The sequence below is a fragment of the Paenibacillus koleovorans NBRC 103111 genome (assembly GCF_004000845.1).
In the GTDB taxonomy this organism is placed as follows: domain Bacteria; phylum Bacillota; class Bacilli; order Paenibacillales; family NBRC-103111; genus Paenibacillus_AA; species Paenibacillus_AA koleovorans.
In genome coordinates this window covers 1-57,671 of record NZ_BIMA01000031.1, presented here as the reverse complement: position 1 = coordinate 57,671, position 57,671 = coordinate 1, and the positions used below count along the sequence as shown (strand labels likewise).

Annotated in this window: 47 protein-coding genes (1 of these 47 running past the window's edge); 8 read left to right on the top strand and 39 right to left on the bottom strand. The window is 55.3% G+C overall.

Annotated features, from left to right (window positions below; translation table 11 throughout):
* From PKO02S_RS12770 to PKO02S_RS12760, 3 genes are all read right to left on the bottom strand, one after another.
* Positions 1-871, bottom strand: partial view of an ABC transporter permease gene (locus tag PKO02S_RS12770; protein WP_127583316.1) — the 5' portion only. It extends 83 nt beyond the left edge of the window; 871 of the gene's 954 nt are visible here — the first part of the coding sequence; the start codon lies at positions 869-871; its stop codon lies beyond the left edge, outside the window.
* Between the two features lie 67 nt (positions 872-938).
* Positions 939-2,459: an extracellular solute-binding protein gene (locus tag PKO02S_RS12765; protein WP_127583314.1), complete on the bottom strand. Its 1,521-nt coding sequence runs from the start codon at positions 2,457-2,459 to the stop codon at positions 939-941.
* A gap of 131 nt (positions 2,460-2,590) precedes the next feature.
* Positions 2,591-5,530, bottom strand: a complete 2,940-nt coding sequence (locus PKO02S_RS12760) for an alpha-amylase family protein (RefSeq protein ID WP_127583312.1) — start codon at positions 5,528-5,530, stop codon at positions 2,591-2,593.
* A gap of 238 nt (positions 5,531-5,768) precedes the next feature.
* Here PKO02S_RS12760 and PKO02S_RS33635 point away from each other — a divergent pair, with 238 nt between their 5' ends.
* Entirely contained in the window at positions 5,769-7,202 is a 1,434-nt protein-coding gene (locus tag PKO02S_RS33635) for a discoidin domain-containing protein (RefSeq protein WP_164821422.1), read from the top strand.
* 58 nt (positions 7,203-7,260) lie between these two features.
* Here PKO02S_RS33635 and PKO02S_RS12750 read toward each other — a convergent pair whose 3' ends face one another.
* On the bottom strand, positions 7,261-8,919 hold the full coding sequence (locus tag PKO02S_RS12750; RefSeq protein ID WP_164821421.1) for a response regulator: 1,659 nt from the start codon (positions 8,917-8,919) through the stop codon (positions 7,261-7,263).
* The gene (locus PKO02S_RS12745; RefSeq protein WP_164821420.1) at positions 8,919-10,676 is read right to left on the bottom strand and encodes a sensor histidine kinase; all 1,758 of its coding nucleotides are present in this window, start codon (positions 10,674-10,676) and stop codon (positions 8,919-8,921) included. The genes PKO02S_RS12750 and PKO02S_RS12745 overlap by 1 nt, the downstream gene beginning before the upstream one ends.
* An 83-nt stretch (positions 10,677-10,759) precedes the next feature.
* Here PKO02S_RS12745 and PKO02S_RS12740 point away from each other — a divergent pair, with 83 nt between their 5' ends.
* Positions 10,760-10,960 (top strand): hypothetical protein, encoded by a 201-nt coding sequence (locus PKO02S_RS12740; RefSeq protein ID WP_127583304.1) that lies wholly within the window; start codon positions 10,760-10,762, stop codon positions 10,958-10,960.
* An 82-nt stretch (positions 10,961-11,042) separates the two neighbouring features.
* On the opposite strand, the gene PKO02S_RS12735 is transcribed toward PKO02S_RS12740, so the two are convergent.
* From PKO02S_RS12735 to PKO02S_RS12670, 14 genes are all read right to left on the bottom strand, one after another.
* Positions 11,043-11,846 carry a polysaccharide deacetylase family protein gene (locus PKO02S_RS12735; protein WP_127583302.1) on the bottom strand — a complete coding sequence of 268 codons (804 nt, stop codon included), beginning with the start codon at positions 11,844-11,846 and terminating at the stop codon, positions 11,043-11,045.
* Positions 11,847-11,852: 6 nt separating this feature from the next.
* Complete coding sequence (locus tag PKO02S_RS12730; RefSeq protein ID WP_127583300.1) at positions 11,853-12,422, bottom strand: DJ-1/PfpI family protein; 570 nt, start codon at positions 12,420-12,422, stop codon at positions 11,853-11,855.
* Positions 12,423-12,461: 39 nt separating this feature from the next.
* Positions 12,462-13,430 carry a Gfo/Idh/MocA family protein gene (locus PKO02S_RS12725; protein WP_127583298.1) on the bottom strand — a complete coding sequence of 323 codons (969 nt, stop codon included), beginning with the start codon at positions 13,428-13,430 and terminating at the stop codon, positions 12,462-12,464.
* 19 nt (positions 13,431-13,449) lie between these two features.
* Complete coding sequence (locus PKO02S_RS12720; protein WP_127583296.1) at positions 13,450-14,457, bottom strand: Gfo/Idh/MocA family protein; 1,008 nt, start codon at positions 14,455-14,457, stop codon at positions 13,450-13,452.
* Between the two features lie 90 nt (positions 14,458-14,547).
* Positions 14,548-17,319, bottom strand: coding sequence for a glycosyl hydrolase family 28-related protein (locus PKO02S_RS12715; RefSeq protein ID WP_127583294.1), 2,772 nt, complete (start codon positions 17,317-17,319; stop codon positions 14,548-14,550).
* A gap of 138 nt (positions 17,320-17,457) precedes the next feature.
* Complete coding sequence (locus tag PKO02S_RS12710) at positions 17,458-18,309, bottom strand: metallophosphoesterase family protein (protein WP_127583292.1); 852 nt, start codon at positions 18,307-18,309, stop codon at positions 17,458-17,460.
* Positions 18,310-18,368: 59 nt separating this feature from the next.
* Positions 18,369-19,553 carry a sialidase family protein gene (locus PKO02S_RS12705; RefSeq protein ID WP_127583290.1) on the bottom strand — a complete coding sequence of 395 codons (1,185 nt, stop codon included), beginning with the start codon at positions 19,551-19,553 and terminating at the stop codon, positions 18,369-18,371.
* 48 nt (positions 19,554-19,601) lie between these two features.
* Complete coding sequence (locus PKO02S_RS12700) at positions 19,602-20,375, bottom strand: HpcH/HpaI aldolase family protein (RefSeq protein ID WP_218033925.1); 774 nt, start codon at positions 20,373-20,375, stop codon at positions 19,602-19,604.
* A gap of 20 nt (positions 20,376-20,395) precedes the next feature.
* Complete coding sequence (locus tag PKO02S_RS12695) at positions 20,396-21,988, bottom strand: family 10 glycosylhydrolase (RefSeq protein WP_127583286.1); 1,593 nt, start codon at positions 21,986-21,988, stop codon at positions 20,396-20,398.
* Between the two features lie 95 nt (positions 21,989-22,083).
* Complete coding sequence (locus tag PKO02S_RS12690; RefSeq protein WP_127583284.1) at positions 22,084-24,789, bottom strand: sensor histidine kinase; 2,706 nt, start codon at positions 24,787-24,789, stop codon at positions 22,084-22,086.
* Positions 24,790-24,791: 2 nt separating this feature from the next.
* Entirely contained in the window at positions 24,792-26,378 is a 1,587-nt protein-coding gene (locus tag PKO02S_RS12685; RefSeq protein ID WP_127583282.1) for a response regulator, read from the bottom strand.
* 218 nt (positions 26,379-26,596) lie between these two features.
* Positions 26,597-28,300, bottom strand: a complete 1,704-nt coding sequence (locus tag PKO02S_RS12680; RefSeq protein WP_127583280.1) for a type 2 periplasmic-binding domain-containing protein — start codon at positions 28,298-28,300, stop codon at positions 26,597-26,599.
* Between the two features lie 53 nt (positions 28,301-28,353).
* The gene (locus PKO02S_RS12675) at positions 28,354-29,304 is read right to left on the bottom strand and encodes a carbohydrate ABC transporter permease (RefSeq protein WP_164821419.1); all 951 of its coding nucleotides are present in this window, start codon (positions 29,302-29,304) and stop codon (positions 28,354-28,356) included.
* 62 nt (positions 29,305-29,366) lie between these two features.
* Positions 29,367-30,326, bottom strand: a complete 960-nt coding sequence (locus tag PKO02S_RS12670) for an ABC transporter permease (RefSeq protein ID WP_218033924.1) — start codon at positions 30,324-30,326, stop codon at positions 29,367-29,369.
* Positions 30,327-30,481: 155 nt separating this feature from the next.
* Between PKO02S_RS12670 and PKO02S_RS12665 the strand changes: the two genes are divergently transcribed.
* The 3 genes from PKO02S_RS12665 to PKO02S_RS12655 all read left to right on the top strand — a co-directional run bounded on the left by PKO02S_RS12665 (position 30,482) and on the right by PKO02S_RS12655 (position 31,624).
* Complete coding sequence (locus PKO02S_RS12665; RefSeq protein ID WP_127583276.1) at positions 30,482-30,766, top strand: hypothetical protein; 285 nt, start codon at positions 30,482-30,484, stop codon at positions 30,764-30,766.
* A gap of 49 nt (positions 30,767-30,815) precedes the next feature.
* Entirely contained in the window at positions 30,816-31,031 is a 216-nt protein-coding gene (locus tag PKO02S_RS12660; RefSeq protein WP_444980885.1) for a cysteine-rich KTR domain-containing protein, read from the top strand.
* A 143-nt stretch (positions 31,032-31,174) separates the two neighbouring features.
* Positions 31,175-31,624 carry an alpha/beta fold hydrolase gene (locus PKO02S_RS12655; protein ID WP_218033923.1) on the top strand — a complete coding sequence of 150 codons (450 nt, stop codon included), beginning with the start codon at positions 31,175-31,177 and terminating at the stop codon, positions 31,622-31,624.
* Between the two features lie 54 nt (positions 31,625-31,678).
* Here the strand turns inward: PKO02S_RS12655 and PKO02S_RS12650 are convergent, their stop codons facing one another.
* The 7 genes from PKO02S_RS12650 to PKO02S_RS12620 form a co-directional block, all read right to left on the bottom strand.
* Positions 31,679-32,434, bottom strand: coding sequence for a sugar phosphate isomerase/epimerase family protein (locus PKO02S_RS12650; protein WP_127583272.1), 756 nt, complete (start codon positions 32,432-32,434; stop codon positions 31,679-31,681).
* A gap of 9 nt (positions 32,435-32,443) precedes the next feature.
* Positions 32,444-33,580, bottom strand: a complete 1,137-nt coding sequence (locus PKO02S_RS12645) for an FG-GAP repeat domain-containing protein (RefSeq protein ID WP_127583270.1) — start codon at positions 33,578-33,580, stop codon at positions 32,444-32,446.
* A gap of 25 nt (positions 33,581-33,605) precedes the next feature.
* Positions 33,606-34,490, bottom strand: a complete 885-nt coding sequence (locus PKO02S_RS12640; RefSeq protein ID WP_127583268.1) for a carbohydrate ABC transporter permease — start codon at positions 34,488-34,490, stop codon at positions 33,606-33,608.
* Positions 34,491-34,517: 27 nt separating this feature from the next.
* Positions 34,518-35,375, bottom strand: a complete 858-nt coding sequence (locus tag PKO02S_RS12635) for an ABC transporter permease (RefSeq protein ID WP_246066960.1) — start codon at positions 35,373-35,375, stop codon at positions 34,518-34,520.
* A gap of 116 nt (positions 35,376-35,491) precedes the next feature.
* A complete protein-coding gene (locus PKO02S_RS12630) occupies positions 35,492-37,168 on the bottom strand; it encodes an extracellular solute-binding protein (protein WP_127583265.1) in 1,677 nt (558 codons plus the stop codon).
* Positions 37,169-37,320: 152 nt separating this feature from the next.
* Positions 37,321-38,496 carry a hypothetical protein gene (locus PKO02S_RS12625; RefSeq protein ID WP_127583263.1) on the bottom strand — a complete coding sequence of 392 codons (1,176 nt, stop codon included), beginning with the start codon at positions 38,494-38,496 and terminating at the stop codon, positions 37,321-37,323.
* Positions 38,496-40,172: a type 2 periplasmic-binding domain-containing protein gene (locus PKO02S_RS12620; protein WP_127583260.1), complete on the bottom strand. Its 1,677-nt coding sequence runs from the start codon at positions 40,170-40,172 to the stop codon at positions 38,496-38,498. Before PKO02S_RS12620 ends, PKO02S_RS12625 begins: the two co-directional genes overlap by 1 nt.
* 129 nt (positions 40,173-40,301) lie before the next feature.
* On the opposite strand from PKO02S_RS12620, the gene PKO02S_RS12615 reads away from it, so the two are divergent.
* Positions 40,302-41,090 carry a DeoR/GlpR family DNA-binding transcription regulator gene (locus tag PKO02S_RS12615; RefSeq protein ID WP_164821418.1) on the top strand — a complete coding sequence of 263 codons (789 nt, stop codon included), beginning with the start codon at positions 40,302-40,304 and terminating at the stop codon, positions 41,088-41,090.
* A 23-nt stretch (positions 41,091-41,113) separates the two neighbouring features.
* Here the strand turns inward: PKO02S_RS12615 and PKO02S_RS12610 are convergent, their stop codons facing one another.
* The 3 genes from PKO02S_RS12610 to PKO02S_RS12600 form a co-directional block, all read right to left on the bottom strand.
* On the bottom strand, positions 41,114-41,842 hold the full coding sequence (locus PKO02S_RS12610) for a ThuA domain-containing protein (RefSeq protein ID WP_127583256.1): 729 nt from the start codon (positions 41,840-41,842) through the stop codon (positions 41,114-41,116).
* 67 nt (positions 41,843-41,909) lie between these two features.
* Positions 41,910-43,739 (bottom strand): metallophosphoesterase family protein, encoded by a 1,830-nt coding sequence (locus PKO02S_RS12605; RefSeq protein ID WP_164821417.1) that lies wholly within the window; start codon positions 43,737-43,739, stop codon positions 41,910-41,912.
* A gap of 48 nt (positions 43,740-43,787) precedes the next feature.
* Positions 43,788-44,570, bottom strand: coding sequence for an MBL fold metallo-hydrolase (locus PKO02S_RS12600; RefSeq protein ID WP_127583253.1), 783 nt, complete (start codon positions 44,568-44,570; stop codon positions 43,788-43,790).
* A gap of 200 nt (positions 44,571-44,770) precedes the next feature.
* Between PKO02S_RS12600 and PKO02S_RS12595 the strand changes: the two genes are divergently transcribed.
* Positions 44,771-45,556 carry a DeoR/GlpR family DNA-binding transcription regulator gene (locus PKO02S_RS12595; RefSeq protein WP_127583251.1) on the top strand — a complete coding sequence of 262 codons (786 nt, stop codon included), beginning with the start codon at positions 44,771-44,773 and terminating at the stop codon, positions 45,554-45,556.
* Between the two features lie 24 nt (positions 45,557-45,580).
* Here the strand turns inward: PKO02S_RS12595 and PKO02S_RS12590 are convergent, their stop codons facing one another.
* The 10 genes from PKO02S_RS12590 to PKO02S_RS12545 are packed head-to-tail and all read right to left on the bottom strand — an operon-like array spanning position 45,581 to position 56,357.
* Positions 45,581-46,543: a hypothetical protein gene (locus PKO02S_RS12590; RefSeq protein WP_127583248.1), complete on the bottom strand. Its 963-nt coding sequence runs from the start codon at positions 46,541-46,543 to the stop codon at positions 45,581-45,583.
* Positions 46,537-48,738 carry a dihydroxy-acid dehydratase domain-containing protein gene (locus PKO02S_RS12585; RefSeq protein WP_127583246.1) on the bottom strand — a complete coding sequence of 734 codons (2,202 nt, stop codon included), beginning with the start codon at positions 48,736-48,738 and terminating at the stop codon, positions 46,537-46,539. The genes PKO02S_RS12590 and PKO02S_RS12585 overlap by 7 nt, the downstream gene beginning before the upstream one ends.
* Entirely contained in the window at positions 48,735-49,712 is a 978-nt protein-coding gene (locus tag PKO02S_RS12580) for a transketolase family protein (RefSeq protein ID WP_127583244.1), read from the bottom strand. The genes PKO02S_RS12585 and PKO02S_RS12580 overlap by 4 nt, the downstream gene beginning before the upstream one ends.
* Positions 49,709-50,539 (bottom strand): transketolase, encoded by an 831-nt coding sequence (locus tag PKO02S_RS12575; RefSeq protein ID WP_246066958.1) that lies wholly within the window; start codon positions 50,537-50,539, stop codon positions 49,709-49,711. The genes PKO02S_RS12580 and PKO02S_RS12575 overlap by 4 nt, the downstream gene beginning before the upstream one ends.
* A gap of 18 nt (positions 50,540-50,557) precedes the next feature.
* On the bottom strand, positions 50,558-51,367 hold the full coding sequence (locus PKO02S_RS12570) for an SDR family NAD(P)-dependent oxidoreductase (protein ID WP_127583240.1): 810 nt from the start codon (positions 51,365-51,367) through the stop codon (positions 50,558-50,560).
* 13 nt (positions 51,368-51,380) lie between these two features.
* On the bottom strand, positions 51,381-52,415 hold the full coding sequence (locus tag PKO02S_RS12565; RefSeq protein WP_127583237.1) for a zinc-dependent alcohol dehydrogenase: 1,035 nt from the start codon (positions 52,413-52,415) through the stop codon (positions 51,381-51,383).
* A 43-nt stretch (positions 52,416-52,458) separates the two neighbouring features.
* Positions 52,459-53,589, bottom strand: a complete 1,131-nt coding sequence (locus PKO02S_RS12560) for a Gfo/Idh/MocA family protein (protein ID WP_127583235.1) — start codon at positions 53,587-53,589, stop codon at positions 52,459-52,461.
* 43 nt (positions 53,590-53,632) lie between these two features.
* The gene (locus PKO02S_RS12555; protein WP_127583233.1) at positions 53,633-54,433 is read right to left on the bottom strand and encodes an SDR family NAD(P)-dependent oxidoreductase; all 801 of its coding nucleotides are present in this window, start codon (positions 54,431-54,433) and stop codon (positions 53,633-53,635) included.
* A 4-nt stretch (positions 54,434-54,437) separates the two neighbouring features.
* On the bottom strand, positions 54,438-55,463 hold the full coding sequence (gene dmpG, locus PKO02S_RS12550) for a 4-hydroxy-2-oxovalerate aldolase (RefSeq protein WP_127583230.1): 1,026 nt from the start codon (positions 55,461-55,463) through the stop codon (positions 54,438-54,440).
* A gap of 12 nt (positions 55,464-55,475) precedes the next feature.
* Positions 55,476-56,357, bottom strand: a complete 882-nt coding sequence (locus PKO02S_RS12545; RefSeq protein WP_127583228.1) for an acetaldehyde dehydrogenase (acetylating) — start codon at positions 56,355-56,357, stop codon at positions 55,476-55,478.
* Positions 56,358-56,477: 120 nt separating this feature from the next.
* On the opposite strand from PKO02S_RS12545, the gene PKO02S_RS12540 reads away from it, so the two are divergent.
* Positions 56,478-57,443, top strand: a complete 966-nt coding sequence (locus PKO02S_RS12540) for a helix-turn-helix domain-containing protein (RefSeq protein WP_127583225.1) — start codon at positions 56,478-56,480, stop codon at positions 57,441-57,443.
* Positions 57,444-57,671: the final 228 nt, after the last annotated feature.

Below are 57,671 nucleotides of genomic sequence, written 5' to 3'. Positions count from 1 at the left end.
TACCGATTGCTGTGGAATAACTGAAATTTCCCTGCAGCAGCCCGACCCGATACGTATAAGTGGAAAAAATGTCGGCCGTCGAGTATACAAGAGGATTGTAGAGCAAGTACACCTTCTCGAAGCTGGTCGACATCAGGCTGCCGACGTTGAGAATAAGCAGGATAAACATGACCGGCACGATTCCAGGCAATGTGATGTGCCACATCTTCTTCCATCTGCCTGCCCCGTCGATCTCGGCCGCTTCGTACAAGTGGGGATCTATCGAGCTCAACGCGGCCAAATAGATGATTGTCCCCCAGCCCACTCCTTGCCAGATCCCAGACGTAACATAGATGGTACGAAAATATTCCGGTTTCGACAGAAAATAAATGGGATCTCCGCCGAACCACTGGACGATTTGGTTGATCATTCCGCTAGTCGGCGACAAGAACATAATGATCATGCTCACCATGATGACATTCGAGATAAAGTGGGGCAAATAGCTGACGGTTTGTACAAACCGCTTGAAGAAGATAGACCGCAGCTCATTCATAAGCAGGGCCAACAGGATCGGCGCGGGAAACCCGAACAAGATGCTATAGAAACCAAGCAGAAGCGTATTTTTCAGAAGCACCAGAAAATCGGGATTTTGAAAGAAATATGAAAAGTATTTGAAGCCCACCCACTCGCTTGCCCAAACTCCCTTGAAGGCGTTGTAATCCTTGAAAGCTATCACGAGGCCGAACATCGGCAAATATTCAAATAGAATATAAAATACCATCGCTGGAGCAAACAGAATCAATAAGAATTTCGCATCGCTTAGCCGCTTCTTGAACGACTGACGCTCTACTCCAGGACGGTTGCGTGCCGCTTGAAACTCTGTGTTGTTCATTACGCTCAGCCCCTACCGGTAATAGAATCCCCCCCTTTTAGGGAGGGGGGGTGGCTTGCCAAACTTATTACTTTTTCACCCGTGCATCTGCGTTCGTATACATCTTGATGACATCCGACAAACCGAGCTTCTGGTACCCTTCGACATATTGATTCCATTCGCTGAGAGGGCGGCTGCCGATAATGAATTTGGAAATGTTTTCTTCCATGTACTTGTTGATGGCCTCGCCCTTCAGGTTGACGATTTCTTGCTCCGCGTTGTTGAACATCGGCAGCAATGGACTTGGCCCGGCGAACTTCACGGCTTGACTAAGCGCTGTCTTCGACTCCGGCGACATCAAGGACATCCCGGCTTCCTGATCTACCCAGATTTTCGTACCTGACGTGCCGATGCCGTAGTTCTTGGCGGCGATGGCCGTAGTCGTAATGTCCGGGATGAACTTCTTCTGGCCGTTCGTCTTCGTGTATGTGGTGCCTTCCAGCCCCCAGCTTAATACTTCCTTAGCCTGATCGGTGTACAGCCAGTCAATCAGCTTCAGCGCTGCATTCAGGTTCTTGGAAGTAGAAGCAACCGTCAAGCCTTCGTCATAGTAAGAGGTCAACCCGTGGAACGCTTTGCCGGTAGGCCCCTTCGGAGGATCCATATGCGCCATCGTAAATTCCGGCGTTGTCTTGCGCACATTCGTATTGAAGTTGTCCAAATTGCTCAAGTAGCCATTGAAGATAAAGCCCTTGCTGTTGGCGATAAAATCATCGCGCTGCTTCGAATCGAGCGAGAGGAACTCAGTCGGAACCAGCTTCTCCGTGTATAGCTTATTGAGGTATTCGATCATTTTGCGATAGCTTTCTTCGACAGGTCCGTACGTCCATGCCTTGGTCTGCTCATTTAAGTAGTAGCCGTGGCGCGTATCCCAGCTTGGCGAGATGTAGTTCAGAGTAGCGAGTCCCTTCTGCCATACCCAAGGCGTGCTGTCCGGATACAGCTTCTTCAGCTCCTTCAAGAGGGTGTAGAGCTCGTCGAAGGTAGCCGGCGTCTTCAGGCTATTCTTCTTGAAAATATCTTCTCTGTAAAGCATGATGCCGTTGCCCACCGGCGATGTCGCACCGGAAGTCGGCGTCAGGAACAGCTTGCCGTCGTTTGAAAGCGGGAGCTTGGATTCGACTTGATGGGTCTCCATCCATTTTTTAAAGTTCGGCATTTTATCCAGATGATCCAGGTAGTTCACAAGCGCGCCGCCGCCGCCGAACTTCTGAACGAAGCTGTAACCGGACATCCACATAATGTCGGGCATTTCGTTGGAGGCGATGATCAGAGGGATCGATTCCCACCAGTTGCCTTGATACCCGGATACCTTCAGCTTGGTGTTGGCGTTCTTCTCGAACACTTGCCAGATCGGCCAGCTTTCCTGCAACGGCTGAGCTGCATGGTTCTGCACCATCATGCTGAGCGTGACCGGCTGCGAGCTGGTTGCTTGCGGTGCCGTAGTACTTCCGGAAGGCGTCGGCTCGATTGTAGGTGTCTTGGTACAAGCCGCCAGCATACCGGTCAGCATCGTAGCCGCAAGAACCATGGAAATCTTTTTCTTCATTGCGTACACTCCCCTTTGTGATCTAAGTCTGCATCAGACTCGACGCTTTAATTATAGGGTTGGACTATTGGAGCTCGAAATAAATCAGTTCTTACTAAAACCAACTATTTTTTACTTTATCCGGTATCTCATCATTTCTCTTGAACATGAACGGATTGTTCCCTTATCCGGATGGATGGATCTTCCGATAAGGCAAACAGCAGTGTCTCCTTGTGCTTAATCGATCCTTCCGGAGCCGAATACTCGCGGGACGTGCGCAATTCACGAATTCGCTGGCAGCTGCGTTCGGTGTGCAATCGGAAAGAAACGGTTCGCCCGCTCTCGTTCGCGACATAGATCAGATCGTCATGCTTGCGGCGGACGAGTCGCGCTTCAAGACCGACAACCCGATTGCCCTCCAGGTCGGTCACATGCAGCGGGCGATGAACGCCGGATTTGTCGTAGAGTTCATCGAGCAGGCGCATCAACGAATCGTCCGACGGCGTTCCTGCGGAGTACCAGACGACTCCCCGCCCGACATGATGCCTGGACAGCAAAATACGGCCTTCGATCGAGCGTGCCACAGGTTCTCCGGATAGAAGCTCTACCTCCTGCATGACACCGGCATACCGGAGCACTTCGACCGCGCTCAGCTCCGACGCAAGGTCAACAGCATCCGCCTCCATCGCTTCCTCGTAATGCACGGCACGTTGGAAGTTTTGATCGTAACGCTGCTCCAAGTCGCCATAATACGCGATATCCGGCGTAACGGTGTTCAGAATACGTATCCCCCACTGCTCCAAATAGAGCTGCGGTCGGCAGTATTCATCTGCGACAAGCGATTCCGGCAAGACAAGAACATGCCCTCCCTCGCGAACATAACGGTCGAGCGCCGCGAATGACTCCTCCGGCATATATTTGACCGCAGGCAGCACGAGCAGCTTGTACCGGGAGGCTCTGCCAGCGGTCAGCTGCTTCTCGCTGAGGAAGGTGATGCCCGTATCCAGCGAGCGTGCTGCATGATAGCAGCTGCGCAAGGAAGTGAGGAACGGCGTCGAATCCGCGCGAAGCAGCTCGGGCCGGACCTGCAGCATATTCGTCTTGGAGTATAGAATCGCCACCTCCATCGGCATGTCCCAGAACGCCGTAATTTCCTGACTCAAGCGTCGGATGTCGAGCGCCGTATACAGCATCTCGGCCACCTGTTCCATGGACATCTCTCCGTGAGCGGGCGAGTTCATCGTGCTCATCGGGAATTGACGCGACGGCTGCTTGGGCCACCAGAACTTGGAGATCGAGGTTTTACCGTGCAAATAGTTGAGCATCCAGCGCGAGCTGTCTCCATCCTGCTCCGGATCAACCATCGGCTTGGGAGTATCCGCCAAGGCGCGCAGCAGGTCAATACTGAGCAGATCGTTGCCTTCATGCAAGATGACGTCGTCCACTTCGTTGATGATCATTTCTTCGTCGATCCCCGTCGTCCCGTTGTCGGGACTCAGCATACTGTGCGTACCGCCGGCGCAGATCGGTATCGTGGGATGATAGCTGCGAATCGTCTTCTTCGTTCGAATGAGATGATCGGTAAACCGTCTAGTGTTCCAATCGGTCCAGTCCACCCAGGCGGCTCGGTTCACGTCCGGAAGAGGCGCGAAGCCTTCGGTGGGAGGCGGTATGATCTCACTGAAGGAAGCGTATGACGTGTTCCACCGTTCATTCAACCGTTCGATGCCCTCATGCTTGTCCTTCAGCCATTCCCGATATCGAGCGATGGACGTATCGCAATAGCACATGTAGGTTAATTCGTATCCCAGGATCACATACATGAGATTCGGCATGCCCACCCAGCCCGGCGCATGCTCTTTGTTGTATTGATCGATGGCATCGAGAATATGCTCGTTCTCCAAGCAGATGATTACATTTTCCTTCCGGCCGCCCATCGCCCACTGATCCTTGATCAAATGGCCGCACCAGCCCTTCCAGCCGACCCGTTTGGTGCCTTCATGGCGATGAAAAGCTTCGTAGACCGGCGACCACTCGATATCGTACCTGGATCCGCCGCCTACGGCAAATATCTCGGTCTTGTGCTGCTCGGGGGAGAAAAACTGCATAAGCGCTCCGTCGTTGTGATAGCTCATGGAACATACCAGCACTGGAGAACCGGAGGTATCGACGTACGCGTTCCCTTTGATCCGGAGCGACTTGAAGTCCGGAATCGGTCTTACGAGCGACAGCGGAACGTTGGCATCGTCTTCATCGTCCTCGAACTTCTTGGAGGTGGTGTACTGCTCCAGAATGGTCCTCTGCTTGATCACCTCAACAAGGGCGTCGCTCATATTGCGCAGCTTGGCGGCAGGCGAGAAGTGCCAGGCCAGCATCGGTCTCAGTTTGAGCGCAATATCGGCGGTCATCCTGGCCGCACGGGCGTAGTGGGTCTGCTTGCCGTTGATCTCGGCAATTTCGATGACCCGGACAAGTCCAGCCAGCTCGCGCTCAAGCCGCTCCTTCAGTTCCCTTACTTCACTAGGATCGACATAGTTGTCCGGCTCAAACGTATAGCAGTAAATATCCAGGTGCTTGAGGAGAATGACGGAGTCACCCGGTTGTACGAGCGCTTCGCCATCCACTTCGCTTCGAAGCGTCGACAAGCGTAGGGCAGCGACCGCGATCGGCTCTTCTCCGGGGGCGGGCTCCGGCATACGCAGCACCACCTTCGCAATCTCTTCCAAGTTCAGCATTCGGTCGCCCCTCTGAGTCTGGATCGGTGCGATTTGGACAATGACATGCGTCACTCCCTCACCCAGCAGCAAGGCGCGCCCGCGATCGACCGCATCCCCGAAATGCCGGTCCGGGCTTGCGTCCGACTCCTTGTCCACCAGTTGCAAGCCGCCGATTGCAATACGGCCCCACGGATTATAGATCATAAACTGCAGCGATTGATAGGCGCTCCAGTCTCCACCTAGCTCTGCCGTCTCCGCCACGCCTCTTAAAGTGGCCCCTGTAACTCCAATTGGAAACTTACCCTCGCCTTTTACGAGAGCTCCCGACCACTGCGGCGTTCCTTGCTCAAAATCATCGAGCCATTTCGGCTTCATCTCCCGCTCTCCTCCTACTCTCTATCATGCTGGATGGGATGCCTATCCCGATTGTACACGCGCGCGACAGCTCGCCGGTAGAAACGTTTTTTTACGAATTCAAACCAGTTTTTACTTCCTGCAACTCGGTTTGCAAAACTCAAAATCGGTTTCTATTCAAAAAGCGAGAGTTCGGTTATGTTCGATAGGCGTACACAATACACAATGTACGCCATGTGAAGAAAGGAGCGAATTAATGATGAAAGTTCTGCTACAAAACAAGGAAAGGCGAGGGTGGCTATGGACTGCGATTCTGGTTGCATGGCTGCTGGCGGCGGCAGCGATTGTCTTCAACGCGGGGCAGCCAACCGTATATGCGGCACCAACCAACTTGGCCCCGTCCGCAACCTTGTCGGCTGACACTACTAGCGGGACGTACACGAAGGATAAGGCTGTGGATGGAATCAAGAATACGGACGCGAGTCGCTGGATCTCGACCAATACGGCCGAGCCGCACTGGTTCCAGCTGGATTGGTCTTCCGCCAAATCGATTACCAATATCAAGGTATGGAGCGGAAAAGCCCAGGGGGTCGGAGCCAACTGGCACATCAATTCATTCAAAATGCAAAGCTGGAATGGAAGCGCCTGGGTAGATATTCCGGGAGCCAGCGTCACGAACAACACGCAGGATGGCTTCTATGGCCAATTCAACAACTTCACCTTCTCCGCCGTCACCACGACCAAGATCCGCATGTACATCACGGACGCTTGCAACCAAACCGGTCAAACGGACGCCCGCCTGCTGGAGATTGAAGTATGGGGCGAAAATGCCTCTGGAACACCTACACCTACGCCTACTCCAACTCCAACACCAACCCCTACACCTACACCTACTCCAGGTATGCCGCCCGTTCAAGAATGCAACAACCCGGGAGCCGGCTGGATCTGGTGCGACGATTTCGAAACGAATCGCCTGAGTTCTTATTTCGAATATCAATCCCCGACCAAGTTTGTCCGAACGGCCAGCGCCGGCACCTCCAGCTCGCAAGGCATGAAGGCGACCTGGACGCCCGGTAATGGCGATGCGGGGAATTTGAAAATTGCCTTCGGAAGAACGCCCTCCGCCTATATCAGCCCTGTGGCTGGAGCCACTACCGATTATCGGGAAATCTACTGGCGCTTCTATGTCAAAACAAGCTCCAATTGGACAGTCGGCTCCGGGCAGAAATTGACTCGAGGCACGATCCTCTCCACATCCAACTGGGCGCAAGCGATGATCGGCCATGTGTGGTCGGCTGCTCCGGACAATAATTACTTGTACATGGATCCCGCTCGGGGGACAGACGCGGCAGGCAATCTGGTCACTACGCAATACAATGATTTCGCCAACCTGACATGGCTGGGCAAGAAGCAGGGATCGCAAGCCTTCTTCGTCTCCCCTAACTTGAACAAGTGGCAGGCGGTTGAAGTTCATTTGAAGCTGAATACGCCCGGACAGTCGAACGGTATTATGGAGTACTGGATTGACGATGTCCTTCAGGAGAGCTCCACGAATCTGAATTTCGTAGGCAGCTACAATGCGTACGGAATCAATTCCATCATGCTCGAGAACTATAACAATACCGCACCTACGGCGGCCATCGAACGTTACTACGATAATTTCGTCATCAGCACGCAGCGGATTTACAAATAAAAGGGAAGGGGCTTTCATACCGGGTCCGTCATACCCGAGCAGAGAGCCCCTTCTCCTTTCACAACGATTTGTCCCTATACTCCTGCGGCGACAATCCCGTATACTTTTTAAAAAATCTTGCAAAAGCAATGCCTGACAAGTACCCTACCGCTTCCGCGATCTCATGAATTTTCATCGAACTGCGGAGAAGCTCCTTCGCTTTTCTCAATCTCACCTCCGCAATATAATCAGATAGGTTATAACCTGACAGTTGTTTGAACAACCGTGACAAATACGAAGGATTGATATGGAGATGTTCTCCGAGTGCCGTCAAGGACAGGTCGCTGCTCAGCTTCCGCTGAATATACGCTTCGATCTCGCGTACAATTCGATTGGTCCTCTCCGACGCATCCGATGAAGTGCAAGTGAAAATCGTGTCTGCCAGCTGCTCGAAAAAGGACCAATAGTCCTCCATCCGCCTTTTGGGATCAAAGCCGTACAACCTGTCCAAATTCATCAATCCCGCAATGGAGGAAAACAGCTGCATTCGGTTGAGATGCGTGATAAACAACGAGGACAGGAAATGATAAATCTCCAGTTGTGTGGCGAGCGATCCGACATGCTTGCGGGTGTTCGAGCCAAGCTCGCGGAACAAGAACATGAACTCGGGCTGCAGCCCGTTCTGCAAGTAATTGGCCAGCTCTCCGTATTGGCCCGGACGGAACATAAACGAGGCTTCGTCCGGATCCTCCTGCTCCCCCAGCCCATCCGCGCTCATCTGCTGCAGCTCGGTGTCGGTGAGCAGCATGCCCGAAGTAAGCCCCACGCTTTTCTCCGCCAGCAGCTCGAGCCGATGAAATTGGTCCGAGAATACGGCCCATTGCAAGGGATCAGCGCCTAGCAAGAACGAAATCTCTAGGTGCAGCAAACGCTTGCATGAATCTTGTACGGATTCCAGCATCCCGTTGATATACAGCGGCGCGCGCGACAGTCCGTCCGTTCCGCCTTCTTGCCCTCTGCTCAGCGGTTGGAAGATGCAGAGCATCTGCATGCGATTGAACACGATCGTTCTCAGCGCGAATGCATCTCGGAAGTATTCGTCCATTACATTCTGCGCCGCGTCGAGCAGCAGCATGCGATCGGAGGGCGTATAGGGCTGTTTCCAGCCTTCCAGCCGCGCCAAGGCGAGGAATATCGGGGCATTTGCATCGAAGGGCATTTCCAATTGTTCAAACTGTTCATGCAGGGCATGGACCGACCACTTGCCCTCCGCCATTTCGAATAAATATTGCTTTTGAAGGGAGTGAACAGCCAGCTTATATTGGTGCTTCTCACGATTGCTCAATAGCTCGGCTTCCAGCTCGGTTTGCAGCGAATGTATAGCCCTCGAAACCGAATTCCGAATCTTGGCGTCGCCTTCGGTTTTTAGAATATAATCGAACCCTCCCAGGGAATACGTCTCCCTGGCATAGTTGAAATCGTTGAAGCCGGTCAGGAAGATGACCTTGCACCTCGGCCACAGCTCGCGGATCTCTTTCAGCAGATCAATCCCTGTCTTGACCGGCATCATGATATCCGTCAGCACAATGTCGATCTTCGTCTTATCAAGGATCTCCAAGGCTTGAGGGACGGAATAGGCCCTGAACAGCTCCAGCTCCCACTCCTCCTGCTCCTCGAACATCTCGAACAAGCCGTCTACAATAATAGGCATATCGTCAACGATCAGCAGCCTGTACATCATATCCCCCCTTCCGGCATCCCCACTCGAATTTCAACCCTCAGCCCGCCCAGCCGACTTCTGCTCACCTCAATGCCTGAATCCGACCCATATTTAATGCGAAGCCTCCGGTGCACATTAATCAGGCCGGTGTTCTCCGCACTGCCGTCGGACGCGCGTATCAAGCCGCTCTGTAAGCTGGCGATCTCATCATCCGTAATTCCGCTCCCGCTATCTTCCACCACGATGGACAGACTAGCCTCCCCCATCTCGAATCCAACCTGCAATTCGCTGCGTCCCAGCACGTGCTGGAACACATATTTGTAGCAATTCTCGACGATGGGCTGGACGATGAGTCTGGGAACAAGCAAGTGCTTCAATGGCTCCGGCACCTCAGCGAAGGAAACCTTTACAAGACCGGAGTAGCACACCGACTGAATATCCACATAAGTTCTCGCATGCTGAACTTCTTGATCCAGAGAAATTTCTTCATCGGCATCCCGGGTCACAAATTGAAAGTATTGCCCTAAATACTCGGAGAATCGGGTAGCATTCTCTTGATCCCCTCTGCTGATCAACCTGGAGAGCACAAAGAAGTTGTTGTACAGGAAATGCGGATTGATTTGCGATTGCAATCGCTTTAGCTCCGACCGTTGGCTGCGGATCTTCTGTTCATACACTTCCTGGATGAGCACATTCAAATTGTGAAGCATCGAATTGAAGCGCGCAAATAAATAACCGAACTCACTCTCCTTGCCATTGTGCGGAAGCGTAAAATCGAACTTGCCCATCTCCACCTTGCGGAAAGCTCCGAGCAGCATCTTGAGCGGTTTGTGAACGATGCGATAGCTCCATAGAAGGAAGGCTACGACGACCAGCAGCGAGATGATGGACATCGCCCAGAACAGCGTGTAGTATGTGTTCAGGGAAACATATAGCTCCGCCTCCGGAATATGGACGACCGCAATCGTATCGAACAACGGAGAGTACTCCATGACTACGAAATGCTTCTGCTGACCCAACGCGATCATCGCTGTCTTCTGGTAGTTGTGGTCGCTCAAATCTTGTCCTAACACGAATTGCTTCAAGGCTTCGCTCATGCTGGCGCTGCGGATCCCGCCGATTACCCAGCCCTGCGCGGGATGAATCAGATAGGCCCCACTGCCCTTATACCCGATCATATTGTCCAGAATGATACCGATCTGATCGGGGTATAGCTCGGCCGCCAATACAAACTCCCCGATCTCGGCTTGTGCTGAGGAGGACGTGGAATTGGTATAGGGTACGGTCATGTAGAGCCTATTGTTATAATAGACGAACGGACTGTCCGCTTCCTTCTTTTGCAAGCCCAGAAATTCAGATGGATCAATATAGGGAGTCAGGTTCTCGACGGATAAAGTGCCCTTCAAGCTAGGCAAATAAGCGGATGTCAGTCGAATGAACCGGCTTGTCCTCTGCACGTGGTCGAGGTGCTTCCGGATATTCATAAGCAGACCGACCCGCTCCAAATCCGTCATCGGATTGCCGCTCACCTGAGCATTCAGCACGGCGATCTCAATGGCGCTTTGCTTGAGCGACATGGAGATTCGCGTGATTTCGGTCTCCCATACCTTCGTGATCGACTCCGTGGAGCTAATCAGAGACTTGGAGATCTCCTCCCGATTTTTGCGAACGCCCATCTCATTAACCGCGAAATTCAGCCCGTACAAGATAGAGATAATAATCAGAAAGATGATCATCAGCTTGGACAGGATAGATACATAAGGAATTCGAAGCATGGTTGGCTTCCTCTCCATGAGAACTACATGTAACCGTATACATCAGGTTATTACATTATACACGTTTAGGATAGAAACCAATCATGACAAATAGCAACCGTTTTTTACGAATTCTCCACGCTGACACCAGACCCGACGATCCGGTAAGAGGAGCGCATTACATCGTCATCAACAATGGGAGTATCCGTCTGAAGCATATCGACTATGAAGGAAGCATGATAAGAGAAGAGATGGGGCAATATTGGCAGCAGTTGCGCTCTACTATGGCTTCTGAAGTGCTTTGACCTGCATTATTAGTCATCAAAGCCCGCCCAATCAACCAGGTTGATTAGGCGGGCTTTGTTTGAAAGCCGACTTTCTTCTCCTTTAAACATGCGCGAGCTTCTTCGTTTCGCCGGCTTGCACCACTTCCTGGTGGCCATTCACGCTGAACCAAACCGGTATGGCCGATGGATTGTGGACGAGTTGACCGGAAACGGAACAACGCAGCCGTTGGACGGCCTGCATATAAGCGACGATTTCGATATTAGTAGCGAACCAAATGTCCGTCTGGCTGCCGATCAGCCGGCAAAATTGCTCCAGTTCTTGCCAATTTTGATGGTTATCGAATTCGTAGCTGTGCCCCCATACGTATAGCAATGCCATTCGTGTATGCCTCATCTGCAAGTCGATCAGCTTCTGCGCATAGGCAAGCATCTCCCTGTGATGGCAGGTCGGCTTCCAGACCAGGAAATCGGCAGGCATATCGAATAAGCCGCTGGACTGCGTCGTTCGCGCATATTCCATTCCCGTGGCTCGCAGAATAGCGACGACTTCTTGGTTCCATGAACCGAACGGATATGACATCCCCCTGATCGGATAACCGATCAGGTTCTCGAGCTCGCGGCGATCGTTCAACGTTTCCGATGCAATCGTCTCCGGCGGGCTCATAGAAAGGAACGGATGGTTCACCGTATGGGCGGATACTTCATGGCCGGCGAACAAGTCGGCAAGCTCGGCGCTTTCAACATACCCCGGCGAGCTCAGTCTTGCGGAATTCAAGTGAAACGTCCCTCTTACCCCGTGCCGGTTCATGATGGCTACCATTCTTCGGTCAAAGTCTCTGCCGTCGTCATAACTCAGCGTTACCGCCTTATGTTTGCCTTGCGGAAAACGGTCAAATCGGATCACTAGCCGTCACCCTTCCTTCGCCTCCAACAGCAATCGAATCCATTCCTTTATGTACTGCCCATGATCATGATACGTTCGGCCGCTGACCAGATTGCCGTCCACCACGCAAGGGCTGTCCTCGTAGATCCCTCCGCAAACTTCCAGGTCGAAGCGGCACTTGGCTACGGTTGCCATCCTGCGTCCCTTGACCACGCCTGCCCGGCAAGGGATTTCCACCCCATGACAGACACTTGCTACAGGCTTGTTGTGAGCGAAAAAATAACGGGTGATCTCGATCAGCGCTGGATCGTCCCGGATATACTCGGGTGCCCGGCCTCCGGAGAAAAAGATGCCGACGTATTCAGCCGGGTTCACATCGCGAAACGCAATATCCGCCTGGATCGTATACCCCTCGAATTCTCTGGTAATATCCCAGCCGCTTGAGGGCCTTTCATGCAGCACCATCGCATATCGGCGTTTATCCGGGCCTGCTACGACCGGGATGAAATCTTCTTCCTGAACACGGTAATAAGGGTATAACGTATCCACGGTTTCGGTTGCGTCTCCTATTACGATCAATACTTTCCCTCGAGACATCCTTGCATGCACCGCCTTCGTTTCTTGTGGGTTTCAGGATTAGCTGCCAGTCAACTGTGCTTGCGCCAATATGGTCTCCGCCACTTCCATCGTCTTCAGCGCATCCTGGAAGTTGGACGACGGCTGAGTCCCCTCTTTCAAGCAGTCGATAAACTCGCGGTGTTTCGGCTGAAAGCCGCCATAAATAAACTTCTCGTTCGAACCCGCCACTTCACGCGCATCATAAGCCACGCCCGTATAGTCGCCATCCGCATAAAGGTAGCCGCGGGTTTCCAATTCCGCCTCCGCGCATATGTTAGGCGCATGCATTTCAACCGAGAAGATGCGCCGGCCACTCGAAAAGCTGTTCAGAAGATAGCCATGCGAGCCGTTGTCGAAAGAAAGCGTTGCCGAAACGAAGTTAAGATCCGGAACTCCGACCCGCTTGGTCGTACTTTCGACCTTGACGACATTTCCCCCGCACATCCAGCGAATCGTATCGATGGCGTGCACCGTATCGTCCATCATCCTGTCCCTGGCTCCGAGAAACGGGACCATGCCCGATTTATAGAACCGACAAACCGCATGGGTGATGGGCCCGCGCTTCAAGCATTCCTCGCGCAGCTTGACCGCCAGCGGCGAATTTCGCCGTTGGAAGCTGACTTGCGTGATGCAACGATTTTTCTCGGCGACATAGGCCAAAGCTCTTGCCTGATGTATCGAAAGCCCGAGCGGCTTCTCAATGTAGAGATTCACCCCGCGTTCCAGGCACCACATCCAGATATCATACATGATATGCGGCTGCCCAATGGCATAAACGGCTTGCGGATTCGTTTCGCCGATCATCTGGCGATAATCGGTATAACGATTGCGTATGCCGTATTTATCGGCAGTCGCATGCAGCAGTTCGGGGAACAAATCGCAGATCCCGACCACTTCGACATCGTCCAACGTCTGCAAGGACGGATAATGTACGCTGTTCGCCATTTTGCCGGCCCCGATTACCGCGATTCTCACCTTGTCGCTCATTCGTGAACGCCTCCCATGCTCAATTGGACAAGCTGTCGATCCGGACTGGACGGTCCAGTGCCGCAGAAAGGCCCGACGCCTCCATCAGTTTCGTCAAATCTACGGCTAGGGCAATGTTCTCTTCGGCGATCGTATTGTTCTGAATATGCGACACCCATTGGGCAAATGCCATCGGTTGCCGCTGCGGCTTATCCACGAGCGTCCATTGTTCGGCGGCTTCGTCTCCGAAGCGGGTCGTTCGCAACTGAACGGTATGTTCGGGATACCCGCATAACAGAACCCCTTCCGTGCCATGCAATTCCATGCTGTAAGGGGAGAAGGGATTCACGAAACTCGACTCCACTGTCCCCAAGGCGCCATTTGCATACCGGAGCACCGACACCGCATTGTCCTCGACTTGCTTGCCGGTCATATACCCATAGCTGGCGCTGACGCTTTCCGGCATGCCGAGGAATAACCGGGCCACGTACATCGGATGGCAGCCTACGTCTATCAAAGCCCCACCATGGCTTTGCTCCATATTGAAGAAGTGGGCAAAGTTCCTCTGCGGATATTTGACTACGCCATGATTCGAGCGGCGCACTCTGGCCGATGTCAGCTCCCCGAGGAGTCCCTTCGCCAAAACATCCTGAATCGCCAACGTATAGCTTTCGTATAATTGCGGCAGGGCTACCATCAGCTTGACCCCGGACTGTTCCACCGCTTGCAGGATCTCATTGCATTCCTGCAAGGTAGGCGCAAGCACTTTTTCCGTAAATATATGCTTGCCTGCCCGGGCCGCCTGGATGATGATGTCCCGGTGCTGGTTCGTCGGCGCGCATACGATGACGGCGTCGATGTCCGAATTCATCCAGATGTCGTCCAGATGCTCCACGTACGGGATTCCGCGGTCGGCCGATTGCTGTTTGCCGCGCACCGGGTCTTCATCCCATATCCCCATTACGACCGTATCCGGATGTTCAACGGCTTGTCGAAAATAGCCATCCGCATGAATGTGCCAGAAACTGAGTATCGCCACTCGCAGCATGAATCCATTCCTCCTTTTTCCTCAAGCAAAAACGGCTCGAACCTCAAACAAGGACGATTCGGGCCGTTTTTTGATGCGCGCCGAAGCTAATCAATAGTGAATCAACACATCGTCCAAGTAGCCGTAGTAGTTCGTGTGCGTGCTATGCGAGCGGAAATCCAATCTGTCGATCCCGGACGCGGCGTTGCGGAAATTGAGCTGCGAGCCGACTAGCACGCCGTCGATGTAGACGTCGCACTTGTCGGTCGCCGGGTTCGCCACCAGCTTGATCGTATACCACGTATTCGGGCTGTAGCTTTGCAGCGTCGTTTCCGAGCCGCCGTACATATATTGCAGATCGCTGCCAATTGTCCGCAGCCGCACCGCCTCCGTGCTTCCGTCGTACAGCGTCACATAGTTAGAGTTGCCCGTCGCCGGGAACATCAGCTTGAATTCGGCGGTTACCTTGCCCGTCTGCGACGGGAACGTCTTATACGCCTTCACAATGTCCGATGAATTCGTATCGCGCAGCTCGATGCTCTTGTTCGTGCCGCTCGGCACCGCCTTCACCTGCACGGTGCCGCCGCCCGTGTCCGTCGTCCATCCGGGCGGAGCCGACGATGTCGCCGTGCTGTCGAAGCTCTCCGCATAGAGCGTCAAATCGTCCAGGTAACTCGTGTAGCCCGTGTCCGAGGTATGGCTTTGCGCGGAGAAGCTGTCGATGTCGCTCACCGTATTCACGAAGCCCAGCTGCGAGCCTTCCAGCTTATTGTTGATGTAGATGTCATATTTGTCCGTCGCCGGGTTCGCCACCACCTTGATCGTGTACCACGTATTCGCGCCATAGCTGCGCAGCGCCGTATAAGAGCCTCCGTTGTTCTCCACCTCGATCGATGTGCCGCTGGTGCGTATCCGCACGGCCTCGGTCGAACCGCTCCACAATTTGTAATAGGTCAAGTGGCCCGTGGAATCGAGCATGACGTTGAACTGCAGCTTCACCGTCGTGGCGATCGGGGCGAAGTTCTTGCTCACGCGCACGCCCTCCGAAGCGCTGCTGTCGGTCAGCTTGACGCTCTTGTTCGTCGCGCTCGGCACGTTCGCTACCGTCACGGTGCCGCCGGTAGTGACGGCGGTTAAGCCGGCCGGGGAAGAGCCCGTCGTCATGTCGTCGAACGTCTCCGCATATTTGACCCGCGGCGCTGACAATCGTTTGTTCAACTGATCGATGTACAGCGACGGCACCGCCATCGTATCGCCCTCGCCGATCCCTTCGACGAAGTCCGTCGGCGCCGTACCCGCGTCCGTCGTGACCGCCTGCGCCGCGTTTGCGGCCCCCCGCGTCCCGATGATATAGCCCCATCCGTATTGCTGCGACTTGATGATGTAGCTTTGCCCGCTCTGATAGCTGTCTCCAAGCGTATTCCAGAACACCGTTTGCGTGGTCGTTTGCCCTTGGCCGTTGGAGCTGCTGCCCTTAGTGCCATGATTCGTGGCGGTCAAGAACGTATTGATGACACGCATGTTGTCGAACAGATTGGCCGCGCTCATCCAGCCGTGCGTCTCGGAAGATAGCCGCCCGGTATCGGTTTTATTGTCGTACAGCACATTGCCGCTGGCCGACATGCCGACGATCGCGTAATTATGACGACCGTGTTTGGCCGAGGAATGGGAAACCAGCACCTCTTGGCTGCGAACGATGCGGAACAAATAGCCGTTGCCGCCCCCGCCTTCGTACTGCGGCTTGCCGAAGTAGCAATGATCGACGGTCACGCTCCGCGAATATTGCACATTGACGCCGTTGGAAAGAAGACTGATGTCGTGGTTCGTGTTGCCGGCAGGTTTGTACGACTGCACATTGCGAACCCATCCGTTCACGACCATATTGAACGAAACGGCATGCGCCGTATGCATCTCGTACGCGCCCGTGCCGGAGACCGTGTAATCCTGATCGCCGGTTCCGGATGTCAGGTTCTCCCGCATGCCGATGCCAAGCCGCTCCACCCCCACCTCTTTGATGCTTGAATTCACGCTTTTGTACACCCTTGCGTTGTCGCGGGTCTTCATTTTGAAGCGGGTCGGAATATCGATCGTCAGTGTCTTGTTGACGGTATCGATTGCGGTCACCTGGCGGTAGAACGTCATTTCCTCAAAGTAGGCATTCCAAATATCCGTCATGGCGAGCTCGTCGATAAAATCCTGCGTCACGTCGGAGTGCAGCACGATCCAGTCGCCCACGCTATAGTTGGACACGCTGCTCACCGGAATGACAGTCGACATCTCCGGCACTTCCTGCGTAATCGAAGTTGTCTGGATCTCCTCGCCGGGCGTCTCGGTCCACCACTTGACATACGTAGAGTAGGCTTCCGGCCTGGCCAGAATGACGCTTCGGGCCCGCATGTTCGTCTCGTCGTTGTAGATGCGAGTATCGTCGGCGCCCGCGCCGACGCCGCGCAGCACGACATTGCTCTTGTCAATCAGCAGCGAGTAGTCGTTCGTGCCCTGCGGCTTGACCTTGTACGTGCCGGCCGGCAGGAACACGATGCCGCCGCCGGCGTCGCCCGCGTCGTCAAGCGCTGCCTGGATCGCGCTCGTGGCGTCGGTCGCGCCCGTGTTGTCGGCATTGTACGGCGCTTGCGTCACATCGTACGTCTTGCCCGGCGGATTGTCCGGAATCGGATCCTCTCCCCGGTGATAGCCCGCATACGAGAAATCCTGCAAAAATCGGCCCGACCCGTCCGTATATCCCGGATACCAGTCCGCCGGATACAAGCTGCTGTACCATAACCCGGTAGCCGAAACAGGCGGCGCAAGCTGCGGCGATAGCCCGAGGACCAACAGCAGAGCCAATCCAATCACGATCGTGCGATGAATCGTTGTTCGCATCACATAACCTCCAATGGTTCAATAATTGGCGTTCTTCCACTCCTCCACTGCGATGATCTCCCCGCTGCGCAATGCCATCGAAGATGGTGCGGCAGCTGCGCATCCCCCCTTTCCCTTGACGGGACAGTCGCTGCCCAGCTAACGTTCGCCGTTGCGCTCCGTCGGCAGCAGATTGACCGTCAAGCCGTGATCGGCAATCGTGCCGCGCGCCAGCTGCTTGGGGGTAAACAATTTCATGCTCGCCGCCAGCGCGTCTGCCTCCCGCCGCCGCGCCTCATCGTCGAACGTCAGCAGCCCGACGGTCAGTTCTCCGCCCCGCAGCTCGACCGTGCGCACCGCCGCCGTATCGAGACATGCCGCCGTCTGGATAAAGTGCCACTGCTCGCGCTTCACGATGGAATGCGCATGATTGTGGCCGCAGAAGTAGAATCCCCTCCCCCGCTTGCCGCGGAGAATCGGCCACGGGTCGGCTTCGCGATGGAACCCGAACATCGGTTGTTCCGAATTCGTCGTCGTATCGACCAGGGGGTGATGGCCGAAGACGAGCAGCGGCTTCTCCCCCGACTCGCGCACGATGCGGCCCAGCCACTCCGCCTGCTCCGCGTCCAGCTCGCCGCCGAAATCGTCCGCCCGCCCCTCCTTGGCGGTGTCGAGAAACACCAGCGTCGCTTCCGCGCGCTCGAGCGCGAAGTAACGCGCCTGCCCCGTGCTCGCCATCCATTCCCGCTTGCCCATCGCCAGCGTGTCGTGATTGCCGAGCACGTGCACGAACCGCCGGGGCGGCACATGCCCGTCGACCGCCCCGTATACGTCGCGCAGCTCATCGGCCCGCCCTTCATTGGTCAAATCGCCGAGCGAAATATGAATGTCCGCTTCCACGTCAAGAAACGACTTCAGCACGCCGCCGAACCATGAGTCCCGCAGCGCGACGACGGCGGCGTCGCCGGACAGATGCGGATAATGCAGATCGCCCAACAAAGCCAGCTTCATCGTAATCCCTTCCTATCTCGGGAATATCCCCTCTCATCTGCGCCGCCGGTTGCTTGCGGCTAAAAGACCGGCCATATATTCATCGCCAAAGACCGGAAGTCGCGAACGTAATGAAAGGTCGCCAGATCCGCATCGTGGAAATGACCGGAATGCAGGCACGTGCGGGATAACACCGCCAGATGATCGCCATCGATGATCAGCGACGGGTACATGAACGATTGCGTCAGCTTCTCCGCGCGGGCAATGCAGCCGGCTGGAAACCAGTTGAGGGCGTCGCAGGCGTACCATAACATCAGAAACCTTCTGTCATTTCCCGGCATGCCGGTAGACGCTTCATCGTATTCGAGCCGAAGGGCGTTTTGCGAGTTCGCCGGCAGATTGGAAGCCATCCAGTACAGGCGGGACGGTTCGTCGTAGACCATATAAAATTTGCATTGCCCTCCGGGAAGCGGGTAAAATTGCGTAAACGTCAGCTTCAGCTTCCCGTCCTCGTCTTGCAGGTCGAAAACAGCGGCCATATTCGCGGTTCCCTGTCTGTCGATGACGGCCCGCGCCATCACGCGCAACCGGCTCCCGATCTGGATGACATTGCCTTCCAGGCAGCGCATGGAAGGTCCCTGAAACAACCCGGGATTCAGCTCCGGGGGAATCGGCATTTCCTCGGTGTCCGATACCCGCCAGGCTTCCGGATCGAGCGCGCCTTTCTCCAGCTCGCAGGAAACGACCGCCAGCTTCCTGCATCTTTCGCTCACGGCCCAATACAGCCTGCCGCTGCGGACGACCATCGACTGCTGATGCGTACAGTACCATTGATGAGGGCCGTTCAAAACTTCGACCGGAACGCTCCAGGAAGCGCCTTCATCTTCGCTAACGGCAACCAGCAGTCTGCCGGGGCCTTCCGCCCGGGGACCGATAAACATATACAGTTTGTTCCCGTACGCGAACAAAGCGATCTCCACCGTCTCGGGGAACGGAACGAGGCTGACGATTTGCCATGTCTCCCCGCTGTCCGTGCTGCGGGAAACGGTTACGCCGCCGACCGAGGCCTTATCCGATATATCGAGCTTGATCCCTGTCGCTTTCGGACTGTGCCGGATTGTTCGGGGAAGCGCGGCGACGAACGTCCCGCTCGGAAGACGGGTGAAGGCGTTGCTTAGAAAATACAAGCCGGGCGGATCGTCCGCGGCGATTCTTGCGACGACGCTGTAGTCTTGCGCCAGCGGCTGTGCCATAGTTGGTTTCATTCCGATGTTCTCCTTCTCATCGCCCTGGTATTGGCTCGCGAGGCCGGATCAACCGAACAGGCGGCCGAAGCCGACGGACCAGTCGCGGAACGCCTTGGTCAACGCGCGCACGTCCGAGCCGATGTTGATGAACCGGTAGCCGAGCTTCGCCCACTCCGCCGCCTGCTCCAGCGTGCCCGCCGTCGTCGCGGCGATTTTGCCGTGCCGGATCGCCGCCTCCGCCACGAGTCGGCGCGCCTCGGCGATCCGCTCGTGCTGCCAGTCGCCCGGCGCCCCGATCGCCTGCGAGAAATCCGCCGGACCGAACATCAGCATGTCGATGCCGTCCAGCGCCGCGATCGCATCCAGCTCAGCCAGCGGCTCCGGATCCTCGATCTGGATCATCACGAACCGTTCGCGGTTCGCCTGCTGCGTATATTCCTGGTAGCTCAGCACGGCGAACAGTCCGTCCGCGTTGCCCCCGTCCACCGGCCTGCGGCCGATCGGATGGAACTTCGTCGCCCGTACGATCGCCTGCGCATCGGCCAGGCTCATCACGTGCGGCACCATAATGCCCGTGGCGTCCAACTCCAGCGGACGCACCAGATCGCTGTAACTGCCGCGCGGCACGCGGACGATCGTGTCTACGCCATAAGCCTTCGCCGCGAGAATTTGCCGCTCGATCGCGGCATAGTCGTTGGCCACGTGCTCCATGTCGAGCCATATGCAGTCGATGCCCGCCAGCGCGGCAATTTCCGCGCTGCGCGAGTCTGCCAGGTTCAGCTTCAGGCTGCCGATCGTTTTCCCTTCGCGCAGCTTCTCCAGCAGTAGGCTCTTCCTCATGGTTGTATGCGGATTGCCGCTCATGACCGCTCGCCTCCCTCTTTCTCCTCATCAATCGTACCGGCGTCAACCGGCTCCGCCCGCCGATAATCAATGTCCACCTTCACGTCGAGCAGCTTCACCGCTCGTCCCGTGTCCTGCTCCAGCGTCACGGCAAACCGGTTGTTGCCGGCCACGACCGTATCCGGATCAAGCTCGTACATCGTCCAGATGCCTTGCCGTATACCAGGGGTCAGCACGCGATCGTTATATTCGACACGCGCCTCACTCGGCGAAGCCAGGCCTTCGATGCGGATGCTCAGCGACACCTGCGGCTCGATTCCCTGGCTGCGTCCCCAATGCACGTCGTCGCCGATCGGCGTGTCGATCGCGTACGTCTCGCCGACAGCCAAATAGGCGGGAGCGCCGGGATTGAGCACCGGCACGCGAATGAAGGCTTCGTGCGGATAGCCGCCGCCGGCAATGGCGCCGATTCCCCGGACGCTGGCCACATACGTCTTGTCGTACGTGTTCAGCCGCTCCAAGTCGTCGACCACCTGGAACACGGAAGCGTTCTCCGCGTTGAAGTTCTTCAGCTCCCGCGGAGTGAAGTTGAACAAATAAATACCGTCTACCCCCGCCCGGAGCGCGTTCATCGCCCGAGCGAGGTAGCATCGCCCGCTCTGGCGCAGCTCCTCGGCGAACGGGTCCGTCACCCGCGTCTCGTCGAGCGATGCGTATACCTTGACGCCGTACTTGCGGCCGAGCCGCACACTGTATTCCCACGGATTGAGCTTCAGGTAGCTGGTCATAATCAGCAGATCGAGCAAACCCTCGCGCAGCCACCCATCGATGTCGAGCCCGATCGCCAATCCGTATTCGAGCGAATCCGGCACGCGCACCGACACCTGCAGCGGCCGATGCAGCTGTTCCGCCTTGCGGTCGGCCAGCCGTCGCACTTCCCGCACCACCTCGGTCATCATCGCCGTCTCCTCCGGCGTGGCGGGGAGACCCGCTGCGGTGCTGGGGAAAAACACCGGATGGCGGTAAAAATCGAGATGCACGCCGTCGACATCGTAGTTGTCCAGCACTTCCTCGACGAACGCTACCGCCAGCGCGCGAATTTCCGGCACCGCGTAATTGACGGCCGTCCAGGCGCCGTGACGCGGCTTGTTGTCCCGGCTGCCGAGCAGCCACTCCGGATGGTCTCGCTTCAGCCGGTTCGTCTTGAACGTGGCCTCCCCGTACCAGCGCGTCGAACCGTCATGGGTGTCGTTCATGCGCATCGACCAGAAGACGTCGATGCCGTTGGCGCGGCAAAACTCGGACATGACCTGCAAATAATCCGTCCCCCGCGCGATCAGTTTTTCGGTCATATTATGCCTATAGTCGCCCTCGCGGCTTGTAAATACGGTACCGATTCGCGTACGGTGAATAAACTGGCCGAAGCCCGAGCTGCGCGTCGTGATGAACGCCGTGTCGACCCCCGTGCCGACGAGCCGCTCCATGCGCATCTTCAGCAGCGCTTCCTCCGTCTCCTCGGCGCAGCGCTGCCCGTCTCCTCCGTCATTCTCGAAGATCACTTTCCGGGCACGCCCGGACAACGGTCCTCCCCATTGTCGGTCGTTTTCCATCTCATCAACTCCTTTTCGCCCTCATTATAGCGTCCCGTACAAAAGAAAACGTGCACGATTTAAATCAAATCGTGCACGATCTATACAACTTTGAATTAGACTGGCGGGCGTTTCCGCTCTCTTCTCGGAATCAGAATGGTCACCCGCGTTCCTCGGCCTATCACGCTTTCGAGCAAGAGCCGGCCTTGATCACCATAATAAAGGCGCAGCCGGGAGTGCACGTTGTAAATGCCGATCCGTCTCGGCTTGCCCATGTCTGTGAGGTGCTGACGAATGGTCTCCAGCTCTTCCGGCTCGATCCCCCTGCCGTTATCCTCGACAACGAAACGAATGTGCTCTCGCTCGCATAGGCAGGAAATGCAGACGCTGCCGCCGGATTCATTGATGCCATGCTCAATCGCATTCTCGATCATCGGCTGCAGCAGCAGCTTGATGGTCGAGTAAGCGAATGCTTCCTGATCGACGCTCCAAGTGAACCGCACATTCGAGTCGTATCGCGTCGCCATGATTTCGCAATACGCCCGTGCATACTCCACCTCCTCCTCGATCCCGATCTCGATCTCATCGCGATTGATGCCGTAGCGGAACAGATCGCTGAGCGCATTGACCATCTGGATCGCCCCGCTGTGATTAAAGGGAATCATGTACTTGATCGTATCGAGGGTATTATACAGGAAGTGAGGGCTGATCTGCGCCTGCAGCACGGCGATCTCCGCATCCTTCTTCTCCGCTTCCAGCGAGCTCTTGATTGCGTTCGATACGATCGCTTCGTCAATCAGATCCTCGATACGATCGATCATGCCGTTGAACGCCTGGCCCACTTGATCGATCTCGTCGATTACGCCGGAGTCCTCGATCGGTTCATAGCTCTTGTCGACGCCCAGATTGGCCAGCTTACGGCTCAGCCGATTCAGCGGGTTGCGCAGCTGCTTCGCCAGCACGAAGGACAGCAAGGCCGTAAGCAACGTAATGGTCGCGATCAAGTAACCGTCCTTCTTCAGAAGCTCCATGCTTTCTGCAAGAAAAGCCTCGCGGTCGTACAGTCCCGCGAAATAGATGCCGATCGAGGCGATTTCCTTGTAAAACAAATACGACCGACGATCGCCCAAGTGAACGTCGCTTATGCCCTGGCTGCCTTCGCGAGACGAATAGAGGCGCACGCCCAGCGTCTTGCCGGCTTCATCCGCCAGAATCGTGCCCGAATCGTCCATGAGAAATAACGAGCTTCCCGTCATATTGAACGAACGAAACTTTTGCGAGAGAAACGCCTGGTCGATCTCGATCTTGACATACCCGATGAATTGGTTTCCCGCGATAATCGGCATTCCTATACACAGCACAGGCTTCCCCAAGTCGTCCACGAGCGGAAGCAGAACATAGCCAAGCTTTTTCTGCTTGACTTGCTCATAGAAGATCGCATTGGACTCTGTATACCCTTTGCCTACTTGGGCCACCAGTACGTTCTCGTCGTTATACACCTGCAAGCTGTCTTTCTCCAGCCCGAAAAACGTTTGTTGATTCAACAGCCCGTTGATGCGACCTAAAGCGGCCTCGCTTGTATGCTGCACCGCCTCTTCGGTCAGGCTGCTGCTCGCGACTCTCTTGAGTACAATCTGTTTACTATAGAAGTAGGATGTCAATTCGCTCGCATTTTTCTCGAAAATCGCAAAATACGCATCCTTGATCTTCGTCGAGAAACCATACGTATGTTGAATAAATAACACCGCGACGAACAGCATGACGGGAAAAGTCACCGTCATAAGCAAGTAGAGGAACAGCTTCGTTCGCAGAGTGGTGCGGCCACGAAGCTTCGCATTGGCTACGTAGTACGGCTTGGAGGCGGAGCGGAAGTTGGCGCCGATCAGCTTCATCAGGCCGTACAATCGTTGAAGCAGTCGCCGCGAAATCAATTCCGCGCATAGAAAGGAGATCAGCAAACAGCCGAGCAGGACGGATACAAACAAGCGTACGGCAATGCTGCGATTGGCGGCGAGCAGGCTATTGTCCGGCATATACGCAACCTTCCAGCGGTGAAACTGGATCTCGTTCACCAGATATGTGCCGTCGTCCGCATATTTCGTCCTCCAATCGTTATCCCGGAGGCTGTCGGACAGCTGCATGGCGTCCTTGACTTTCACGTCGCCGCCACGCCATATTATATCGCCTTGCTCGTTGAAGACAAGCAGTCTGCCGCTGCCGGCAATACCGGCGAACAGATCGATCTTGACCACGACGAGGAGCAAGCCGCGCACCTCGTTGTCCTTGACGACGCTCGTTGCGAAGAACGTCAAATCCCTTAGTCGAGCCTCCTCGGAAGCAAAAACCGAGTCTCTGGGCATGAACAAGATATCGTCCATTCGGGCAAATTGGTCTAGCGTCGGCAACGGATAAGGAAACAAGGCTGCGTTTTTGGTAAAGATCTGGTTGCTCTCCGTCAGCAAGTGGATCGATTGAATAGCGAAATTCGATTGCTCCGCAACCGAAATCAGCTGCTCCAAAGCATTCTCAGCCTCGACCCGGGCATAAACTCCGACTTCCTTATTCTCCAGAATGCCGATGTACTCCTGTAAATCCACGCTCGACTTCAAGTAACCGGTCAGTTTCTCCATGCCGATCAGTTTATTCTCGATTTCATTGGCGGTTTGGCTTAACCTCGCATCGTTCACCAACCACAAATTGTTCTCTAGCATGCGCACGGAGGAATAGAACAGCTCTCCGCCGATGCCAATCAAAAAAACGGCCGTCAACAAGGTGGACACCAGCACCAGCAGCGGTTTGAATTTGATCCTGACAGGGTTCATCGCTAGAGATGATCCGCACGGTACTGAAGGGGAGAGGTACCTTCCAGCTTCTTGAACACTCGGCAAAAATAAGTATAGTCGTTGAAGCCAACCTGCTCCGCTATTTCCTTGACCCTATAATCCGGCATTGCGAGCAGCTCGCGCGATTTCTCGATCCGCACCATATTGACATAGTCGATAAAGCCCGTTCCGGTCGCTTTTTTGAACTGTGCGGAGAAATATGCAGGGTGCATATGAAGCTTGCCTGCCACCTCCTCCAGTGAGATCTTGTCCCGGTAGCGTTCGATCGCATAAGCGATCGCCTTCTTGACGAAGTCCGGCATAGCCGTCATAGGATGGCCGGTTCGTTGCTCCATCACGGCGAGCAAGGTACGCTCAAACCACATCTCCAGCTCCTGAAAGTCGGATATTTGCCGAATCTCATTCAGAATGACGGACTTGTTGAGCGCTTCCGGCGGCCGCTCCAGCTGCCGGAGACGAATGTCGATATGGAACAGCATTTCCAGGCATTTGGTATGAATATCGGCTGTACTGAACGTTCCTTTTCTTTCTATAGCGCGGAATAATTCATGCACGTACGTAAGCATCCGCTGCTTTTCGCCGCCCAGCACACCGTCCACCACCCTGTCGACCAGCTGGTTGATGGCTGGTTCGTCCAGCTCCGCATAGCTCTTGTAATTCAACTCCTGAAAAAAGACGATCTGGCTGGTTCGATTGAAAAACCGGTAGCTGAGGGCGTAGACCGCCTGATTGTGCGAGGCGTAAAACTGCTTGATGTGGCTGCACAAATTACCGACGCTCAGCATGAGCTTCAGACCGAAGCCGAATTGATTCCCCTGATCGGTCACGAACTGAACGAAGCTTCGCAGAAGCGGTTCGATCTGATGGATATATATGCAGGCTTCGCCATTCAATCCGATGACCACATAGTCCATATGCCAGACGACCGGCACCTGATGCGGGCTCCAGTATCGTTTAGCCGCATTCAGGATGAATTCGTTTAACGAAAAACCCGGACGGTCGCCGCCATGAGCATCCGCTCTGCAAATTACGGCGCGCATGTAGCCATTCAACGGCTCCGCATGCTCCGCGCCGTCCAGCGGATCGGGTCGGCTGCCGGTACGTTCCGGGTTCCGTTCAATCGCATACTTCAGCAGCTGGTCCTGCCGCACCGCCGATGAGTCGCTGCCGCCCCGCTGCTCCTCCTCGATCGCCAGCTGCCTTTCCTTAATCAACGCGGCCAGGATGTCGCGAAGCGCCTCGCTCTTCAACGGCTTTAACAAATATCCTTTCACGCCGAATCGAATAGCCCTTTGCGCATAACCGAAATCCTCATAAGCGCTCAGAATGACAACCCGGACGGCGGCAAATCGGTGATGCAAATATTCCGTCAGTTGAAGCCCGTCCATCTTAGGCATCTTGATATCGGTAATTACGATGTCGATATGATGAGACTCTAGTATCGCAACGGCTTCGACGCCATTGGCCGCCGTTCGAATGGTAGAGAACGGCAGCCCGAACCCTTCCACATCGGACTTGATCCCGGCACATACATACTGAATATCCTCGACGATCAGCAAATGAAACAAGCTGCTCCCCCCTATCTATTGAAAGGGCTTACATTCTTATCTTCATTAGAACAAATTCCCGTCCTGAATTCAATCGCGTTATTCCGCAAATAATGCCGGGAGCGCCGCCAACAAGTTCAAGCCTTGTGGCGGCGCCCTTTTGCAATCTCATGCACGATGAACCGGCACTAGCGGCTGCGAAGTCGCCTAAGGGCACGCCCCGCAGAGCTGTCAGCCCTTTATTTCCCGACTAACAAATCGGCCACCTTCGGCGCTTTCTCCAGCTCTTCCATAAGCTTGCTGCCTCCGGCCTTCTTCCACTTGTCCACATAGCTGTCCCATCCCTTGTCGACATCGACTTCGCCGATAATCGATTGGAAGAAAAACTCGTCCGTGATCGTTTTCAATCCGGCACCGTATTGCGCCTGTACGCTGGACAAATTGGTCGTGTTGAAGTAATCCCACTTGTAAGGCCGTATTTTCAGATCCTTGCCTTCCCCGAACAACGTCCAATCCAACAGCTTGCGCGGAATCTCTCCAAAATTAAATTTCAAGTTGGCGAGCGTAGCAATAGAATGGTTGTAGTAGCCGAGCCCCTCTTGCTTCGGATTCACGTTCTCCAGCAGCAGGGGACGGGAATTGTTCGGTTCGGCCTCCCAATTGAAGTCGACGCCCGCTTCCCCGAACTGGGACCAAATGACCCCCTCCTTATTAAAGTTGAGATAATCGATGATTTGCAATATACGGGCGAGCTTCTCATCGTCTACTTTCTTGCTGATTACCATTTGGTAGGTCAGCGACGTTACCGGAGCCTTGGCGCTGACTCCGCGGAATCCGTTGGGACCCTTCTCGGGAGCCATAATCAGAATCTTGGCCTTCGGGTTGTTGTTCAGCACGGACATAGGCGGTCTTGCGGCATACGTTTTGGCCGTCGGGTCGACGTAGTTGTAATTCGTCTGGAAATAGCCGGTGATGCCTCCGGTTGTTTTCTCCCACTGTTTGGCCGTATTCAAGGTTGGGAACTCGGGATCGATAACGCCATCCTTGTACCAGGCCGCCATTTTTTTGAGAAACTCCTTGTACTGCGGCAGGATGTTCCACTCCACCAGTTGACCGTTCACTTCCTTATTGTAGCCTGGCGCGTTCGCTGCGTTCCCCGCGGGGGCAATGCCATAGGCGCCCATCAACGATACCCAGCCGGACATACGGTCGTTGCTCGCGGCGACACCGAACGTATCCTTCTTGCCGTTGCCGTCCGGATCGTTGAATGTAAACGCCTTCAGAATCGTTTCCAGCTGCTCGAGCGTGATGCTTTCTGGCGAGAAGAATATACGGCCCTCCTTATCGAGCTGCTGCATCTTCACTTTCGGAACGAGGTTCAGCTTCTCCAGCCAATCGAGCCGGTACATCGATAGATACTGCAGACTTTCCTGCTGTTCCGCCAACCCCGTCAGCGCGATGAATTCGTCCGTCTTGCCCTTGGCCAAGTTCATCTTCCATCCGATTGGATTGGCATCCAGCATTTTCGCGTAATTCGGCGCGTTTTTGAGCAGAGCCTCTTTCGGAATCGACCGGCTCACCCCGTCGTTGAATAGCTTGACCGCGTCGCCGTAGTAGAATACAGCATCCGGCATTTCGCCGGAATTGATCATCAGCGACATCTGATCGTTATTCTGGTTGTCAATTTTGGTGTTTTTGATTTTGACATTGAACATTTTTTCAATCTTCTGCTGCACACGGTTGTTGTCTTTGATCTCCGTGCCGCCGCCGCCGAGCCACGAAATTTCCAGCGTCTTCTCGAACGGCTTCGCCGAAGTGCTCGGCTGGGCCGCCGCCGATCCCGACGGCTGGGCCTCCCCCTCGCCGTTTCCGCTCGAACAGCCGACCACGCCTACCAGCAACAGCGCCGCCATCAGTCCGCACCATACTGCCCCCTGCTTCATTGCAACCTTCCTCCCTAGGAATTCATGTATAAAATGCTTTGTAAAAAAGCAATTTACCCTTTCAGCGAGCCCACCGTAATGCCTTTGATAAAATGCTTCTGAATGAAGGGATAAAAGAAAATAATCGGACCGATCGTAATCAGGATGACCGCCGCCTTCACCGTAGCCGAGTTCAGCATCGCATCATTCTGCCGGCGAAATACTTCCATGCTGGAGACGCCCTCCGCGGAGGAGTATTCAATCAGCCGCCTAAGCAGTAGCTGCAGCACCAGCTTGCGATCGTCGCGAATGAACAGCAGCGCGTGATACCATTGATTCCAGAAGGCCACCGCGTTCCAGAGCACCAAGGTAGCGAGAATGGGTCTCGCAATCGGCAATATAATGCGATACAGGACGGTTAAATAGCCGGCGCCGTCCATCATCGCCGATTCCTCCAGCGCCTTATCCAGCGACATCATATAATTGCGCATGATGGTCAGATAGAACACGTTCAGCACCTGCGGCAGGATAAGCACCCATCTCGTATCCATCAGGCCAAGCGCCTTGATCGTCAGATAGAACGGAACGACCCCGCCCGAGAAAAACATCGTGAATACAAAGATCATTGTAATCGCGCTGCGTCCCGGCAAATCCTTCTTCGACAGCGGGAACGCCGCCAATACAGTTATAGCCAGAGCCAGAAAAGTACCCACCACGGTGATGAAGATCGTGTTGCCATAAGCGGTCATCACTTGATTGTTGCGAAAAATAAATTGATAAGAGCTAAGCGACCAGTTCTTGTTCCAGAGGTGGAAGCCCAGCGTCGCCGCTTCCTCGGGCTTGGCGAAGGACAGCATAAACGTATCCCAGAACGGATAAATCATCATGATCGAAAACAGGAGCATGCCTGTATTCAGAGAAATGTTCCACACGCCGCCAGAGCGTCTTGCCCCGCGAGCACGAACCGTTGATCGATTGTAAGCGGTCTCCGGCCCGCCTCCCGCATTCCTGTTGCCTGATCTCATCATCAATACCCCTATTCTTTGCTAGGATCGCCTTGTGCTCGCACCCTGAACGCCGCGCCGTATTACCAGATGCCGTATTCGCTCTTGCGGCGAATAATCATATTCGAACCGAGCAGCAGTAGGATGCCGATGGCATTCATAAACAGCCCTACTGCGGTCGAGAAATCGTACCTGGCATTAAGAATGCCGATTCGGTAGATGAAGGTATCGAGCACGTCTCCCGTCTCGTACACCAGCGGATTGTATAGATTGAATATTTGGTCGAAGCCGGAGTTCAGCACATGTCCGATCTTGATCAGGAACAAGATGACGATCATCGGCACGATGCCCGGGATGGAAATATGCCAAGCCTTGCGCAGCCTGCTGGCGCCATCCATGTCGGCGGCTTCGTAGAGCTGCGGATCGATGCTCGCCAGGGCGGCGATATAGATAATGGCGCTCCAGCCTACATCCTTCCAGATGTCCGTAGCGATCAGAATCGATCGGAACCAGTCGTTCGAGATCAGAAAATAGATGGGCTTGCCTCCGGCCAGCTGGATCAAATAGTTGAGTACCCCGCGCTGAGGCGACAGGATCTCGCCGACAATGCCGGCCAGCACCACCCACGAAATGAAATGCGGCAAATAGGAGATGGACTGGACCGTTTTTTTGAACCAGCCGTTTCGCATTTCATTGATCAGCAGGGCGAAGAGGATCGGCATCGGAAAGCCGAAGACCAGCCGCAGCAAGCTGATAATAACCGTGTTCCGCAGCGCTCTTGTGAAACCGACTGTACTGAACAAGGTTCGGAAATGCTCGAAATCGTTCCAGGTGCTTCCCCAAATCCCATCGGCGACACGAAAGGTCTTGAAGGCGATCAGGACGCCGTACATGGGGATGTAGTTGAAGAGCGCCACCAGGATGAGCGCCGGCACAAGCATCGCATACAGCAACCACATTTTGCGGATGCGTTTCATGAGGAAGGCGTGGCTGCGCCCCGTCTCCATACCTGCTGAAATCGCATTCATTTCGCTAGTTCTCACGACGAAGCTCCTCTTTTCGCAATCGTTATTGTGTTCTGAGCTCATTATATCTTCACCGGAGAACAGATAAATGGACTATTTAAATGAAATCGTGCACGATATTTATGTTCTTGACAGGAGACGGGATAAGACCTCGCATCCAGCTTGTACACGGATTGGCTGAGCTAAAAAGATGGACCCAATCTGTACCGGAAGCTCCAGAAATAAAGAATTTGTTTCTTGTTCAGCTTGCATGGACGGCGCAATCGAGCTACAAGGCGATAGAGAACTTTTTAATGCGCTATGAACTCGAACTCAAAGAAAAGATTTCATTAGAACAAGCAAAGAAACTTAAAATGTTTTTTTCGCCAAAGAGAACGCCAAGAGAGGCCGCAATATGGGATTTGATTTGCGAGAACGTTATGAGTTTCGTATACAAAGGAACTGGACTGGATCAATAAAGCCAAGCAAACATTAAGTCAGTTCGATAATGAAAACCAGGAAAATTGAATGTCGAGCATAAAAAGAGGCGACATTATGGTAGAAATCAAGTGGATCTTATGCCCTGTTTGCCACAACAAGACGCGAGTGAAAATTCGTGAGGACACATTAATCGAAAACTTCCCTTTGTTCTGTCCGAAATGCAAACAGGAAACCATTATCAAAGTACGACAATTCAATATTTCCGTTATCCAGGAGCCAGACGCAAAGACGAAGAGCCGATAATTCGTGAGATCATTCACGATTATCGGCTCTTTCTCCATGAATATATAGGACAGATCCAGAAGTAATTTCGCTATTAGTATAGGAGTTATAGGAGGAAATCAAAATGACAAGTACATTTGCCTTTAAAACGACCGAGGGAAAAAATGCCGTATACAAAGCGAGCAATCGCCCATCCCCGAATGGTCGATAAACTTGTTCTGCTATGTCCTGCCGGTGTAGGAACGCAAAAAACTTCCTTTGCATTTATGGCTTTATTTAATCTACTGCTGGGTGAGAAAGGCATGGATCGGTTGTATCGTAAAGTGAATGGAGGGAAACCCATACCACAGGTCATGATAAAATACCAAAAATTGATTGGAAAAAAATTCAATTTCAGGAGAGCGCACGTTCCACTCTTTTCGGATGCCGAGTTGACGCAATTGACGATGCCGTCCGCTTTATTCGTAGGGCTGAAAGATGTAATGTTTCATTCGCTCAAAACAGCACAACGCTATAGAAGTCTTGTGCCAAATGCAAAAGTCAACGTGCTGCAGGAGGCGGGTCATACGCTTATCGATTTAATGGATGATATATTATCGTTTTTGCAGAAATGAAACCCTATTTCGATATCCTTATCCCTGCAGGCCCTCTGTCACTTTCGAAAGGATTCATCTCTCCAATATTCTTCTCAAGTTCCTAAGGCTGATCGATACACTCTCCAGCTGAGGCCTGTCGAACTGCTCCTGCTCGACAATAAACCAGTCTGCTCCCGCTCTCAGGCCGGCCGCGGCAAGCTTCGCTATATCGAGCGATCCCTCGCCTACTTCCGTATCGCGCAGCTCACCTGTTCGGCTCCTGTCTTTGTAATGCATGTACGGACATCTCGATCCGATCCGGTTGTAATACTCCACACTGTCGAGGCCGGCGAATTCCACCCAGAAGGTGTCAAATTCGAAGGCAACCAGCTCTGGTTCCGTCTCTCCCAGCAAGATGTCCATTCCGGTCCGTCCTGCGCCGAAGTCGGTGAATTCATAGCCGTGGATGTGGTACAGGAAGCGAATACCGTTTTCCCGGCACTTCCTTCCATAGCGGTTGAACCTCTCCGCAGCTTCATGGAACGAGCGCTCCTCCGAGGAGATCGCCTTAGGGACCATCGGACATAGGATGGCTTCACAGCCAATGATTCCCGCATATTCGAGCTGTCGCTCCAGCTGCTCGTCGATCAAATGATACGGAATATGAACCCCTGCCGCCCTTAATCCTTCCTGCTCCAGCACCCGGCGCACATCCCGGGCTTCCGCTCCATAATAACCGGCGAACTCGACGCCTTCGTAGCCGATTTCCGCCACCTTCGCCAGTGTGCCGAGCAGATCTCTCTGCGCTTCTTCCTTGATGGAATACAATTGAAGTCCCAGATTAGCCATAACGGGCTGCTACACCTCCCTTGCGAACAGATGCACTTGCCACTTCTCTCCGCCGTGCAGCGGCCTGCCGACGAGATCGAGCGCGCCCCGGCCGAACATATCCGCAAGCACAGCATTATGGGTCCCGGTTCCCTCATCGACCAGCTTGCGGGAGAAGGTCCCGTCTCCCTGGTTCTCATAGATCATAATACGCGGCTTCTTCACTTCGTATTGGTCCTTGATGCCGATCTCGCCTACGAGCAGATCCATCCGGCCGTTGCCGCACAGGTCGGCGGCATGCAGCGTATGCGGATCGTATAAGCCTTCGGCGATTACGATCTCTTCCCACATGTCGCGTATATCGCTGCGCTGGCGGAAGTAAGCGAGCTTGCCTCCCTCCGGCTTGCCATAGATGCAGGCGTCGCCTTCGGACAATATGATCTCCGGCTTGCCGTCTCCATCCACATCGCCGACAGCGATCTTCGTCGTGATATAGCCTTCGGCGAACCGGTGCTCCTCCCAAGGGCGACTCGAATCGCCGGTATACTTGTACCAATATGTGCCCGCCACAATCTCGTTGACGCCGTCTCCGTCCAGATCCGCCAGAACAAGTCCCTCTTCCGGCAATCCGTTCACAACCTTGCCGGTCGCAATCGTCTCGGTTCCCGGCCAAGGCGTCTGCGTCGTGTCGGAAGGCACCGGAACCCGAAGCAGGGAGTGGGCCCGATTGTTCCAATAAATCAAGGAGCGGGTCCCGTCGCCCGTAACATCCCCGATTGCCGTATCGTGAAACTGTGTGGAGCCGGTCTTGGCAATCACGTGGCGCGTCCAGGCGCCGCCCGAAGAGCCCGGATTTTTCCATAGGTGCAATTCGTCCGACCGGGCGTCGCCTCCGATCACAATGTCCGGATACCCGTCTCCGTCCAGATCGCTGACCACCCCTCCGCATTCCAGATTGGTCACCTGATCGATTACGTGAGTCTTCCAGCCATCCGGGCTGCCGTTGTTTTCCAGCCAAACCAGCTGGCCATTGCGTCCAGAGACGACGATATCCGGCAAGCCGTCGTTGTTGATGTCCCCTACGGCACAGAACGTGTTCATGCTCCAGGAACCCACTTCGTTGTTTACTTCCCCGACGACATTTTTATGAAACAATGGATTCGACATTCCGCTCACCTCTATGAAATAGTAGTTATTCCTTCACACTGCCAAGCACGATCCCCTTAATAAAGTATTTCTGCAGAAACGGGTAGACGAGCAGGATCGGAAAGGTAGCGACAAAAATTTGCGCCGCATTTTTGGTTCGGTCCGAAATGAGCATCAGCAGCGCTATCTCTTCATCCGTCAGGAAGCTAGAGTCCCTAGCGATCACGACGGTCTGGAGAAAGCTCTGCAGCGGATAGTTCTTAGGCTGGTTCATGTAGATCAAGCCGTCGAACCAGGCATTCCAGTGACCGACCGTGCAGAACAATGTAAGAGTGGCCAACGCCGGCATCGACAGAGGCACGAATATTTTCCACATGATCCTGAAGGGACCGGCTCCATCGATTTTGGCCGACTCCTCCAGCTCCTTGGGCAAGCCGCGGAAAAAATTCAGCAGCAGCACTACATTATAAACAGGGACGGCGGCCGGCAGGATAAGCGCCCAGATCGAATCGAGCAGATGCAGGGAGCGGACTGTCATATAAAGCGGAATTAATCCGCCGGAGAATAACATCGTCAGGACGAAGAACCAGGCGTAGTGCGTTCTCCATCGGAACTGGCGTACTTCCTTGGACAGCGGATAAGCAACTAGAATCGTCAAGATCATATTGACCGCCGTTCCCAGCAGCACCCGCTTCACCGATATGCCGAACGCACGGATAAATTCCTCCTGCCCCAATACAAACTCATAGGCGGCCGTAGTGAAATCAACCGGCCACAGCTTGACCAAGCCTCCCGTTGCCGCCGAGGCCGAGCTGAAGGAGATGGCAAGAATATGAACAAACGGAACGATACAAAGCGCGGACAGCAAACCAAGCAGCAAATAGTTGGCGGCAAGAAACGCTTTCCGACTCCATGACATTCGATGCAGCATTGCGAAGAGCCTCCCCCAACTGATGTTCTAAAAAATTCTGTAGTTAGCAACCCGGTAAGCAATCGTGTAAGAAGCAATTATCAGGATCAGAGAAACAACGGATTTGAACACTCCCACAGCCGTTGCCAAACCGTATTGCGCCTGCTGCAGGCCGATTCTATAAACGTACGTGTCAATAATATCTCCGCTCCTATAAACTTGGGTATTATACAGGTTGTAGATCTGATCGAACCCTGCGTTCAGTACATGCCCCAAGTTTAACGTAGCGAGCAGAATAATGATTGGCACGATTCCTGGCAATGTCACATGCAGCGTCTGACGCCAGCGATTGGCGCCGTCAATTTCGGCTGCTTCATACAGTGTAGGATTGATGCTGGTCAGCGCAGCCAAATATACAATGGTACTGAAGCCGAATTCCTTCCAAACATTAGAGATAACCAGCGTAAACGGGAACCAGCGATTGTCGCCCAAGAAGAAGATCGGCTGCATGCCGAGCGCTTTGATGGCATCGTTCACAAGCCCGGAAGACGGTGACAAGATTTCGATTAGAATACCGCTTATAATGACCCAAGACAGAAAGTGCGGCAAATAGACGAGCGTCTGACTGATTCGTTTGAATATCGTATTTTTTACCTCGTTCAGCAGCAAAGCTACAATAATCGGAACCGTCATGCCGCTAATGATTTTCAATGTTGCAATGAAGAGCGTATTGCGGACGATTCGCTTCACGTCCGGAATCGATAACATGTAAGTAAAGTTATCGAGGCCCACCCACTGGGAATGAAATATTCCACGAGCCGGTATGAACTTCTGAAACGCAATCGCGATGCCAAGCATTGGTCCGTATTCGAAGATCAGGACCAAAATGACGGCCGGAAGCAGCATCAGATGAAACGGCCATTCATTCCCCCATCTCTTGATCACATCGATTCTCCCCCTGTCGATAGAAGAAGGGAGCCGGTTGGCCGGCATCCCTTTTCAACATCTCTGATCTATAAATCTTATTTGCGCTTGGCAAACCATTCATTGACTTCCTTCGTAATCTGTTCGCCGCCGAGCGACTTCCAATCCGCTACGAACTTGTCGAACTCGTCCAGCGAACCACCCGTTACGATTTTGGTGATCATCTCCTGCTCGCGCTGATCCAGAATCGCTTTCTTCGTTACCATTGTCGGAGTAGGCGCACCATAGAACTCATTATAGACATATTGCTTGTTTTGCCCGTATTGGTACATGATCTCGAGCGATCCGCCGGTACGTGACTTCATCCAGCTCGCCCATTTGTCCTGGACACCGTTTAAGTAATCCATCGTGTCCTGATAAAGCTGGGTTCCGCTTGGATTGTCCTTGAGCGGAGTCGGGTCTTTGGCCGTAATGGCCTTAGACAATACGCCTCCGGTTTCCGAGTTCAAATTCTGAGGCGCGAGCACCAGCGGGTTGAGCTGCCAATAGCCTTGGTTCTGCTTGCCGAACTTGTAGAATCGGGTGTCATCCGTAATCGGTTTGTTATCCACTTCGATCCAGCGATTCAGCAGCTTCATAACTGCTTCCGGATTTTTGGCCTTCTTGGATACAACGTAGTAGTTCGTCACGCCAAGACCGACAACGTTATTCGCCTTTGCACTGTTGGACGATACTAGCGGGAACACCGACCAGTCCTGCGTCAATTTCTTGTCTTTGATGACCGCGGCCTGCAACGGAAAGCCCGGTGCCGAGAACGTTCCGAACGTCATGCCGACTTTATCCGTCGACACGAGCTCATTCGCTTTGCCGTGATCCTTCGTGAACAGCTCCTTGTCGATTTGACCTTTCGCGTACAGCTCCTGGAGCACCTTGAGTGCCGCCTTCATCTCCGGCAGGGTGCTGCCGTTCACCAGCTTGCCGGAAGAATCCTTGATCCAGGCTCCCGGATAGGCGTGATAGCCATAGAACAATCCCAGGAAACCGTACTGCGCATTATAGACTTCCTTCATCGAGGCGAACGCATAGGAGTCGTTCTTGCCATTGCCGTCAGGGTCCTTGGTCGTAAACGCTTCCGCAATGGCCAGCAAATCGCTCATCGTCTTGGGTGGCTGCAGGCCCAGCTTAGTCAGCCAATCGTTACGAATGTAAATGAATTGCGCGGCGTTGAAGGGGCTGTCTGTCGCCGGAATTGCCATTAGTTTACCACCAAATTTGGCTGACTCCAACTGCTTGCCGCCGTCGCTCGTCATAAATTTCTTCGTGGCTTCCGTAGTATACTTGGCATACACATCGGTCAGATCAGCCAGCATGCCGCTGTCTACCATCTGCTGCAGCTCACCGACCGGTACTCTCATCAAGTCCGGCATCTCACCCGAGGAAATGCTCAGCGCCACCTTCTGCGCGTACTGACCGGCGTCGACCGTCCAACTCTTGACAAGCTTGATTCCCAGATCCTTCTCATACATCGCGGTTACGCCATTCTTCTCGTAGGTGTCGCCATCGTCAAATTTAATATTTGCCGCCAGCGTGCCAACATACGACAGTTCGACTGGAGGGTCATACTTGCCAAGATTGATGCTCGGCTTGCTGGAGGCGGTTGGACTGGAGGACGAGACGGTGTTGGTGGTTCCATTGTCTGAGCTGCCGCAGCCCGATAACACGGCTGTCGCGGCTACAATCAACGTCGTTACAGATAACAAGCTTTTGCGATGCATGCTTATTCCCCCTCAAAATTTTTCGTACAATGTCAGAATAATGATCAATTTGGATTATGTCAATCATAAATTTTTAATATTATGATTGATTTGGTTCATTTTTTTCTTGTATTCATTATCCAATTAAAATATGCCTAAAAAAATGATTATGTTCAATCAACCTGATCAATCGACAAGCATTCCGGAATGCATATAACCTCTGCGGGTCTCCGAATCAATTCTCGAATATGAACTTCAAGAGCATCGTTCTCCAGCTCGGACAAGCCGAACGTAAACGTCGCTAACCCTTCGATCGATTTATCCAATCCCGATCTGCCGAATCCGAATACAGTCATCTGTCCATTCATGGGCCAATAGGAATCCGTGGAGCCATCATCGTCGTGATGGATCACAAATAAGGATCGACCAAGCTCGAATTCTTTGAAGTACACCCATTTCTCCCCTGCGAGGCGCTCCGTCCATCGATCCTCCCCCTTGCTCCACACACCCGGAGAACGCACGACCTCGAATTGCTCGACATCGAATCGACCGCCAGGCGTTCCCTCGTAAAGGAACCAATACGGATGCCCGGCACGCAGAACGCTCATTCGCGCGTGTGAGGGGAACAGGTCCCACCGGCATGCCCATTTGCCATCCAGCGTCTCGGATAGAAGGCTGATCTTGAGCGGACCTTGTTCGATTATGCGACTGGCGGCCCCCTCCGCCCCGGGATGAAATTGCCCCTCCGGATGCACCATATTCGGAATGCCTCGAAATTCCCCGGCGGGACCGCCGCCCGGCCGATAGCCGATCCAATCTCTCCCCTCTCGGTCCAATACGCTGGAGAACCCGGCCGCCTGCTTCTGGTAGTAGTATGTCAGGAACTCTGACGATATACGAAAGCATTCCTGGCCTTCATCCATGATGTTGTCGTCGACCGTAACCAGCTTCTGCGCCATGACAGGGACGAAGCTCTCTCCGCATGTATTGTAGTAAAGATGATAATAACGGGGAGTATCAGTATCTTGGGAGGGCGGCATCCAAATCAGCAAAGCACCAGTATTGGCATCTGCTACCCCGTAGGCATGCTGACTCCATTGGAAAATGACGTCCGAACGCAAGCATCGTCCTTCTGCATCTGTCTCCGCGATAACGATCGAGTCCGGATTCAGAGTCGCCCCTTCCGATCGTGGCAGCGGGGGGCCTCCGTGATCGATTGTGACGGAGAGCTCCGCGATCTGCGGAACCCTCCCAATACCAAGCGAAGGCACTTGAAGTTTAATTCTGAATCGGCGATCCTCCCAAACCCAGTCGGAATTCACGCCGGTGTATAGTGCCTGCATCTCCATTATTTTTTCCCTTTCGCCGCATACCATTCATTCACTTCCTTGGTAATCTGGCTGCCGCCGAGCGTTTTCCACTCCTCCACGAATTTGTCGAATTCCTCGATCGGCGCTTTATTGGTGATGATGCTCGTCATGACCTCCAGCTCCTTCTGATCGAGAATCGACTTTTTCGAAGCCATTGTCAGCGTCGGCGTCGATATGAATTCATCGAACATGTACCGGTCTTCCTTCAGATATTGGTTCATCAGCTCCATACTGCCGCCCGGACGCGTCTTCATCCACGTGCCCCACTTCTCATCGTCGCCGTTCAAGAACGCCATCGTCTCCTGATACATCAGGCTGCCCAATACATCATCCTTCACACTGCTATTGTCCTTCGCCGCCACAGCCTTCGACATCAACCCGCCCAGCCTAGCATATTGATCCAGTGGCGTCACGACAAGAGGGTTCAGCTGCCACAGGCCTTGATCCAGCTTCCCGTACTTGAATGGACGGTTCTCAGCGGTAAGGGGCTCCGAATCGATCTTGATCCAGTGGTTCAACAGCTGGATTACCGCTTCCGGATTTTTGGTTTTCTTGCTTACGACGTAATAGCCCTTCACCCCGAGAGGCGCGACCGTCTTGGCCGGGCTGCTGTCGGCCGAGACGAGCGGGAAGACAGACCAGTCCTGGGTCAGCTTCCGATTTTTAACGGCGACAGCCCACAATGGAGAGTTCCCCGCATAGAACGGACCGAAGGTCATGCCGATTTGATCGACGTACGCAAGCTGGCTTTCTTTGGCATGGTCCTTCGTATAGAACTCCGGATCGATCTGCCCCGATTTGTACAAGTCCTGAAGCACTTTAAGCGCCGCCTTCATCTGCGGTTGAATGCTGCCATACACCAGATTGCCTGTTGCATCCTTCACCCAGGTCTGCGGGTAAGCGTGATGGCCGTAGAACATCCCCAAGAACCCATAGTTCGCATTATAAATCTCCTTCTGTGCGGCGAACCCATAGGAATCTTTTTTGCCGTTTCCGTCCGGATCCCGGTTCGTAAACGCTTCCGAGATGGCCAGCAAATCACTCATTGTCTTAGGCGGCTGCAAATTCAGCTTCTGCAGCCAGTCGTTCCGGATGTAAACAAACTGAGCTGCGTTATAGGGGCTGTCGGTAGCCGGAATCGCCATCAGTTTGCCGTTATACTTGGCCGAATCGAGCTGCTTGCCGCCATCAACCATCATGAACTTCTTCGTTTGCGGAGAAGCGAATTTGTCGTAGACTGCGGACAGATCGGCCAGCATGTCGTTATCGATCAACTGCTGCAGCTCAGACGCCGTTACTCTCATCAGATCGGGAATATCGCCTGAAGCGATGGACAATGTTACCTTCTGCGAATACTGATTGCTCGCAATCGTCCATTTTTTGGTCAGCTTGATGCCCAAGTCCCGCTCGTATGCGTCGAAGACCGAGTTTTTCTCGTAGGACGAGCCTCCGTCGAAGAAGAGGGTAGGATAAACTTCTCCTACAATGGACAGCTCGACCGGCGGATCGAATTTGCCAGCCTTGGGGGTAGGGGAAGACGACACCCCTGGCGATTCCCCGACAGTAGCGGGAGGCTCTGAGCTGCTGCATGCCGACAATACGATAAGAAACGAAGCCATAAGGGCGATGCTACGTGCTGTTGCGCTAGATTTCATGGACAACCTCAACCTCCAGAATAATGATTGTTATGAATCATAATACTTAAAAATATTAATGCTTTTCAATCAAATTTGTTTTTGATATGATCAAATCAAATCATGAATGACAAGGAGAACCCGATTCTTATGCAAAATGATCGACAAGAACAACTGATACAGCTGCTCGAACAGCATGTGATGCTGCGCATTCAGCAGCTCTGCGATAAGCTTCACGCATCTCCGGCTACGATCCGCCGCGATCTGGCTCATCTGGAGGAGCAAGGTTATGTGCTTCGCGTGAACGGCGGAGCTATGATGAATGCCAGGGCTACCGTCGGAACGGCTGAACGCTCGCTTGAAGCGATAGGCCCATTGGACACCTGCAAGAAAGCGATTGCCAGAGTCGCCATTACACTGGTTCATGAAGGCGACACCATATTCATCGATTCGGGCTCCACCAATAATGAAATCGCCGAGCTGCTCACCGGCTTGTCGAATATCTCGATCGTAACCAACAGCGTTGAAATCGCCTACAAGTTCAAGCTGCTGGCTAGATCCCGCAACATCTCCGTCTTTGTCTGCGGCGGCACGATCAAGGAGTTCACTCCAGAAGCAAGCATCGTCGGACCTTTGGCGGAGCAAATGATTTCTCAATTTCGAGCTAATGTCGCCTTCATCGGCACTGCCGCCATCGACCTTCAGCATGGAGTGACCGAACCTTACTTGCTGGTCGCCAACATTAAGAAGACGATGATTGAATATTCCTCCAAAGTCGTGCTTACAGCCGATCACAGCAAATTCGGAAAGGTTAACATGGCGCATGTGTGCCATTTGAACAATTTGCATCATGTCATAACAGACCAATTGACGCCGGATTCCTACGTCGACAGTCTGTCAGCAGTCGGAGTTCAGGTAACCAGAGCGATGCTGTCCTGAGTCGGCTGCAGCCCCTCCGCAACTTAGCTAATCTTGGCAGAAACCGCTTCCAGCGCCTGCGACTTGCCGTATTTCGGAGTCGCTCCTCGACCGGCAGCCGCCCAATGGACAGCATTCGAGATGACGCGCAGCACGTCCTTGTTGTAATAGGTCGGGAACTCTTCGTGACCAGGCCGAAAATAAAAGATTTTTCCTTGACCACGGTGATACGTACAGCCGCTGCGGAACACGTCCCCTCCCTCGAACCAGCTCACAAACACCAGTTCGTCGGGGGCGGGAATGTCGAAATGCTCTCCGTATGTTTCCTCGCGCTCCAGCTCGAAGTATGAGCCAAGTCCTTCCGCGATCGGGTGGGCAGGGTCGACGACCCAAATGCGCTCTTTTTCGTCGTTCTCCCGCCACCTCAAGTCGCAGGAGGTGCCCATCAGACTTTTGAACACCTTGGAGAAATGGCCGGAATGCAGTACGATCAGCCCCATGCCCTTCCATACCCGCTTGCGTACGCGTTCCACAATTTCATCGGATACGAGATGATGCCGCATATGCCCCCACCAGATCAGCACATCCGTGTTATCCAGCACCTCTTCGGTCAATCCGTGCTCTTCTTGATCCTGAGTGGCTGTTCTTATGCTCAGCTCCTCGGAACGAATACCCTCTGCGATGGCGCCGTGGATGCCGTTCGGATAGATCCGGATGACCTTCTCATCCTTCTTCTCATGCCAATTTTCATTCCATACCGTTACTCGAATCAACCCAAGCGCCTCCCTTTTCTAGTTTCTCTCTCCAAACCCTGCGCCTGCCCCTCATTCCCCTGGGCTGCTATTGCGCCGGTGTCAGAGGAACCTCGCACGCCCACAGCTGAAGCTGGGGTTTGTCCCTAAGCTGGCGGCTGCTCGTACAGAGCCAAAATTTCCACTCCGCCTCGCCCATATCCGCCGGCCGGGAAGCGGCATGCACAATCTGCTCTCCCAGCTCCAGCTTGAGCGGACTGGAGTGGATGCCGTTCCACAGGAATACTTCATTCTCGCAGCGAAGCAATACGCGGCCAGGCTGAAGCATTATGATCTGAGCGGTCGGCTCCGCCGTCGAATACGATTCAAGCGACGGGACGGACAAGGTCACCTCGACCGACTGGCCAACGCTTGTGAAATACAGGATGGAATACCCGGATTCGCTCCTCCTCACTCCGGCCGCATGTCCCTTCAGCGAATCCCAGCAGACGATCTGCCTGCCGACAAGCTCGATGCCGGCTTTCTTCGTCTTTCTCTGCGGCAGCTTGAACAAATCTCCATTCCGCAGCAGCACATACAGGACGAGCCCGTCTGCAACCAGACTGCGGATCTCGCTTTCAAAGCCGCCTACCGTCTGCATCCTGCCTTGCTCGGCAAAGCTCAGTTCATTGCCCGCTCCGAGCCATATGCCTCCTCCTGCGCGGGGAGCGATGGCTACAGCCGGATGCTCAAGCTCGATCATCTCCGGGTAGCTCTCTTCCGCCTTATGGCGCTGGAAACGCCATGGGCTGTTCTTCGGACTTCTCACCAGCTTGGAAGACCAGGTGCGCCATATTCCATCCTCCGCATTGGCTGCTGCAGTAAGCGGAAGTCCCAGATGCAACGTACCGATGACCGCTTGCAGCTCAGGACGTATCTCCCATAGAAAGCCGTCGCGCGAAGCGACGAGGCAGCGATCCTCATCGATCGGGACAATCCCTTCCGGGATCGCGGGCTCATCGCCAATCGGGAAGGAGGAGACGAGGCGCAGGCCGTTTTGATCGGCTGCCTTAAGCGAGGGCTCATCTTCAGGTGCAGCAGAGGCGCGCAGGCTGCCGAACCAATCGGGCGGCAGACGAAGCAGCCGGCTATTATGGTCCAGCGTGCTCACACTGACCTTATCTCCATGAATATCGATGATTCGCGATTGCCTGAGCCCGTCTCGGGTGCAGGAGCCGTGAACGCCTGTTATGAAAAATCGAGTTCCACTGCGGACGGAGCTTGAATCCGCGTGATCGTGTCCAAGATGGTAGTGCGCAGAGAACCATAGCTTGATGGCGGGAAACTCGCGGATCAGCTCCATCCAACGCCCATAGCGGTGGTTCTGATCCAGGTAGGCGTTAGTCGCCCGCACATGAACGCGCGGAACCGTTCGCAATCCCGCCCCCATCGGAGGCGCGTGGGTGAAGAAGATGCACGGGACTCCCGGTCTCTCCCGGAGCTTGCCAATAAGCCAGCTGAAATGCTCGTCTGTTACGTAGCATTCCTGCTCCATGTAGCAGGAATCTTCAGGCTGCAAATCCGTTCCGATAAAGAAGAGTCGAAAACCTTCGTACTCCAGCACACCATTAGTTGAATCCAATTCGAATGTCGATAAAAACGCTTTCTCCATCGTTCCCTTAGGCTGCAGCCCGACTTGTCCCGTCTCTCTCTGCATGTCGTGATTGCCAAGAATCGGACGCAGAGGCGCCTCCAGTCGTCTTAAAAACCCATAAGCCTGCTCTAAGCCTTCTACGCCGCCGATCGTGGCGTTGCAGCCGAAATCGCCGAGCGGTACAACCAAATCGGGCGAGCAGCCGTTGATGTCGTCGATCGCTTGCCGTGTCAGGTCGAACTCGTCTTTATGGATATGGAAATCTCCGAGCACTACTATCCGCAAATGGAATCCTCCCTCTCTAGCTGCTAGTATAAATTGTCATGCAGTCCCTTAAACCTCGTAGGTTTTACCTTCAATGGGCCACAGGACATGGCCTGTGAAAACCTCTTGCGCAGCGCGAACGCTTTCTTCCGCTTTGGCAAGCGGGCCGTGAACGAGCATCAATTGGCCGACCTCCGCTTGGCTGGCAACCTTGCCCGCATCGATCGCGCCTGAGTGCAGAAAGGCATTCTTCTCCGGATCGGCTTCTACCGGACCTAGTGATGCCTCGTGGATGAGCAGCGACGTCCCTCGAACGTGCTCGATGATCGGCTCGTAATAAGCCGAATCGCCTGCAAACGAAAACTCCTTGCCAGTCACCTTATCCCAGAACCGGTAGCAGACCCCCTCCACAGGATGGAGCGTCGGGCAAGTAGTGAACTTGAATTCCTCCGCCTCATAGGATTGCCCGGGCGTTAGCGGGATCAGCTTGGGCAGCTCAACACCCGGCCAGAACCTCTCAACCTGCAGGAAGCTGAGCGCTTGTTTGATGACAAACTCAAGCTCTGCCTGCGGGCCGATAAAGGTAACCTCGCCCAGCTTTTTTCGGCTCAGCAGAAAATACAGCAGCGATGGCAGCGACAAATAATGATCGTGATGGAAATGGGTGAACAAGACGTACTTGAGATCGCTAGGCTGAACGCCCAGATTTCGCAAGTTCGATACGACATTCCACCCGGTGTCCACCAAGATGGAATGATTGATCAAGAAGCTGGCCGTGTCGCTCCCAACATCCGGCGTAGCGGTCGATGTACCTAGAAACGTGATTGAAGTTGCAGTCCTTGCTATGATCATCACCCCCAAATTGATTGATTTCAAGCTTTACCTTGATCTATAATAATCATATTATCATTCTATGATGATTTCAAGACCAAAAACACAAGAAAAATGATCATTTCAAATCATTATTTCAGCTACAGCCATCTGAACTATTGCAATGTTGCGATTTTTGATAAACTATTCCTATTACCTTTAATGAAGGAGCGTGACGAACGATGCGGATCGACCGTCAAGAACGACTTGTCAAGCTGCTCGAAACGAACGTAATGCTAAGAATACATGAGTTGTGCGAGCTGTTGGGCGCTTCCCCCGCAACCGTGCGCCGCGATCTGAGCGAGTTGGAGGAAAAGGGGGTCATAAAGCGGATCAATGGCGGCGCCATGCTGAATGCGCGCTCGGATTTCTCCCCGCCTCCAAGCCATGAGGAGCAGGATCCGTTCTTGCTGTACAAGCAGGCGATCGCACGGCTTGCCGTCTCCCTGGTCAAGGAGGGCGATACGATCTTTATCGATGCCGGCACCACCAATATCGAGATTGCCGAGCTGCTCTCGGGTTACTCCAACATTTCCATTATTACGAACAGCATCGAAATTGCTTATTTGTTCAAGAAATATGCGATGGGGAGAAAAATCTCTGTGTATGTCTGCGGAGGTACGATTGGAGAAGTGACCCCGGAGGCTAGCATTGTAGGGCCGCTGGCCGAGCAGATGATTACTCAATTTCGGGCCAGCATAGCCTTCATCGGAACGTCCGGCATCGATCTGCAGCACGGCGTTACCGACCCTCACTTCCTGCTGGCCAGCATCAAGAAACGGATGATCGAGTTTTCTTCCAGAGTTGTTCTTGTCGCCGACCATAGCAAATTCGGCAAGGTCAATATGGCTCATGTGTGCAATCTGAGCAGTCTTCATCACGTCATTACCGATTCCTTGACGCCCGCCTCCTTCGTCGAGAGCATGACCACCCTCGGATTAAAAGTATGGCGGGCAGAACTGGAATAAGGCATGGCTATTGCGCTTCGTCCACTAGCATGGCCGGATTTTCACATTGCCGAAGCTCGCATCCGTATGATGGGCCAGCAGCAGCACCGCGCCTTCCGTTCGCTCTCCGATAAATCCGCGGCCTTCAAGCGCCCAGTTTGCCGGCTCCGTCTGATCCGATTGCCATACTTTTATTCCATAATGCGCTGTCTCGTTCGGACAGGATCGAACAAACGCTTTGAATATGTACGGCACCCCGAGCTCCAGCCGAATGACGCATTGCTGTTCGTTCAACGGCTGGACGTTGTTGCCGTACAGACGCAGATGGAAATGGTGGGGATCTCTGCCAAAATTGTATTCATATAGCGCGAGCGCCCCGTAAGGGTAATACCCGTACCGGGGTTGCCGGCCGTCCCAATCCGCATGGCCTTGCCACCGGAGTACGATGCCTACATTGTATCCATATCCGATCGGATTGACGCCCTTGATGTCGAAGCCGTGGATCGTCACCGGGACCGTGACCTCGTAATCGCTCCAAGCGATGTCGCCTACCCCGATTACCCTGTCGTAGCCAGGCGCGAGCGTGCGCACACAGCCGTCCGCCAAACCCCACAGGCCGTCGATTACCTGTGCGGCATCGTCTATCCGGGCAACGTCGCGCCAGTCGATCTCCAACTCCGGTGAACGTCTGCGTTCCCCGCCGTAATGGAATATCACTTCGGAAATCGCGATCCCGCCCGACACGTCCACTGCCTCTAATCGTAACGTATGAGTACCTTCGGAGAGACCCTCCGTCACTATTTCCACGTTGAAATCGCCGGGTCGGGACAATCTGCGGCGATCCGGCCCCAGCGACAGCTTGACGGGAAAATCCCCGTCAAGTGTGTAGAATAGCTCAGCCACATAGCGGGCGGGCCGGACGTTGCCGAGGATGTTGATTGCGTCCTGGGGGATCCCCTGCCGTCCGAAGCTTCTTTCACAGCCATACCATACATCTATTGTCAGCATACAGTTCCTCCTCGGTTCAATAAGGGAAGATAGTCCTCTTCGGCATCGTCGTATACTTCTTGCGGCACGACGCCGCAAGCGGCATCGGTATGCCCCGTCAGACGATTGGCCGTCGCGATCCGGCGCCTCCGCTCTGCGATCGCTTGCCTGCGTTCCTCTCCCAGCGCGGAGCGTTCGCCGCGCACTTCCTGCCAATTGACGGATTGCACCTCGCCCAGCAGCAGCGCCTCCGGGTGAATGAAGTCGATGCGTTTGCCGCGCAAATCCAGGTACAGCATGTCGCCCGTTTGCAAATACAGCATGCCGCCCCCGCTGAAAGCTTCCGGCGTCATATGTCCGACGGCGGCGCCTAGCGTAACGCCGGAGTAGCGGCCGTCGCTGATGACGGTGACCAGCTTGCGAAGTTGCCGGTTGGCATTGATATATTGCATCGGCGTGTACATCTCCGGCATCCCGAAGGCAGCCGGACCTTGCCCGGAGATGACAACGGCCAGCTTCAACGCACCGGAAGCGGCCATGGCGTCGAACAAGTTGTCGTTGTCGGCCAATTCCAGCTCCGCGAAGCGATCCGGCGCATTATGCCGCAGCGCGGCCAGCAGTCGGTCGCGCGGGAGGATGCGGTCCCGCTTCAGGCGATCTAGCAGCGCCGGGTCCAGCAAATGAGCGTTCGCTTCCTCTTCGTTGTGGAAATATAGGACGAAATTGACCTTTTTATCGAAGCTGTCCAGTTGAGGAGTAGGCATTCCGCTGATTTTGACGACGGCGCTTTCGAAAAAATTGCCGTTCAGCACATCCACGCCGCTGAATGGCCGGCGAGGAGAGGACAGAATAACCCGATCTCGTGGCGCACGATCGGCGGACAACCCTCCTCGCCTTCCGTCGTTCAGCCGCTCCCCCCATGTCGTGCCAGTTACGGTCGGCGCCTCCGTATCCATCGGCACACCGTGGCGAAGCAGCTCATGGAATAGCGTCTCCATGCCGCGGCTGTCTCCGGAGCAGCACTGCTGCGCTAACGTGAAAATGTCACGGCCTTCCGTCAAGCTGTAATCGAGCAGATCGGGCACCGGGAACTCGCGGCGGAGCCGGTCGTACTCCCGCAGGCTAAACCGAAAGCCGCCGTACAGCATGGCGGCCACAGTATGCATCAGCAAATTGGTGGAGCCGCCCGAGGAGCTGTGAATGCGAATCGCATTGCGAATATTCGCCGCCATAAGATGAAGAATGCGGTACTTCGGCTTGTTGATCATCGCGGCGAAGGCGTCGACCGCCTCGTAAACCTGAGCCGCCGTCGGCGGCTGGGTAAGCAATTCAAGCGCGGGATGCACAAGCCCCAGACCGGCGACCAGATGACGGGAGCTGTTCCCCGTGCCGTTGAAGGCGCACACGCCGCCCTGCGCGTCGCAGGTGCTGACCGCGAGCCGCTTCTCCAGCGCCTTATGCTGCTCGTGCGTTAGGAGCCCCCGCCGCCGGGCACGCTCGAATACGCCTTGGAAGGAAGTGTTCGTGGAGCAGACGAGCACATAGGCCACCGTATCGCGGATGTCCTCCGCGATATCTTGTGCGCCTGCCCGCTCGGCCTTCCCGGCCAGCTCCTCCAGATCGGGCAGCAATTCCTCCGGGTAAGCGCCGCCATGCAGCACATGCGCGGGCGCGAACGTGGCGAACAGTGGCGCTTCGCCGCGGCGGCTACGGACGCGGTCGACATGGGCCAGCGCGCTGACGACGCCGAGCGGCTGCTTGTCGCAGCCCTGGATGACGAATGCGCCGTGATAGCTGTGAGCCTCCATCTGATTCGCCACCATCTGGGCGACGGCGTTGCGGCTTTGCAGCGAATAGCTCATTCCCTGGTTGTCCTGGGCGGTGCCGTCGCACATCACCGGCGTGGAGAACTGGAACGGCACGCCGCCGTTGCGCCAAATACGCAGCGCCGCATACGCAATCGTCCGATAATCCATGATGTGCGCGGGGTGATCGGCCGAGCCGCCGATGATGGCAATGCGCGGCGCGTTGTCCTCCAGCCGGTCGAAGATGCGTTCCAGCGTCCAGTCCGGCTTCGCTCCGTCGTATTCGGCGCCTAGCGTCTGCTTTGCCCGGTCCAGCAGTCCCGCCACCGTAATCGGCTCGTTCGATTTGGACAATACCGTATCGCGGTACGGATTGATCAGGCTCTCGATATTCGGGTACGCTGCGCTCATCCCATTCCCCTCTTCCCCTGCACAATCTCCTCCGCCTTGACGACGATCGCGGCGGCGTCCACGCCGTAATGCGCCATCAGCTTCCGATAATCCCGGCCAGAGCTGCAGAAGCGGTCGTTCACGCCTACGCGCTTCACCAGAGCGGGGGCCGCTTCGGCGGTCACCTCGCACACTGCGGCGCCCAGGCCGCCAATAACGTTGTGGTCCTCGGCAGTGACGATACCCGCTGTCTCCTTCGCCGCCCGCACGATCGCCTCGCGGTCGATCGGCTTGATCGTATGACAGTCTAGCACTCTCGCCCGAATCCCACGACCGGCGAGCACGTCGGCAGCCAACAGCGCCTGCTCGACCATATGCCCGGTGGCGATGATCGCCACATCTGCTCCGTTGCGCAGCTCGACCATCCGCCCCAGCTCGAATTTCGTTCCGGCACGGTGAATCACTCGGGCATCCTGCCGGCCGAGCCGCATATAAACCGGACCGTTATAGGCGGCGATCGCCTCGGTCGCCCATTCGGTGGTCACCGGGTCGGAAGGTGAGACGACGGTCAAATTCGGAATCGCGCGCATAATCGCCAGATCCTCCGTCGCTTGGTGCGTCACCCCGTCGCCGGCGATTTCCAGACCGGCGTTCGTCGCCACGATCTTCACGTTGAGCCGCGGATAGCACACCGATGTGCGCACCTGCTCGCTCGCGCGCAGGCAGGCGAACATGGCGAACGTGCTGGCGAACGGTACGAGGCCCATCGTGGCCAAGCCCGCGGAGACACTAATCAGATTTTGCTCGGCGGCCCCCATGTTGAAGAATCGTTCCGGAAATTTCTTGGCGAAATGAAAGGTGTTCGTCGATTTGGAAATGTCGGCGTCCAACACGACGATGCGGGGATCCGTCTCTCCCAACCGGGCGACGGTTTGCCCGTACACGACGCGGTTGGCAACCGCTTCCTTCCCTTGGTAAACGTATGTTCCGCTCATTTGGCCGCCCCCTCCTTGATGTCCCGCAGCGCCAGCTCTGTCTGCTCCGGCGTCGTCGGACCCGCATGCCACGCGCTGTCATTCTCCATGAACGATACGCCCTTGCCTTTGACGGTTTCCGCCACGATTACGGTCGGACGGCCATTCGGCTCCAACGCTTGCTCCACCGCTTCATGAATATCGGCCAAGCAGTGGCCGTCTATGCTGTATACGTTCCAGCCGAACGCCTCGAACTTCTGCGCGATCGGCTCCACATTCATGATCGACTTCGTGAACCCGTCCGTCTCCAGCTTGTTGTTGTCCACGAATGCGATCAAATGGTCCAGCCCGTAATGAGCCGCCGCCATCGCCGCCTCCCACACCTGGCCTTCCTGCAGCTCTCCGTCTCCGAGCATGACATAGATGTTGCAGCTCTTGCCCTGCAGCTTCGCCCCCAAGGCCATGCCTGTCGCACAGGAAAAGCCTTGGCCGAGCGAGCCGGTCGTCATGTCGACGCCCGGCGTCTTGTTCATGTCCGGATGTCCCTGCAGCTTGCTCTCGATATCCCGCAGCGTCCACAGCGTCTCCTCTGCATAATAGCCCCGCTCTGCCAATACCGCGTATAGAGCGGGACTGCAGTGCCCCTTGGACAGCACGAATCGGTCGCGGTCCGGCCACAGCGGCTCCTGCGGTCTGACATTCATCCGGTGAAAATACAAGTAGGTCAGGATGTCGATGGCGGACAACGATCCGCCGTTATGGCCGGAGCCTGCCTGCTCCACCATACGAACGATGTTCTCGCGCAGCTTTTGCGCCGTCCGCCGGAGCAGCGATTCATCGAATGACACTGGCATTCGCCTCCCCCTCTAATGGCTGCCGCCAGCCGCGTTTTTGGTCGCAGCGCTGGCGAAGTATTCCGACGGTATTCGGCCGCTCACTGTCCAACCTCCGTCGACGTAGAAAATCTGTCCCGTCATATAGCTGGAGTCGTCCGAAGCCAAGAATACGGCGGGACCGACCATTTCCTCCGGAGCGGCCACCCTGGCGAGCGGCACCATCTCGCCCCACGTTCGGGCATAGTCGGGATCGTCGTTTGTATTGCGATCCACAAGCGTCGGACCGGGAGCGAACGTATTGACCCGAATGCGATAAGGGGCCAGCTCAACCGCGAGCTGCTTCGTCATCGCATGGATGCCGCCTTTGCTGGAGGCGTAAGCGACCAAGTTTTTCACCCCGAGCTCGGCGCAGTTCGTAGAAACGTTAACGATGCTGCCGCCGCCGCTGTCCCTCATCATTTTGGCCGCCTCCAGACTACAGAAGAACGTGCCGCGCAAATTCGTTTCCATGACCGTATCCCATTTTTCCACCGTCGTCTCGAACAGCCCCGTCCAGCCCGTTAACCCGGCGTTGTTGACAATCGCATCCAGCCGGCCGAACTGCTCCCGGATCGTCCGGAACATGGCGACAATGTCGTCCGGCCTGGAGATATTCGCCTGGACCGCGACGGCTCGCCCGCCCTTGCCGGCAATCTGCGCTACGACCTGCTCCGCTCCTTCTTTGTCGGTATTGTAATTGACGATCACATCGGCGCCTTCATCCGCCATGCCGAGCGCGATCGCTCTGCCGATCCCTTTGCCCGCGCCGGTCACCAGCACGATTTTGTTCCGCAATCTCATCCCCGTTTGCTCCTCACTCGTCGTATGAAATAAGCACCTTGACGCCCTGCTTGCTCTCGCACAGCTCGAACGCTTCCCGCCATTGACTAAGCGGAAGCTTGTGCGTGATGATCCGGGACAGCTCGATTTTCCTCTGCTTCAACAGCCGCAGGACGCCGTCCCACGACTTGAGCGAATGTCCGAGCGAGCCGAATACGGCCGCCTGCTTGTACAGAATCGTGTCGTACGGCAGCGTTACGTCTTGCCCGATAATCCCGACCTGGATGTGCTTACCCATCTTCTTCAGGGACTGGAAGCACGATACGATCCCCCGTGCCGCCCCCGAGCAATCGACGGAAACATCGACGCCCCTGCCTTGCGTCTCGCGGTCGACTATGTCCGCCAGCCGCTCGGACGATACGTCCACGACGACATCGGCTCCAAGCCTACCGGCCATCTCCAGCCGGACGGCGTCCTCCTTCGTTCCGGCTACGATCGTCTTGCAGCCTTTGGCAACGAGCAGCATCAGGCACAGCAGGCCGATCGGCCCCGGCCCCGTCAGCAACACCGTATCGCCGGCGTGAATATCCGTCAGCTCCTCAATGGCCTGAACGGCGCAAGCGAAAGGCTCGGACAGCGCCCCCTCCTCATAGGACACTTCGTCCGGCAGCAGGTAGGCCTGATCCTCGCGAACGACGACGTATTTCGTGAAGCTGCCGTTCACGCCGTGCCCCATGCCTCTGCGGACCGGACAAAACATATAATGACCTTGCCGGCAATATTCGCATTGGCCGCAGACGACGGCCGTCGAGCCGAGCACCGCCACGCGGTCTCCGGCTTTCAGCCGGCGAACCCCGCTTCCCGCCTCGACAATCTCCCCCGCAAACTCGTGTCCGAGCGTCACAGGCGGGTAATTCTTGAACGTGTCGTGATAGACGTGAAGATCCGTTCCGCAAATGCCGGTACAAGCGACGCGGACTTTCACCATGCCCGGTCCGCATGCCGGCTCCGGAATAACGGCAAGCTCCACGTTGCCCGGTCCGGAATTCAGCTTCATGAGCGCTAACATCGTTCTCTCTCCTTCTCGTAGGCCCTCTGCCCTCGGCCGCCTGTCATCTGTCTATGGTCACCCAGCGCTTTTCCACCGCCGCTTGGTTGATTGCCTCGATCACTTTCTGGCAGACGAGGCCGTCCCTGAAGTTCGGCGACGGCAGCTGCCCGGTTTCGATCGCGCGGAACAGCTCGTAAAATTGATGGGTAAATGTATGCTCCCAGCCGATCAGATGGCCGGGAGGCCACCAATACCGAATGTACGGATGGCTCGCCTGTGTCACGAGAACTTGACGGAAGCCCTGGCAGTCTTCCGGATCGCGGCGGGAATAGACCTGCAGCTCGTTCAGACGCTCCAGCTCGAAGCGCACGCTTCCCTCGGTGCCGTTCACCTCGAACCAGAGTCCGTTTTTGCGGCCGGAGCTCATCCGATTCGTCTCGAACACGCCCAGGGCTCCGCAGGCGAACCGCGCGGTGAAGACGGCCGCATCGTCCGTCGTCACTACCCGCTTCTGTCCGCCTCCGGCAATTGGCCGCTCCTTGACGAAAATTTCCATCGCCGCCGACACTTCCTCGAATTCGCCGATCAAATACCGTGCCAGATCGATGATGTGCGAGCCTTTGTCCGCCATCGAACCGGCGCCGGCAACCGCTTTATCGAAGCGCCAGATGAACGGCAGCTCGTCGTCCAGCGTCCAGTCCTGCTGGTAGAAGCCTTTGAAAGAAATGATGGCGCCGAGCCTGCCTTCTTCGATCAGCCGTTTGGCCAGCATGACGGCCGGGACCCGCCGATAATTGAAGTTGACCAGATGCATAGCCCCGCCCGACTCCACTGCGGCAAGCATTTGCTCGGCTTCGCCCAATGTCGTGGCAAGCGGCTTCTCGCACAGAATGTGCTTACCCTTTTGGGCCGCCGCAACCGCAATTTCGCAATGGGTATTGCCTGGACTGGCAATGTCGATAATGTCGATCTCCGGATCGTCAACGACGCTTTCCCACGATGTCGACCACTTCTCCCAGCCGAGCTTGCCGGCCACCCTCTCCACTTCGCCTTCGTTTCGTCCGCAAATCGTATGCAGCCGGGGCGTAACCTGCAGATCATCCGCCATCATGTATAAATTTTTCAGACCGTGCGTGTGCGCCCGACCCATGAAGTTGTAGCCGATCAAGCCGACGTTCAGCGTTTTTTTCATTCGTTCCTCCCCTTTCCCGTTAACCGGCGCACGCTGCTCCTGCTCACCCTGTTGAGCCGTCCGCCATTTGCCAGGCTGCGGCCGGCTGCTGCACCGCCAGCTTGCCTCCGGTTACTTCCAGAATGCAGCCGGTGATGTACGAGGCTTGCGACGAAGCAAGAAAGACGAGCGGAGCCGCGACTTCCTCCGGTTCTCCGAAGCGCCCGAGCGAAATTTGAGACAGCAGCCCTTCTCGGTTGCTAGCAATCGCTCCGCTGTTCATGTCGGTGGCGATTACGCCCGGAATGTAGGCGTTCACACGGATGCCGTAAGGCGCCAGCTCGCCTGCCATCGCTCGCGTCAGGTTGCTGATCGCTGCCTTGGATGCGGCGTAGAGAGAGCTGCCCGCCGACGGAATAAGCGCAGCGTAGGAGGAGGCGTTCAGAATGACGCCGCCCCTCCCCTGCCGCCTCATGAGCGCGGCGCCCGCCTGCCCGCAGAACAGCAGGCTCTTGAAGTTCACCGACATCGTCTCCTCGTAGTCGCTCTCCTGGATGTCCAGGAATGGCATGGCTGTTCGGTAAATGCCGGCGTTGTTGATCAGAATGTCGAGCCCGCCCATCTCCTCCTCCATAAAGCGGAACAGAGCACGCACATCTTCGGGCGAGGCTATGTCCGCGCACTTGCCGCGGACGACGGCGTCCGGTCGGCTCAATTCCGCGAGCGCCGTCTCCAGCCGCCCCTCGTTCGTGCCGTTGATCGCCACCTCGGCGCCTTCCTGCAGCAGCGCTCGCGCCACGGCCATTCCTATGCCTCTCGTCGAGCCGGTAATCAGCGCTTTTTTGCCATGAAGCTGTAAGTCCATCCGCTCATCTCCCCGTCTGCGTCGACCGCCGCCTCATCTCCATCGCCACGTCGACGATCATGTCTTCCTGTCCGCCGACAACTTTGCGTTTGCCCAGCTCGATCAGAATGTCGCGCGGGTCGAGGCCGAACTTCTTGACTTGACGCAGCGTGTGCAGGAGGAAGCTGGAATATACGCCGGCGTAGCCGAGCGACAACGAGGCTTTGTCGATGATCTGCGGTCTGTGCATGACCGGCCGGACCGTGTCCTCGGCCGCATCCATCATGGCGTATACGTTCACGCCGGTATCGATGCCGAGCTTGTCGAGCACAACAGCCAGCACCTCGGTAGCCGCGTTGCCCGCTCCGGCCCCCATGCCGGCCAGGCTGCCGTCGAGGACCGAGGCGCCGGCTTCGATCGCCGCCAGCGAGTTGCCGATCGCCATGCCCAGATTATTGTGGGCATGGAAGCCGACCTCAACCTGCAAGCTGCTCCGCAGCGCATCCACTTTCGAACGCACCTCGTCGGCCAGCATCGCTCCGGCGGAATCGACGACATAGACGACACTTGCGCCGTAGGACTCCATTACCAGCGCCTGCCGCACCAGCATATCCGGGTCAACCATATGCGACAGCATAAGAAATCCCATTACTTCCAGACCGATATCCGCCGCCAGACGCATATGCTGCGCGGAAATATCCGCTTCCGTCGCATGCGTGGCGATACGGGCGATTTCCGCGCCTTCCTCGCGAGCCATCCATAAGTCTTCTTTGACCCCGACGCCCGGCAGCAGCAGGACCGCCAGCTTCGTGTCCTTCAGCTCACCCTTCGCCAGACGAATCGCTTCGCGATCGGACAGCTTGCCGTAGCCGTACTGAATCGACGAGCCTCCGAGCCCGTCGCCATGGCTCACCTCGACCGCGTACGGACGTGCGTGATTCAGGGCTCGTGCGATGGAGCGGACTTCCTCTTCCTTATATTGATGCGCGACGGAATGACTGCCGTCGCGCAGAGTCGAATCGACCAAACGAATTTTCCGCTTTGTCTCCATGACGGTTCCACCCTACCCCTTTTCGCTTAGGCTCATTTTTCGCGCCGCCGCTTCCCCCGCCGCCAGCGCGGCGGACGTCATAATGTCCAGATTGCCCGCATACTTGGGCAAGTAATCCCCCGCTCCCTCGACTTCGACAATAACCGTTACTCTTCTTCCATCGAATATCGGCTCGTATTTCAGTCGGTAGCCGGGAACGTAGCTGCGCACTCGGGCAACCATCTCTTCAATCGAACGGACGATCGGCGCAGGCTCGGCCTCTTCCGCCAATTCGGCATAGATCGTGTTCTGGCTGACGATCGGAGGCTCTGCCGGATTCAGAATAATAATCGCCTTTGCCCGACCCGCTCTCCCCGTCTCGGCGACCGCCCGCGCAGTCGTCACCGTGAATTCGTCGATGTTGGCGCGGGTACCCGGCCCTGCGCTGACGCTGGCGATCGTGGATACCGTTTCCGCATAGAGCACTTCCGTCACCCGCGAAATCGCCATGACGATCGGTATCGTTCCTTGTCCGCCGCATGTAACCATGTTGACGTTGTCCGTCTGCAGCCGTTCCAGATTCGGATCGACGGCCGGCACATAGTACGGCCCGACGGCCGCCGGCGTCATGTCCACGGCGAATTTCCCCGCCGCCCGCAGCAGCGGCGCATGTCGCCGATGAGCCGCCGCGCTCGTCGCGTCGAACACCATGCGGATGGACGGATCGCTCAGAATGGCCTCGATTCCGTCCGACGATGTCGGCACACCCAGCCGCTTCGCCCTCGCTATGCCGTCGGAAGCCGGATCGATTCCGCTGAACAGCGCGATCTCCAGCTCGCGGCCGCGCGAAATCGTTTTTTTCAACAAATCCGTTCCGATATTGCCCGTTCCCAGTATTGCGGCTCTGATCGCCACAACCGATCACCTTCCCCATGGATAGTTCTTATCCGATTTTATTCCATACTCGACTGTGCTATAGTTCTACTAAACGACCCCATGAACGAATGAACCACAATCGATCGCGAGGTGCTAACGATGTCCGAACCGCACAGAATTCCCTTCGGCACGCGCAATGTCATCGACGAATGCTTGCTGCCGGACCTGACGACCACCTTCAAGCTGTATGGCATGCATGCTCGCCAAGTCAACAGCAATTGGTCCTTTCCGGAGCATAGCCATCCGCGGCTGTTCGAAGTCAACTTCCTGCTGCATGGCAGCCAGACAATGGAAGTGTCGGGGCAGCCCTACTCGCAGTCGGAAGGCGATCTGATCTTCATCCCGCCGGACACGCCGCATCGTTGCTTCGTCACCAGCTCGCCGGACATGAGCTTCTTTTGTTTGCATTTTCATATTGAAGACGAAGTCTTTCACCGCTCCATGCTGCAGTTGAAGGACGTCCTGTACTTGTCTGACTCGCGCATGGTTCAGACGATCCGGCCGACGCTGCAGAAGCTGGCGCAGTTGACCCGATCGCCCCAGCCGCTGACCCTGCACAGCCGGATGAAAATTCACGAGGCGGCGTTTCAATTGCTGGCCTGCCTGTCGGAGTTCATCGTCAGCGTCACGGAACAAGAGCGGGAGCACGAATCCGAAGATCATCAGCTGACATGCCGCATCGCCGCGTGGCTCGAACAATCCGTCAACTGGTCGATGCTGAACAATGCCAACCCTGATATCTCCAAATCGGTGATCCAAAGCATCTCCCGCGAATTCGGAGTCAGCAAGTCCAACTGCTATCGGCTGTTCCAGAAAGTATACGGCATCTCCCCCAGACAGTATTTGACGGACGTCATCCTGCGCGAAGCCAAGCAATTGCTCAAGGGCGACATGCTGTCCATTCAGGAAATATCGGATCAACTCGGTTACCGCAATACCGTCTGCTTCAGCCGCCAGTTCAAGCGTTGGACGGGCCTGTCTCCAAGCGGTTACCGCGACCAGACCCAGGACCGCAGAACCGACTTCCGGCTGGAAACCAATATGACCGCGCCGATCCTTGAATAATGGTTGTCACCCTTTTAAAGTAGCACGCGCCGCGCCGCAATAACATGACCTAACCATCAAAGTTAGTTGAACAAATGATTCAGAGTGTTTTTTCGGAAAAACTATAAGGAAAGATCACTCTGGTGGTCCTCTGGCGTAAGGATTCCGTTGGGCTACTCTGAAAATTCGTCTCATTAGTCAGCATCCATGGTACCGCCTCGCGGCATCGGTGTCTGTAGTCCGATTTTT

Coding starts and splice junctions, on each gene's coding strand:
- PKO02S_RS12765 (WP_127583314.1), bottom strand. CDS start 2,459: ATGAAGAAAAAGATTTCCATGGTTCTTGCGGCTACGATGCTGACCGGT.
- PKO02S_RS12760 (WP_127583312.1), bottom strand. CDS start 5,530: ATGAAGCCGAAATGGCTCGATGATTTTGAGCAAGGAACGCCGCAGTGG.
- PKO02S_RS33635 (WP_164821422.1), top strand. CDS start 5,769: ATGAAAGTTCTGCTACAAAACAAGGAAAGGCGAGGGTGGCTATGGACT.
- PKO02S_RS12750 (WP_164821421.1), bottom strand. CDS start 8,919: ATGTACAGGCTGCTGATCGTTGACGATATGCCTATTATTGTAGACGGC.
- PKO02S_RS12745 (WP_164821420.1), bottom strand. CDS start 10,676: ATGCTTCGAATTCCTTATGTATCTATCCTGTCCAAGCTGATGATCATC.
- PKO02S_RS12740 (WP_127583304.1), top strand. CDS start 10,760: ATGACAAATAGCAACCGTTTTTTACGAATTCTCCACGCTGACACCAGA.
- PKO02S_RS12730 (WP_127583300.1), bottom strand. CDS start 12,422: ATGTCTCGAGGGAAAGTATTGATCGTAATAGGAGACGCAACCGAAACC.
- PKO02S_RS12725 (WP_127583298.1), bottom strand. CDS start 13,430: ATGAGCGACAAGGTGAGAATCGCGGTAATCGGGGCCGGCAAAATGGCG.
- PKO02S_RS12720 (WP_127583296.1), bottom strand. CDS start 14,457: ATGCTGCGAGTGGCGATACTCAGTTTCTGGCACATTCATGCGGATGGC.
- PKO02S_RS12715 (WP_127583294.1), bottom strand. CDS start 17,319: ATGCGAACAACGATTCATCGCACGATCGTGATTGGATTGGCTCTGCTG.
- PKO02S_RS12710 (WP_127583292.1), bottom strand. CDS start 18,309: ATGAAGCTGGCTTTGTTGGGCGATCTGCATTATCCGCATCTGTCCGGC.
- PKO02S_RS12705 (WP_127583290.1), bottom strand. CDS start 19,553: ATGAAACCAACTATGGCACAGCCGCTGGCGCAAGACTACAGCGTCGTC.
- PKO02S_RS12700 (WP_218033925.1), bottom strand. CDS start 20,375: ATGAGGAAGAGCCTACTGCTGGAGAAGCTGCGCGAAGGGAAAACGATC.
- PKO02S_RS12695 (WP_127583286.1), bottom strand. CDS start 21,988: ATGGAAAACGACCGACAATGGGGAGGACCGTTGTCCGGGCGTGCCCGG.
- PKO02S_RS12690 (WP_127583284.1), bottom strand. CDS start 24,789: ATGAACCCTGTCAGGATCAAATTCAAACCGCTGCTGGTGCTGGTGTCC.
- PKO02S_RS12680 (WP_127583280.1), bottom strand. CDS start 28,300: ATGAAGCAGGGGGCAGTATGGTGCGGACTGATGGCGGCGCTGTTGCTG.
- PKO02S_RS12675 (WP_164821419.1), bottom strand. CDS start 29,304: ATGAGATCAGGCAACAGGAATGCGGGAGGCGGGCCGGAGACCGCTTAC.
- PKO02S_RS12660 (WP_444980885.1), top strand. CDS start 30,816: ATGTCGAGCATAAAAAGAGGCGACATTATGGTAGAAATCAAGTGGATC.
- PKO02S_RS12655 (WP_218033923.1), top strand. CDS start 31,175: ATGCCGTATACAAAGCGAGCAATCGCCCATCCCCGAATGGTCGATAAA.
- PKO02S_RS12650 (WP_127583272.1), bottom strand. CDS start 32,434: ATGGCTAATCTGGGACTTCAATTGTATTCCATCAAGGAAGAAGCGCAG.
- PKO02S_RS12645 (WP_127583270.1), bottom strand. CDS start 33,580: ATGTCGAATCCATTGTTTCATAAAAATGTCGTCGGGGAAGTAAACAAC.
- PKO02S_RS12640 (WP_127583268.1), bottom strand. CDS start 34,490: ATGCTGCATCGAATGTCATGGAGTCGGAAAGCGTTTCTTGCCGCCAAC.
- PKO02S_RS12635 (WP_246066960.1), bottom strand. CDS start 35,375: ATGCTGCTTCCGGCCGTCATTTTGGTCCTGATCTTCGAATACGGACCA.
- PKO02S_RS12630 (WP_127583265.1), bottom strand. CDS start 37,168: ATGCATCGCAAAAGCTTGTTATCTGTAACGACGTTGATTGTAGCCGCG.
- PKO02S_RS12625 (WP_127583263.1), bottom strand. CDS start 38,496: ATGGAGATGCAGGCACTATACACCGGCGTGAATTCCGACTGGGTTTGG.
- PKO02S_RS12620 (WP_127583260.1), bottom strand. CDS start 40,172: ATGAAATCTAGCGCAACAGCACGTAGCATCGCCCTTATGGCTTCGTTT.
- PKO02S_RS12615 (WP_164821418.1), top strand. CDS start 40,302: ATGCAAAATGATCGACAAGAACAACTGATACAGCTGCTCGAACAGCAT.
- PKO02S_RS12600 (WP_127583253.1), bottom strand. CDS start 44,570: ATGATCATAGCAAGGACTGCAACTTCAATCACGTTTCTAGGTACATCG.
- PKO02S_RS12595 (WP_127583251.1), top strand. CDS start 44,771: ATGCGGATCGACCGTCAAGAACGACTTGTCAAGCTGCTCGAAACGAAC.
- PKO02S_RS12590 (WP_127583248.1), bottom strand. CDS start 46,543: ATGCTGACAATAGATGTATGGTATGGCTGTGAAAGAAGCTTCGGACGG.
- PKO02S_RS12585 (WP_127583246.1), bottom strand. CDS start 48,738: ATGAGCGCAGCGTACCCGAATATCGAGAGCCTGATCAATCCGTACCGC.
- PKO02S_RS12580 (WP_127583244.1), bottom strand. CDS start 49,712: ATGAGCGGAACATACGTTTACCAAGGGAAGGAAGCGGTTGCCAACCGC.
- PKO02S_RS12570 (WP_127583240.1), bottom strand. CDS start 51,367: ATGAGATTGCGGAACAAAATCGTGCTGGTGACCGGCGCGGGCAAAGGG.
- PKO02S_RS12565 (WP_127583237.1), bottom strand. CDS start 52,415: ATGTTAGCGCTCATGAAGCTGAATTCCGGACCGGGCAACGTGGAGCTT.
- PKO02S_RS12560 (WP_127583235.1), bottom strand. CDS start 53,589: ATGAAAAAAACGCTGAACGTCGGCTTGATCGGCTACAACTTCATGGGT.
- PKO02S_RS12555 (WP_127583233.1), bottom strand. CDS start 54,433: ATGGACTTACAGCTTCATGGCAAAAAAGCGCTGATTACCGGCTCGACG.
- dmpG (WP_127583230.1), bottom strand. CDS start 55,463: ATGGAGACAAAGCGGAAAATTCGTTTGGTCGATTCGACTCTGCGCGAC.
- PKO02S_RS12540 (WP_127583225.1), top strand. CDS start 56,478: ATGTCCGAACCGCACAGAATTCCCTTCGGCACGCGCAATGTCATCGAC.